The 55,252-nt window shown below is 55.1% G+C and carries 60 protein-coding genes and 1 other RNA gene (1 of these 61 only partly in view); 42 read left to right on the forward strand and 19 right to left on the reverse strand.

The genetic code is table 11. The features are described 5' to 3' along the window. Nucleotides 1-53: 53 nt before the first annotated feature. The 11 genes from AC4FIC_RS00740 to AC4FIC_RS00790 all read left to right on the forward strand — a co-directional run bounded on the left by AC4FIC_RS00740 (nt 54) and on the right by AC4FIC_RS00790 (nt 8,050). On the forward strand, nt 54-683 hold the full coding sequence (locus AC4FIC_RS00740; RefSeq protein ID WP_100255680.1) for a ubiquinone biosynthesis accessory factor UbiJ: 630 nt from the start codon (nt 54-56) through the stop codon (nt 681-683). Continuing rightward, on the forward strand, nt 680-2,305 hold the full coding sequence (ubiB, locus tag AC4FIC_RS00745; protein ID WP_100255681.1) for a ubiquinone biosynthesis regulatory protein kinase UbiB: 1,626 nt from the start codon (nt 680-682) through the stop codon (nt 2,303-2,305). Before AC4FIC_RS00740 ends, ubiB begins: the two co-directional genes overlap by 4 nt. Before the next feature lie 96 nt (nt 2,306-2,401). Beyond that, nucleotides 2,402-2,734, forward strand: coding sequence for a phosphoribosyl-ATP diphosphatase (locus AC4FIC_RS00750; RefSeq protein WP_100255682.1), 333 nt, complete (start codon nt 2,402-2,404; stop codon nt 2,732-2,734). A 10-nt stretch (nt 2,735-2,744) separates the two neighbouring features. After that, nucleotides 2,745-3,095 carry a histidine triad nucleotide-binding protein gene (locus tag AC4FIC_RS00755; protein WP_100255683.1) on the forward strand — a complete coding sequence of 117 codons (351 nt, stop codon included), beginning with the start codon at nt 2,745-2,747 and terminating at the stop codon, nt 3,093-3,095. A gap of 23 nt (nt 3,096-3,118) precedes the next feature. After that, nucleotides 3,119-3,373, forward strand: coding sequence for a Sec-independent protein translocase subunit TatA (locus tag AC4FIC_RS00760; protein WP_100255684.1), 255 nt, complete (start codon nt 3,119-3,121; stop codon nt 3,371-3,373). A 60-nt stretch (nt 3,374-3,433) separates the two neighbouring features. Further along, nucleotides 3,434-3,811, forward strand: coding sequence for a Sec-independent protein translocase protein TatB (tatB, locus tag AC4FIC_RS00765; RefSeq protein WP_100255685.1), 378 nt, complete (start codon nt 3,434-3,436; stop codon nt 3,809-3,811). After that, nucleotides 3,792-4,574: a twin-arginine translocase subunit TatC gene (gene tatC, locus AC4FIC_RS00770; RefSeq protein WP_227003724.1), complete on the forward strand. Its 783-nt coding sequence runs from the start codon at nt 3,792-3,794 to the stop codon at nt 4,572-4,574. Before tatB ends, tatC begins: the two co-directional genes overlap by 20 nt. 262 nt (nt 4,575-4,836) lie before the next feature. Next, nucleotides 4,837-5,649, forward strand: a complete 813-nt coding sequence (aroE, locus tag AC4FIC_RS00775; RefSeq protein WP_100255687.1) for a shikimate dehydrogenase — start codon at nt 4,837-4,839, stop codon at nt 5,647-5,649. 43 nt (nt 5,650-5,692) lie between these two features. Further along, nucleotides 5,693-6,682, forward strand: coding sequence for an SPOR domain-containing protein (locus tag AC4FIC_RS00780; RefSeq protein WP_273285734.1), 990 nt, complete (start codon nt 5,693-5,695; stop codon nt 6,680-6,682). Nucleotides 6,683-6,733: 51 nt separating this feature from the next. Continuing rightward, entirely contained in the window at nt 6,734-7,618 is an 885-nt protein-coding gene (locus tag AC4FIC_RS00785; RefSeq protein WP_100255689.1) for a c-type cytochrome, read from the forward strand. A 72-nt stretch (nt 7,619-7,690) separates the two neighbouring features. Further along, nucleotides 7,691-8,050, forward strand: coding sequence for a HopJ type III effector protein (locus tag AC4FIC_RS00790; protein WP_100255690.1), 360 nt, complete (start codon nt 7,691-7,693; stop codon nt 8,048-8,050). Nucleotides 8,051-8,061: 11 nt separating this feature from the next. On the opposite strand, the gene AC4FIC_RS00795 is transcribed toward AC4FIC_RS00790, so the two are convergent. Both AC4FIC_RS00795 and AC4FIC_RS00800 read right to left on the reverse strand, forming a co-directional pair. Beyond that, complete coding sequence (locus AC4FIC_RS00795) at nt 8,062-9,081, reverse strand: DUF6976 family protein (RefSeq protein WP_100255691.1); 1,020 nt, start codon at nt 9,079-9,081, stop codon at nt 8,062-8,064. Nucleotides 9,082-9,094: 13 nt separating this feature from the next. Continuing rightward, nucleotides 9,095-10,315: a hypothetical protein gene (locus AC4FIC_RS00800; RefSeq protein WP_273285735.1), complete on the reverse strand. Its 1,221-nt coding sequence runs from the start codon at nt 10,313-10,315 to the stop codon at nt 9,095-9,097. Between the two features lie 347 nt (nt 10,316-10,662). On the opposite strand from AC4FIC_RS00800, the gene AC4FIC_RS00805 reads away from it, so the two are divergent. The 5 genes from AC4FIC_RS00805 (at nt 10,663) to AC4FIC_RS00825 (ending at nt 14,246) form a co-directional block, all read left to right on the forward strand. Further along, a complete protein-coding gene (locus AC4FIC_RS00805) occupies nt 10,663-11,487 on the forward strand; it encodes a 23S rRNA (adenine(2030)-N(6))-methyltransferase RlmJ (RefSeq protein WP_476194789.1) in 825 nt (274 codons plus the stop codon). A gap of 62 nt (nt 11,488-11,549) precedes the next feature. Next, nucleotides 11,550-12,593, forward strand: coding sequence for an MBL fold metallo-hydrolase (locus tag AC4FIC_RS00810; protein ID WP_273285737.1), 1,044 nt, complete (start codon nt 11,550-11,552; stop codon nt 12,591-12,593). Between the two features lie 50 nt (nt 12,594-12,643). Then, nucleotides 12,644-13,270, forward strand: a complete 627-nt coding sequence (locus tag AC4FIC_RS00815; protein ID WP_100255695.1) for a hypothetical protein — start codon at nt 12,644-12,646, stop codon at nt 13,268-13,270. A gap of 91 nt (nt 13,271-13,361) precedes the next feature. Beyond that, a complete protein-coding gene (locus tag AC4FIC_RS00820; protein WP_100255696.1) occupies nt 13,362-13,712 on the forward strand; it encodes a hypothetical protein in 351 nt (116 codons plus the stop codon). An 81-nt stretch (nt 13,713-13,793) separates the two neighbouring features. Next, nucleotides 13,794-14,246 carry a copper chaperone PCu(A)C gene (locus AC4FIC_RS00825; RefSeq protein WP_100255697.1) on the forward strand — a complete coding sequence of 151 codons (453 nt, stop codon included), beginning with the start codon at nt 13,794-13,796 and terminating at the stop codon, nt 14,244-14,246. A gap of 28 nt (nt 14,247-14,274) precedes the next feature. On the opposite strand, the gene AC4FIC_RS00830 is transcribed toward AC4FIC_RS00825, so the two are convergent. The 6 genes from AC4FIC_RS00830 to AC4FIC_RS00855 all read right to left on the reverse strand — a co-directional run bounded on the left by AC4FIC_RS00830 (nt 14,275) and on the right by AC4FIC_RS00855 (nt 17,188). After that, a complete protein-coding gene (locus AC4FIC_RS00830; protein WP_158524248.1) occupies nt 14,275-14,799 on the reverse strand; it encodes a Crp/Fnr family transcriptional regulator in 525 nt (174 codons plus the stop codon). A 40-nt stretch (nt 14,800-14,839) separates the two neighbouring features. Next, entirely contained in the window at nt 14,840-15,340 is a 501-nt protein-coding gene (locus tag AC4FIC_RS00835) for an EVE domain-containing protein (RefSeq protein ID WP_273285738.1), read from the reverse strand. A 41-nt stretch (nt 15,341-15,381) separates the two neighbouring features. Next, entirely contained in the window at nt 15,382-15,981 is a 600-nt protein-coding gene (locus tag AC4FIC_RS00840) for a 5-formyltetrahydrofolate cyclo-ligase (RefSeq protein WP_273285739.1), read from the reverse strand. Between the two features lie 107 nt (nt 15,982-16,088). Beyond that, nucleotides 16,089-16,267, reverse strand: a non-coding RNA gene (gene ssrS / locus AC4FIC_RS00845) — 6S RNA. A 386-nt stretch (nt 16,268-16,653) separates the two neighbouring features. Beyond that, nucleotides 16,654-16,983 carry a cell division protein ZapA gene (locus tag AC4FIC_RS00850; protein ID WP_273285740.1) on the reverse strand — a complete coding sequence of 110 codons (330 nt, stop codon included), beginning with the start codon at nt 16,981-16,983 and terminating at the stop codon, nt 16,654-16,656. Then, nucleotides 16,976-17,188 carry a TIGR02449 family protein gene (locus tag AC4FIC_RS00855; RefSeq protein WP_100255702.1) on the reverse strand — a complete coding sequence of 71 codons (213 nt, stop codon included), beginning with the start codon at nt 17,186-17,188 and terminating at the stop codon, nt 16,976-16,978. Before AC4FIC_RS00855 ends, AC4FIC_RS00850 begins: the two co-directional genes overlap by 8 nt. A gap of 294 nt (nt 17,189-17,482) precedes the next feature. Here AC4FIC_RS00855 and AC4FIC_RS00860 point away from each other — a divergent pair, with 294 nt between their 5' ends. Beyond that, a complete protein-coding gene (locus tag AC4FIC_RS00860) occupies nt 17,483-18,073 on the forward strand; it encodes a UPF0149 family protein (RefSeq protein ID WP_100255703.1) in 591 nt (196 codons plus the stop codon). A 13-nt stretch (nt 18,074-18,086) separates the two neighbouring features. After that, on the forward strand, nt 18,087-19,421 hold the full coding sequence (gene pepP / locus AC4FIC_RS00865; protein WP_100255704.1) for a Xaa-Pro aminopeptidase: 1,335 nt from the start codon (nt 18,087-18,089) through the stop codon (nt 19,419-19,421). Between the two features lie 70 nt (nt 19,422-19,491). Here pepP and AC4FIC_RS00870 read toward each other — a convergent pair whose 3' ends face one another. After that, nucleotides 19,492-20,940 carry an ATP-binding cassette domain-containing protein gene (locus tag AC4FIC_RS00870; protein WP_100255705.1) on the reverse strand — a complete coding sequence of 483 codons (1,449 nt, stop codon included), beginning with the start codon at nt 20,938-20,940 and terminating at the stop codon, nt 19,492-19,494. A gap of 131 nt (nt 20,941-21,071) precedes the next feature. On the opposite strand from AC4FIC_RS00870, the gene AC4FIC_RS00875 reads away from it, so the two are divergent. Further along, the gene (locus AC4FIC_RS00875) at nt 21,072-22,571 is read left to right on the forward strand and encodes a carboxypeptidase M32 (protein ID WP_100255706.1); all 1,500 of its coding nucleotides are present in this window, start codon (nt 21,072-21,074) and stop codon (nt 22,569-22,571) included. A gap of 619 nt (nt 22,572-23,190) precedes the next feature. Continuing rightward, nucleotides 23,191-24,060, forward strand: a complete 870-nt coding sequence (locus AC4FIC_RS00880) for a PA4780 family RIO1-like protein kinase (protein WP_100255707.1) — start codon at nt 23,191-23,193, stop codon at nt 24,058-24,060. 57 nt (nt 24,061-24,117) lie between these two features. On the opposite strand, the gene AC4FIC_RS00885 is transcribed toward AC4FIC_RS00880, so the two are convergent. The 3 genes from AC4FIC_RS00885 to AC4FIC_RS00895 all read right to left on the reverse strand — a co-directional run bounded on the left by AC4FIC_RS00885 (nt 24,118) and on the right by AC4FIC_RS00895 (nt 25,822). Further along, nucleotides 24,118-24,804 carry a hypothetical protein gene (locus AC4FIC_RS00885; protein WP_100255708.1) on the reverse strand — a complete coding sequence of 229 codons (687 nt, stop codon included), beginning with the start codon at nt 24,802-24,804 and terminating at the stop codon, nt 24,118-24,120. A gap of 356 nt (nt 24,805-25,160) precedes the next feature. After that, on the reverse strand, nt 25,161-25,685 hold the full coding sequence (locus tag AC4FIC_RS00890) for a methylated-DNA--[protein]-cysteine S-methyltransferase (RefSeq protein ID WP_100255710.1): 525 nt from the start codon (nt 25,683-25,685) through the stop codon (nt 25,161-25,163). Next, complete coding sequence (locus tag AC4FIC_RS00895) at nt 25,682-25,822, reverse strand: hypothetical protein (RefSeq protein WP_158524249.1); 141 nt, start codon at nt 25,820-25,822, stop codon at nt 25,682-25,684. Before AC4FIC_RS00895 ends, AC4FIC_RS00890 begins: the two co-directional genes overlap by 4 nt. 279 nt (nt 25,823-26,101) lie before the next feature. On the opposite strand from AC4FIC_RS00895, the gene AC4FIC_RS00900 reads away from it, so the two are divergent. Continuing rightward, entirely contained in the window at nt 26,102-27,463 is a 1,362-nt protein-coding gene (locus AC4FIC_RS00900) for a ribonuclease J (protein WP_273285742.1), read from the forward strand. Between the two features lie 28 nt (nt 27,464-27,491). On the opposite strand, the gene AC4FIC_RS00905 is transcribed toward AC4FIC_RS00900, so the two are convergent. After that, nucleotides 27,492-28,268: a phytanoyl-CoA dioxygenase family protein gene (locus AC4FIC_RS00905; protein WP_100255711.1), complete on the reverse strand. Its 777-nt coding sequence runs from the start codon at nt 28,266-28,268 to the stop codon at nt 27,492-27,494. 222 nt (nt 28,269-28,490) lie between these two features. Between AC4FIC_RS00905 and AC4FIC_RS00910 the strand changes: the two genes are divergently transcribed. From AC4FIC_RS00910 to AC4FIC_RS00925, 4 genes are read left to right on the forward strand one after another with little or no spacing between them, the layout of a single operon-like run. Beyond that, the gene (locus tag AC4FIC_RS00910; protein ID WP_100255712.1) at nt 28,491-28,958 is read left to right on the forward strand and encodes a rubrerythrin family protein; all 468 of its coding nucleotides are present in this window, start codon (nt 28,491-28,493) and stop codon (nt 28,956-28,958) included. Nucleotides 28,959-29,008: 50 nt separating this feature from the next. Beyond that, the gene (locus tag AC4FIC_RS00915; protein WP_100255713.1) at nt 29,009-29,182 is read left to right on the forward strand and encodes a rubredoxin; all 174 of its coding nucleotides are present in this window, start codon (nt 29,009-29,011) and stop codon (nt 29,180-29,182) included. Nucleotides 29,183-29,193: 11 nt separating this feature from the next. Then, nucleotides 29,194-30,312 (forward strand): NAD(P)/FAD-dependent oxidoreductase, encoded by a 1,119-nt coding sequence (locus AC4FIC_RS00920; RefSeq protein ID WP_100255714.1) that lies wholly within the window; start codon nt 29,194-29,196, stop codon nt 30,310-30,312. Nucleotides 30,313-30,315: 3 nt separating this feature from the next. Continuing rightward, entirely contained in the window at nt 30,316-31,236 is a 921-nt protein-coding gene (locus AC4FIC_RS00925; RefSeq protein ID WP_100255715.1) for a hydrogen peroxide-inducible genes activator, read from the forward strand. Here the strand turns inward: AC4FIC_RS00925 and zntR are convergent. Next, nucleotides 31,202-31,609, reverse strand: coding sequence for a Zn(2+)-responsive transcriptional regulator (zntR, locus tag AC4FIC_RS00930; protein ID WP_100255716.1), 408 nt, complete (start codon nt 31,607-31,609; stop codon nt 31,202-31,204). The two genes, AC4FIC_RS00925 and zntR, sit on opposite strands and share 35 nt — an antisense overlap. 191 nt (nt 31,610-31,800) lie before the next feature. Here zntR and AC4FIC_RS00935 point away from each other — a divergent pair, with 191 nt between their 5' ends. Next, nucleotides 31,801-32,085: a MazG nucleotide pyrophosphohydrolase domain-containing protein gene (locus AC4FIC_RS00935; protein WP_273285743.1), complete on the forward strand. Its 285-nt coding sequence runs from the start codon at nt 31,801-31,803 to the stop codon at nt 32,083-32,085. Nucleotides 32,086-32,121: 36 nt separating this feature from the next. Here the strand turns inward: AC4FIC_RS00935 and AC4FIC_RS00940 are convergent, their stop codons facing one another. The 5 genes from AC4FIC_RS00940 to AC4FIC_RS00960 all read right to left on the reverse strand — a co-directional run bounded on the left by AC4FIC_RS00940 (nt 32,122) and on the right by AC4FIC_RS00960 (nt 35,714). Next, entirely contained in the window at nt 32,122-32,736 is a 615-nt protein-coding gene (locus AC4FIC_RS00940; RefSeq protein WP_100255718.1) for a 3'-5' exonuclease, read from the reverse strand. 94 nt (nt 32,737-32,830) lie between these two features. Then, nucleotides 32,831-33,613 carry a hypothetical protein gene (locus tag AC4FIC_RS00945; protein ID WP_100255719.1) on the reverse strand — a complete coding sequence of 261 codons (783 nt, stop codon included), beginning with the start codon at nt 33,611-33,613 and terminating at the stop codon, nt 32,831-32,833. Nucleotides 33,614-33,718: 105 nt separating this feature from the next. Then, a complete protein-coding gene (locus AC4FIC_RS00950; protein ID WP_100255720.1) occupies nt 33,719-34,135 on the reverse strand; it encodes a GFA family protein in 417 nt (138 codons plus the stop codon). A 390-nt stretch (nt 34,136-34,525) separates the two neighbouring features. After that, entirely contained in the window at nt 34,526-35,263 is a 738-nt protein-coding gene (locus tag AC4FIC_RS00955; RefSeq protein ID WP_273285745.1) for an NUDIX hydrolase, read from the reverse strand. After that, the gene (locus AC4FIC_RS00960) at nt 35,250-35,714 is read right to left on the reverse strand and encodes a TetR/AcrR family transcriptional regulator (protein WP_273285746.1); all 465 of its coding nucleotides are present in this window, start codon (nt 35,712-35,714) and stop codon (nt 35,250-35,252) included. The genes AC4FIC_RS00955 and AC4FIC_RS00960 overlap by 14 nt, the downstream gene beginning before the upstream one ends. Before the next feature lie 144 nt (nt 35,715-35,858). Between AC4FIC_RS00960 and trpB the strand changes: the two genes are divergently transcribed. From trpB to AC4FIC_RS01040, 16 genes are all read left to right on the forward strand, one after another. Continuing rightward, nucleotides 35,859-37,121, forward strand: a complete 1,263-nt coding sequence (gene trpB, locus AC4FIC_RS00965; protein WP_100255723.1) for a tryptophan synthase subunit beta — start codon at nt 35,859-35,861, stop codon at nt 37,119-37,121. Next, on the forward strand, nt 37,121-37,888 hold the full coding sequence (gene trpA, locus AC4FIC_RS00970; protein ID WP_273285747.1) for a tryptophan synthase subunit alpha: 768 nt from the start codon (nt 37,121-37,123) through the stop codon (nt 37,886-37,888). Before trpB ends, trpA begins: the two co-directional genes overlap by 1 nt. 390 nt (nt 37,889-38,278) lie before the next feature. Next, nucleotides 38,279-38,761 carry a type VI secretion system contractile sheath small subunit gene (tssB, locus tag AC4FIC_RS00975; RefSeq protein ID WP_100255725.1) on the forward strand — a complete coding sequence of 161 codons (483 nt, stop codon included), beginning with the start codon at nt 38,279-38,281 and terminating at the stop codon, nt 38,759-38,761. A gap of 77 nt (nt 38,762-38,838) precedes the next feature. Then, nucleotides 38,839-40,281: a type VI secretion system contractile sheath large subunit gene (tssC, locus tag AC4FIC_RS00980; RefSeq protein WP_100255726.1), complete on the forward strand. Its 1,443-nt coding sequence runs from the start codon at nt 38,839-38,841 to the stop codon at nt 40,279-40,281. A 116-nt stretch (nt 40,282-40,397) separates the two neighbouring features. Continuing rightward, complete coding sequence (tssD, locus tag AC4FIC_RS00985) at nt 40,398-40,913, forward strand: type VI secretion system tube protein TssD (protein WP_100255727.1); 516 nt, start codon at nt 40,398-40,400, stop codon at nt 40,911-40,913. An 81-nt stretch (nt 40,914-40,994) separates the two neighbouring features. Beyond that, nucleotides 40,995-41,861, forward strand: a complete 867-nt coding sequence (tssJ, locus tag AC4FIC_RS00990; RefSeq protein WP_476194198.1) for a type VI secretion system lipoprotein TssJ — start codon at nt 40,995-40,997, stop codon at nt 41,859-41,861. 88 nt (nt 41,862-41,949) lie between these two features. Beyond that, a complete protein-coding gene (gene tssK, locus AC4FIC_RS00995) occupies nt 41,950-43,326 on the forward strand; it encodes a type VI secretion system baseplate subunit TssK (RefSeq protein ID WP_273285749.1) in 1,377 nt (458 codons plus the stop codon). Between the two features lie 4 nt (nt 43,327-43,330). Continuing rightward, a complete protein-coding gene (locus tag AC4FIC_RS01000; RefSeq protein ID WP_476194787.1) occupies nt 43,331-43,990 on the forward strand; it encodes a DotU family type IV/VI secretion system protein in 660 nt (219 codons plus the stop codon). Nucleotides 43,991-44,071: 81 nt separating this feature from the next. Then, nucleotides 44,072-47,590: a type VI secretion protein IcmF/TssM N-terminal domain-containing protein gene (locus tag AC4FIC_RS01005; RefSeq protein ID WP_476194786.1), complete on the forward strand. Its 3,519-nt coding sequence runs from the start codon at nt 44,072-44,074 to the stop codon at nt 47,588-47,590. Between the two features lie 3 nt (nt 47,591-47,593). Continuing rightward, complete coding sequence (locus AC4FIC_RS01010) at nt 47,594-49,183, forward strand: type VI secretion system contractile sheath domain-containing protein (protein ID WP_476194785.1); 1,590 nt, start codon at nt 47,594-47,596, stop codon at nt 49,181-49,183. Between the two features lie 37 nt (nt 49,184-49,220). Then, the gene (locus AC4FIC_RS01015) at nt 49,221-49,706 is read left to right on the forward strand and encodes a type VI secretion system tube protein Hcp (protein WP_100255733.1); all 486 of its coding nucleotides are present in this window, start codon (nt 49,221-49,223) and stop codon (nt 49,704-49,706) included. A gap of 83 nt (nt 49,707-49,789) precedes the next feature. Further along, nucleotides 49,790-50,245 (forward strand): hypothetical protein, encoded by a 456-nt coding sequence (locus AC4FIC_RS01020; RefSeq protein ID WP_100255734.1) that lies wholly within the window; start codon nt 49,790-49,792, stop codon nt 50,243-50,245. Nucleotides 50,246-50,256: 11 nt separating this feature from the next. Further along, on the forward strand, nt 50,257-51,909 hold the full coding sequence (locus AC4FIC_RS01025) for a type VI secretion system baseplate subunit TssF (protein ID WP_100255735.1): 1,653 nt from the start codon (nt 50,257-50,259) through the stop codon (nt 51,907-51,909). Next, entirely contained in the window at nt 51,906-52,685 is a 780-nt protein-coding gene (locus tag AC4FIC_RS01030) for a type VI secretion system baseplate subunit TssG (protein WP_100255736.1), read from the forward strand. Before AC4FIC_RS01025 ends, AC4FIC_RS01030 begins: the two co-directional genes overlap by 4 nt. Before the next feature lie 85 nt (nt 52,686-52,770). Next, nucleotides 52,771-54,102, forward strand: coding sequence for a TAXI family TRAP transporter solute-binding subunit (locus AC4FIC_RS01035; RefSeq protein WP_100255737.1), 1,332 nt, complete (start codon nt 52,771-52,773; stop codon nt 54,100-54,102). Nucleotides 54,103-54,157: 55 nt separating this feature from the next. Further along, a protein-coding gene (locus tag AC4FIC_RS01040) for a DUF2169 family type VI secretion system accessory protein (RefSeq protein ID WP_476194784.1) crosses the window boundary here: on the forward strand, nt 54,158-55,252 show its 5' portion. The gene runs 723 nt beyond the window's last position; 1,095 of the gene's 1,818 nt are visible here — the first part of the coding sequence; its start codon is at nt 54,158-54,160; the stop codon falls past the right edge of the window.

Here is a 55,252-nt window from a genome sequence, read left to right on the forward strand (position 1 = left end):
ACTTACCACAACCTGACCGGCGGTATCGTTGCGTTGCATCGTGGAGTCAAGGCATGAGCGAATGGCTGTGGCCGGTGCAGAAGCTGGTAAATGATGCGCTGACCTACGATCCGATTGCCCAGCAAAAAATGGTCGCCCTAGCCGGTAAATCCCTAGTGTTAGTGGTGACCGAGCCAAAGGTGGCGATTAGTGTCTCGATCGAAGCCAATGGCTTTGTATTTTTTCAGAACGGTCAAATTGAAGCCTATGATGCCCGTGTCGCCGGCACGGCAGCAGACCTGCTCGCGGTGCTGCGCGCCACGGACCGAACTGCCGCGATGATGGCCCACCAGATCAATATAGAGGGTGACACGCGCACCTTCTTCGCCATTCAGGACATTCTGGCCCATCTCGACATTGACTGGGAAATGGCCATCGGCGACAAGATTGGCGATCTGGCGGCTCATGTGGTGGCCGACGGCCTGCGGTTTTTAGGTGGCATGGCCCGTCAGCACTTTGCCTCAGCCAGCCGCACCAGCCGGAACTATTGGCGTGAGGAATCCGGTCTCTTGGTGCCCAGTGATCTGTGGCAGCGTCATCAGTCGCAAGTTCAGACGGCGCGTAACGACGTTGAGCGGGTGGCGGCGAAGATCAGTCGGCTTGCCCAGCGACTGGCGGCCGCGACGGCGGATCCAGGCGCATGAGCCTGGTGCGCGCGCTGCGCATTCTCTGGGTCTTCAGTCGCTACCGGCTCGATACCCTGCTGCCCCGTCAGTCTATGCCGTTGCTCTTGCGAGTCTTTATCTTTTGTTCGCCGTTGCGTTGGCTCAGTTCCGCGCAGGCTAATGAAGGTCGGCGCCTGCGGTTGGCCTTGGAGCACTTGGGGCCGGTCTTTATCAAGTTTGGCCAAATACTGTCGACCCGACGCGATCTGTTGCCGGCGGAAATGGCCGACGAGCTAGCCTTCTTGCAAGATCGAGTGGCACCCTTTCCCGGCACTGATGCCCAAGCCATCGTCGAAGCCCAGCTGGGTCAGTCGGTGACCGAGTTGTTTGCCCGCTTTGATCTAGAGCCTCTGGCGTCAGCATCGATCGCTCAGGTGCATTCGGCCTTATTGTTTGATGGCCAAGAAGTGGTCGTTAAGGTGATTCGGCCCGGCATCGAGCGCACCATCCGCAAAGATCTGGGCGTGATGAAGCTGCTGGCCCGCCTGTTGCGCCTCAGCGCCGATGGCAAACGCTTGCGCCCGCTCGAGGTGGTCGAGGAATTTGAGCGCACCATTATCGATGAGCTTGACCTGCTGCGCGAGGGCGCCAATGCCGCGACCTTGCGACGCAACACCCTGGCCGACGGGGAGCTCTATGTCCCGGAGGTCCACTGGCAATACACCCGCAAACAGGTCCTAGTGCTGGAACGCATCTATGGCACGCCAGTCTCGGATATAGCCGCCTTGACGGCCGCACAAATCGACTTCAAGGTGCTCGCCGAGCGGGGCGTGCGGATCTTCTTTACCCAGGTCTTTCGCGATTCGTTTTTCCACGCCGATATGCATCCGGGCAATGTTTTTGTCGATATCAGCACGCCCGCCGACCCAAAGTATATCGGCATTGACTGCGGTATTGTCGGCTCCTTGTCGCAAGAAGATCAGAACTATTTGGCCCAGAACTTATTGGCCTTCTTTAATCGGGATTATCATCTGGTGGCGCAGCTGCATGTTGAGTCGGGTTGGGTGCCCGCTACGACGCGAGTGAATGAGTTTGAAGCCGCCATCCGCAGCGTCTGCGAACCCATCTTCGAGCGGCCGATCAGCGAAATATCCTTTGGTCTATTATTAGTGCGCCTGTTTCAGACCGCGCGGCGTTTCGATATGACGGTGCAACCGCAGCTGGTCCTGCTGCAAAAAACCCTTCTGAATATCGAGGGCTTGGGTCGCCAGCTCTATCCTCAGTTGGATCTTTGGCAAACCGCCAAGCCCTTCCTCGAAACCTGGGTCAAGGAGCAGGTTGGGCCCAAGCGATTGCTCAAGGCGATCACACAACATGGCCCAGGCTGGCTCGCTAAGGCCCCGCTGATGCCCGATCTAATACACGATGCCCTGGTCCAACTGCGTCGCCTCGGCAGCGCCGAAGATCGACAGCAGAGTCAAATAGCCGACATAATTCGCACTCAGAAGCGTCAAGGAATTGCCACGTTGCGTAGGGTGCTCGCGTTAGCGGTGCTGGTCGCTGGCCTTTGGTTTACCCCAGTCGAGACACTGTTCAGTGGTCTATCCGCCGGACAATGGCTACTCCTGGTCAGTGCCGCGCTGTGCTTAGTTTGGCCTTGACGTCCTTGGCACAGCCCGAAAAATTTAATCACCCCCGCTTGCGTTGGTGCTCAGAATGGGCAGAAAACGCATAAAATCACCTAAACAGAGAATGAGATGATTGATATCCTGAACAAACTGGCCGAAACTCTGGATCAGCGTAAGGGCGCAGCCGCCGACAGCTCTTATGTCGCCTCCCTATACGCCAAGGGTCTCGATAAGATCCTAGAAAAGGTCGGTGAAGAGGCGTTTGAGACGGTTCTCGCCGCTAAGAATCTGGAACAGGACGCCGCTCAACGCGACAAACTGATCTACGAAACTGCCGATCTCTGGTTTCATACCCTGGTCATGATGAGCCATCTTGACATCAAGCCAGACGAGATCCTCCAAGAGTTGGCACGCCGTGAAGGATTATCGGGCTTGGCTGAGAAAGCCAGTCGGCTTAAATAGGGGGGGAGTTATGACCGATTGTTTGTTTTGTCGTATCGTGGCCGGTGAAATTCCGGCCAACAAGGTCTACGAAGACAGTCAACTGATTGGCTTTTGGGATATTGCGCCCAAGGCGCCGGTGCATGTGCTGCTGATTCCCAAGCAACATATCACCAGCTTATATCATATGAATGATAGCAATCAGGGGCTAATTCAGGCCATGATAGTGGCCGCACCGGTGTTAGCCCAGGAAATGGGTTTGGCGGAGGGTTTTCGCTTGATTGCCAACACCGGTGAAGCTTGTGGTCAAACGGTGCACCATGTGCACTTTCATATTTTAGGCAGCTTTACCGACGCCGGTGATACCGGGTTTCCAGCATAGTTTTACTCAGCGAGGACGTGACAATGGGTTTTGGTGGTATTTCAATTTGGCAAATGTTGATCGTGTTAGCGATCGTAATTCTAGTGTTCGGCACCAAGCGCCTGAAAAATCTCGGCGGTGATGTCGGCGGTGCGATTAAGAGCTTTAAAAGTGCAATGACCGAAGGTGATAAGGCAGAGGAAAAGAAGACGCCGGACTCCCTGGAAAAGAAAGACAGCGGCGACGCCAATTTCTCTGAAGTCAAAGCCGACGAAAAATCAACAGTTGAAGACAAGTAGTTTTTCGTTTTGGTAACTCGTTAAGGGTGCCTTGGCACCCAACAACGTGAGGGTAACAGGATGTTTGACATTGGATTTGCCGAACTGCTGCTATTAGCGGTTATCGGGATGGTGGTGATTGGCCCGGAGCGACTGCCAGGGGTAGTGAGCACGGTAGGTCGGCTCATGGGTAAGGCGCGTCGCTTTATGACGTCGCTGCAAGGCCAGATCGAGCAAGAAATGAAGCTCGACGAATTGAATAAAAAGATTATGGCCGAGACCGAAGATCTTGATTTTACCAAAAATACCAGCAAGCCTGCCGATGACGACGAATTTGATGATGACGAAGCTGCGGTGCCCACGGTAACGCCAACTCATGACTTGCCGGAAGCACCCGGCTATACGCCGAAGGCAGACACCCAACAGGTAGAACAGACCGATGACACCGAGAAATCCTAGCCAATTTTCCATGCCCTTGGTTGAGCACTTGCGCGAACTGCGCGATCGCTTGCTGCGCAGCGTGGTCCTGATCGTCGTAATTTTTATCGGTTTGTATTTCTTTTCTGGTGACATTTACATGGTGTTGGTTGAGCCGCTTAATACCCTTTTGCCCGACAAGGAGAACGCGTCGCTAATTGCCACGGGTGTTGCCTCGCCCTTTTTGGTGCCACTGAAATTAGCCTTTGTGATGGCCGCCTTGCTGGCCATGCCCTATATCCTGCACCAAATTTGGGGCTTTATTGCCCCGGCGCTCTACAAGCATGAGCGCAAGCTCGCCATACCGCTCTTTATCACCAGTGTTATTCTATTTTACGCCGGTGTCGCCTTCGTCTATTTTGTTGTCTTGCCACTGGTGTTTGGTTTTTTTACGGGCGCCGGGCCAGAAGGTATCGCGATCATGCCGGATATTTCCAATGTCTTGGATTTTTGTCTAAAGATGTTTTTCTCCTTCGGGTTGGCCTTTGAAATCCCGATCGCAACCTTCTTACTGGTGCGCTCTGGGCTTGTCTCAGTCGAGTCGTTAACGACCAAAAGGCCCTATATCTTCGTCTGCTGTTTCGTGTTCGGCATGCTACTGACGCCGCCCGACGTGATCTCCCAAAGTATCTTGGCGATACCGATGTACGCCCTGTTTGAGATGGGCCTCCTGATGAGTCGCTTTTTGCCCAAAACCACTCGGGCGGACGCTGACGCTGAAAAAGAATCGGAAGCGAGCAGCTGATTTTCGGCAAGCTAAGCGCTAAAGTCTAATAGGCCTAGGCTGCTTAGACTCATATCCCACGAGTAGAGCCCCCCATTTGACTAACAATTTTGGTGCTACACAATGGGTAGTCAAATGGGGGTACCGTGCGCCGGGAGGGCTCAGTCGTGTCAAAATGGGCGACAGGTTCGTACTCCGGAACTACAATTTAGCCTACGGTTAAGCTAGGCAGCGGTTGCTAGGTTATTTGTTATCTGCAGCAGAATACAGAGAAGGGTCGAAAATGGATCGATACGCCGTCTTAGGTCATCCAATCACGCACAGTCTGTCGCCACAGATTCATGCATTGTTTGCCCGCCAGACTAAACAGACGCTTGACTACTCAGGTATTGAGTTACCGGTCAGCAGTTTTGAAACCCGAGTGTGGCAGCTGTTTAAAGACGGCTATGCGGGCTTCAATGTCACCGTTCCGTTTAAGGGCGACGCCTTTGATTTTGTTGATGAAATGACCGATCGGGCGCGACGTTCGCGCTCTATTAATACTCTGAAAAAATTAGCCGATGGCCGCATCTTTGGTGATACCACAGATGGCGTCGGTCTGTTGACCGATATTCGTGATCACCTGGGCTGGCCCTTGGAGCACCAAAATATTCTTTTACTCGGTGCGGGCGGCGCCGTTCGCGCGGTAATTGAACCGCTTCTAGACGCCAATCCAGCGAACCTAGTGATCGCTAACCGCAGCGCGCAAAAGGTCGAAGAACTGGCTGATGATTTCCCCGCCATATCGCCTTCAACCTTTGACGAGCTATCCGGTCAGTTCGATATAGTAATCAACGGCACATCGGCTAGCCTCTCCGGTCAGGTGCCGCCCTTACCCGATGGTCTGATCAATGCCGGCACCAAGTGTTACGACATGATGTATGGTAAAACTCCGACGTCTTTTTTACGCTGGTCGGCCGAAAATGACGCCCTAGCCTGTGCCGACGGATTGGGCATGTTAGTCGCTCAAGCGGCGGAAAGTTTTTACATATGGCGTGGTGTGCGACCGGACGTGGCACCGGTAATCGAAGCCCTGCGCAAGTCGCTGGCCGATTGAGCGGATGATGCCTGACACCGTGCCGGAGCGGCCTGACTTTGCTATGACCGCGCTAAAAGTCTTTGGTTTCTGCGCGCCAGCAGATTCAGTTCTTGCTTGCCCACATCGGCTCCGCGGCCTGTTTGCAGCGGTTATCCTGGCATTGCTGGGCACCACCACCTTGGCCCATGATCGGCAGGCGTCACTTTACGCCAGCGCGGCGCCAGTCCAATTGTCGGCGCCAGGCGTCGGTTTATCGTTGGCAACAACGGTCGGCAACCGCACCGTGATCGGCGTCGGTGTGCTTTGGCCGGAACCGCGCGAGCAGGAGGACAGTGGCGCCCGACTGTCGCTGGACGCTCGGCTCTTATACAGCTCTGAGCGGGATACCCATTGGTATCCTCAGATTGGCCTTGTCTGGCTGCCATCCGAGCCAACAGTGCAGGGCTGGGCGGGCATCGGTTTTCAGCGTCAATGGACGCCCGAAGTGGGCTTCTTTGCCGAGACCTTGTGGCAACCCAGTGAGAGTCAGTATCGGCTCCAAGTTGGTCTGCGTATTTGGCTGGATAGTTTTTCATCGCTCGACGCTCGCGTGCGCGCAGCCGATCCGGTCGGGGTCGTTTATGAAGGCGGTCGCATCATGGTCCAGGCTAGCGATGAGGTCGAGGAACTCGATGTGAGCGCGAGCGCAGCCCAGATGACGGCCATACAGGCCCGGCCGGTGTCCCTGGCCACGGTGGCGCCTGCCCCGGTTGACCAGCCAAAGTCCACGCAGAGCGCGAATGCGCCTGCCTCAGGGGCTATCGCGCTAGTCAGCCAAGCAGACACCTGGTATTTGCAGCTGGGACTTTTCCGACAAGTTGCATCGATTAAACCATTGGTCGAGGATCCGCGTCTCGACGTCTATCAAAGCCAGTTGATCCGTTGGTATGATGTGTCCGTTTCGGGTACTCGAGTACTGTTGGGCCCGTTGAGTCGAGCCCAAGCGACCCGCCTCAAGGCGACGTTGCGCAGCCAGGAGCTGAGCAGTTTTCTCTATCAACGGCCCAATTAAACGGTTCAATCCATGGCTTGCCGTTCACCCATGCCACCTCAGGAGCACCCGATGTCTAGACGTTTAAAATGGTTTATTGCGTTTGACCTTATCGTCATAGGCATCCTGTTGATTGTCTATTTCGCACCCCTGGGTGAGCAACGACCGGCCATCAGCACTGCGGGAGATGCATTGCTGGGTCAGGAGCTGTTACACAGTGCCGGATGCATCGCTTGCCACAGCCAGGAAGGGGGGCCGGCGATGGCCGGTGGTCCCCGTTTGGACACGCCGTTTGGCGATTTTTATGCACCCAATATTAGTTCCAGCCTAAGCCATGGCATTGGCGCCTGGAGTTTGGTGGAATTTGAAGCCGCCCTGCGGCAGGGGGTTAGCCCGGCCGGATTACCCTACTACCCGGCCTTCCCCTTCGCCAGTTATCGCAGCCTGACGGATGCGGATGTCGTGCATCTCTATCAGGCGCTGCTTGCGACAGAACCGGTAGATCAGGCCTCCGAGCCGCATCGGTTGGCCTTCCCCTTCAATATTCGCCTTGGCTTAAAGCCTTGGCGTTGGTTGTTTGCGACCACCCGGTCGTTAGAAATCGATCAGGGTAGCGAACTCGGGCGCGGCCGCTATTTGGTCGACGCAGTCGGCCACTGCGGCGAGTGCCACAATCCGCGCAACAGCCTGGGCGCCTTTATACCGCCTTACCTTGGGGGCAATAGTCTGATCCCGGGCGGCGTTGGCGCCCCGCCTATTCATGGTGCCGCCCTCTTGGCACGGGATTGGACCGCAGACGACATAAGCTACTTTCTCGCCGATGGCTTGCTACCCGATGGCGATGTGGTGGGCGGTAGCATGGTGGAGGTGATCGAAATGGGTACCAGTCATTTGAACCAAACTGATCGCGATGCCATTGCGGCCTATCTGCTGTCGTTGGTGCCACGCGGGCGCTGAGCTCCGGCAAGGGGTTTTGACAAGCGCTCGATGATCGGGCCGAATAGGCCCATTGACCACAGGAATATTATTATGAACAATTTGCAGACCTTGCTCGCAGCGGTCTATGACCAGCCGGACAGGCTCGTCTTTACCGAGGTGTTGGCCGCAATTGACACCGAGTTTGATTTTACCGCGACGGCTTTCAGCAATGGCGAATTACGCAATTCGGCACTGGAAAACCAAGGCTCATGCCGAGTGCTGAGTTTTGCGCATCAGGCTGGCTTGTCCGAGATTCACACCCTGAGCCTATTTGCCGAACACTATCGGTCGGTCTTGTCCGATCCGCAGGGTGACAATCACGCCAATATCCGGCAGTTTATGCAGCGGGGTTGGCGCGGTGTCAGCTTTGCACAGACGCCATTGGTGAAGCGGGCAGCTAACACGGACTGAGCGAGTCAGGTTTAACGAACGTCGTTTAGCGTCATATACACCAGGGTTTGGTTCAGCAGCTGATAGGCTATTTCGCCAAAGGTAATGGGCCCGGTGATGTGGCCGGTTTTCTTTCCTTCCAATTCGGAATACAAGAAGTTCAGAATGCAATTGCATGAAAAGGCAATGTTCGCAGTGTCATTCTTCTTCACGGCCTGATCGAAGGCCTGAACATAATCCGGCACCGGCGTGGCAAAGCGATAGCTTACGCCCTTAAACACTGGGGCATAGAGCTCGACCTGGCCAGTATTGGCATGGATCTGTTGTATGCTGACATTCACCTTGATACCAGAATAATCGGCAACCAATGGCAGGCGGGTATCCAAACCTTGGCCGGCGATGTAATCCGCTAAGCTGCTGGGAACCCCATCAATCAGACAGTCTTTGACTGAAAAATCTGTCGTTGGGAATTCGATAACCGGTCCCGCACCCTCCTCGAACAGATTAATAATACTCACATTGGCACTTTGGCTGTCCGGTAAGGGCACATGGATCGCGACCGCCTGCTGGCTTATTAGCACACCGCCGCTTGGACCAAAGGCGACCTGAGCCGCACTGCCGTCATTCAAGTGGAAGCCTGAAATCCAACCCACGATGGGGGTGAAAAACATATTGGCGAACTCCGGTGCATTTTGGGCGTAATTCAAGTGCACCTGCGATGCCGCCGGCAATATCAGCAATGTAAAACCATGGGGTGGGGCATCCTGGGCAATGCGGGCAATGGTATTGTTATCGTAGACGGTGATGCGCGGTGGATTATGTTGTTGGGTGCCATTTATGGTGTGAACGAAGAGTTGTTCGCGGCTAACCTTGCCGCCGTCCCTGTCCATAAAATAGGGAATGGTGCCACCGATCCAATTCCCGGCGGGCAACTGTGCCAGCAGGCTTTCATCACCCGCAATGGACATAAATTCACCCTGCTGAATTTTTAAGATTACCGTGGCCAGGTCGAACATTTGGCTATCGAGATTGATTTTGACTTGATTTGACATTGGGTCATCCTAATTATTGGTTTGCCGCCAGGCGGTTAATAAGGCTAATTTCATCCGACATCGTCTGAGCATTATGGATAAAGAAACTGTGTAATTGTTCAATATTAAGCGGGTCACGATTGCGTCGATAACTGCTTTTCAAGCGCGACAAGAGCAGTCGGTAATTTATTTTTTCCGAATTAAGTAGGCCATCGTCTAGCAATAAATTTTTCCATATATTGTCGGTAACCGGTGGCAATTGAATGCGCGTCTGATCCTGTTGCTGTCCCAGCAGCTCGGTTAACAGGCGCAGCTCGGGAATTAGGTTGCGGGCATTGTGTTTAAAGAAGAGTTGCAGGTTGCGGACTATATCCAAACGCTCATATTCATCATAGGTCAGCAGGTAGCTCCGACTGTTTCGGGCGAGACTCAGACGCAGCGCCATATTTTGGCTCTCCAAGTCCAGTTCGCCGGTGAGCAATTGGTGCCATAAGGGGTTCTTGGTGCCAGGCAGCACTAGGCGATTTCTTGCGCCACCATTGGGGTTGGTATGGGCATTCGGCTGATTCTCCGAAGCCCCCAGTATTTTAAATTCCTGCTGCAGTTGCTGGGCATGACGAATAAAAAAAGTGCGCAACTCGGCAACCGATTTTTGCATAACCTGGCCACTGTTGGGATTCTTGTGAACCTCAAGTTTTAATCGCGACAACAGTAATTTCAGCGGCAGCAGGCGCGTGGTGAGTTTTAGTTGATCGGTTAATACCTGGCGCCAAATTGGATTGGATTCCAGCGGCAATAGGGCGATGTTGTGCGGCGTCTGCTGGCCGCCCGTCATATCGCGCACCTCGCCCTCGACCAAGCCGAGGCCAATGCCGAGCAGGCCACTGATCATCTCGGGGCTGAGATTGCGCGAGAAAGCGATATGGATGGTATCGGCCAGTTCGCGCGTAATGGTCTTGTGCTCCTCACCGAGAAAGGCCGGTGGACGATTGGCCGACATGTCTGCCAACTCAGCCTGGCTGAGGGTTGCTTCGATATAGGTGTTTACATGACCGAAGCGGATATGTTGCCAACGATGTATTACCTGTGGACCTTTTTTGTTGCCAGTTAGGAAGCCAAAAATATTTTTCTCAGGCTGCTTTTCAACGATAAAGGTCAGTGAATTGGAATCGCTGGCCAATTCAATGTCTTTAATAATCCAGGGGGAATAGAGCCCAAGCAATTGGGCCAGATCGTGAGTCTTTAAACTGTCCATAGTTTTTACCTGCCAGCTACCGTATAGGTTGGGAGTTTCTACTGCCTGTTCCAACGGGTTATTTGCCGCCTTACAGTAACTTCTTGAAAAGTCATATTCCATACGCTTAAGGGGTCAAAAATATTTTCAAAATGAACACAGTACGAAGGATCTGTTGCTCGGCTCGATGGGTGTTTAATTAATTTCAATATTATTGACCTAGCTCACAAAGTGATTAGGGTTCCAAATTTCACTCGGGGTGCATTTACCTGCTCAGCATCCGCCAACCCGGTGCCGCAACTAACGGTAAAGCTGTCGCGCTCGGTCAGGGGTGGTTACAATGCTCTTTTTCGTAACCGGACCAAGTCATGCTCAGCTATCAACATCAGTACCACGCCGGCAATCACGCCGATGTGTTGAAACATTGGTTGCTCGTGGAATGCCTGGTGCATATGCGAAAAAAAGACACCCCCTTTGATTACATCGACAGTCACGCCGGGTCCGGGCGCTATCGACTTGACTCGCAGGAGGCGCAAAAAACCGGGGAATACAAGCTCGGTATTGCTAAACTGATCGATAAAGACTGGCCCGAGCTGTCAGCCTACCTCGATCTGGTGCGCGCCGATCTGGGCAAGCAGCAATACCCGGGTTCACCGGAAATCGTCAATCGGCTGCTGCGCCATGGTGACCACAGCTCTTTGTTTGAATTGCACAGTCAGGCGGTGCGCGAATTGGAAAAAAACTGCGCTCGCAAACGTCAGACGCAGGTCCGCTTTGAAGACGGTCTGGCGGGTATGAGCGCGCTCTTGCCGGTGCACAGTCGGCGCGCATTGGTGCTGGTTGACCCATCCTATGAGGTCAAGACGGAATACGACGCGGTGACCAGTGCCGTTGAAAAGGCCTGGAAAAAGATGAGCCAAAGTACTATTTTACTCTGGTACCCGGTGGTCGAGCGCAGCCGAATTGACCGCATGGAACGCCGCCTGGTCCGCTCGGGCATTAAAAACATGCAATTGTTTGAGATGAGCGTTGCGGACGACGGAGCGCGTGGCATGACCGGCTCCGGTCTCATTGCAATCAATCCTCCCTGGACCGTTGCAGCGCGTTTTAATAAGTTGTTTCCGCTCGTCTCGGCGGCCTTGTCGAGTGACGGCACCAGCCGTACCCGGGTGAAGATCTTAACGGCGGAGTAACGCCTGCCGGGTCGCACCGTCTCTTAACCTGCGGCGCCTGAGCGCCTGCCTTGGAGCACCAGATGATTTTTCGACAACTCTATGATATTACCTCGTCGACCTATACCTATTTGTTGGCCTGTGAGGAAACCGGTGCAGCGGTCTTAATTGACCCAGTTTTTGAGCGGGTGCAACGCGATTTGGCCCTGCTTAAGGAACTTAACCTAAAGCTGGAATTCGCCCTCGATACCCATTGCCATGCCGATCATGTGACCGCGGCCTGGTTACTGAAGCAAAAGACCGGTTGTCAGATTGGCACAGCAGCCGTGACCCAGGCCGATGAGGTCGACCGCCCGCTCCAGCATGGTGATCTGCTTGCCTTTGGCCAAGAGTCACTGCGCGTGATCGCAACGCCCGGGCACACTAACGGTTGTTTGAGTTTTGTCAGTACCGATCTGAGTCGGGTCTTTAGCGGAGATGCCCTGTTGATTCGCGGCTGCGGACGATGCGATTTTCAACAGGGTGATGCCAAGACCCTATTTCAGTCGATCACCGAGCAGCTCTTCACCTTGCCGGCTGAATGCCTGATCTACCCGGGCCACGATTACAATGGTCGTACGGTCAGCACCGTGGCCGAGGAACAGGCATTCAATGCCCGCGTCGGCGGTGGCGCCTCAGAACAAGACTTTGTTGGCTATATGGCCGCAATGCAACTGCCGCACCCGAAACTGATCGACCATGCGGTGCCGGCCAATTTAAAAAGTGGCCGACCCGACGCCGACGCCATGCCCGCCGAACCGAGTTGGGCACCGGTTTACTTCACCTTCTCCGGCGTGCCCGAGGTGACGGTCGAATGGGTGCTCAATAACCGAGAGCGGGTCCAGATCCTCGATGTGCGCGAAGCTCATGAGCTGGAAAGTCCGGTCGACCGGCTGGTTGATACCCGTATTATTCCATTGGCAGAACTGCGTGGCCAAACCGATAGCTTGTCGCGTGACCGACCGATTGTTTGCCTATGCCGATCCGGGCGTCGTTCTGCCATGGCCGTGAATATTCTCCAAAAAGCGGGCTTCACCGAGGTGGCCAATATTGCCGGTGGTATTCTGCGCTGGCAGGAATTAACCTAACCGAGTTCGTTTGGCGCCGATCGGCGCCAAACGAATCACCAGGAACTGATATGAATATCGATGCCCTGCTACAGGCCGAGACGCATTTTTTTCAGCGCTACCCAGGTGGCTTTGACGACCCGGCGCTGCTGCCGAGTGTAAAGAAGCATCGCGTTGAGAAGATGGTCGCTCAATGCCAAGAAGCCTTTGCTACGACGGCCTTTACCCATACCGAAGAGGTGGTGCAGAACTGGATCAAGATCGTCGGTCGGTCGTCGATGGTGTCCCTGTTTGAAAAACCAAAATTCAAAGATTGCTTAAATAGCCTGTCACCGCAAGATAAGCAACAGGCGGTCGAGGCCCTCTATGAGCAGCTGCACGGTGACGCCGAGTTAGGCCTGAACACCTTGGTCACCCTGTTCGAGCGGCACAAGATGGCCAAGTGGTCGATCCTCTCCGTTGTACCGGCCTACTTTAGGCCAAGCGTCGAGGTCTTTGTTAAGCCGACCACCGCCAAGGGAGTGATTGCGCATTTTGAGCTCGACGGACTGGTCTATCATTCGCGGCCTAGTTGGTCTTTTTATCAGGCCTATCGCGCCGAGATCCGCGCCATGAAGGAGCTGGTGGATGTTAATCTGGCCCCCAACAACGCGGCTTTTTCAGGGTTTTTAATGATGTCGATCTCAGGATTAAAATAACCAATCCTATTCTAACCTGCCGAGACGCCGCCAATTGACCTTGAACCGAACTGTAGTTACCTTAGGTGGCTCAGACAAACGAAAGTTATCGATGCCGCCCCGATTGATCAAATCCCTATCCGGTTACATCCTGTGCCTGTGCAGCTGGTTGATACTGACCTTGGCTGCGCCTCTGAGTGCCGCCTTGGGTGTCACCGAAGCGGGCTGGATGCGCCTCTGTTCGGCCCAGGGTGTGCATTGGGTTGCGTTGCCTGGCGAACGTCCCGCCGCCACCGTCGATGACCGCTGTACCTGCCTGTCCTCGCCTTTGGTCGCGTCCGACTATCCAACTTTGGCTGGCCCGGTACATGCCGCCAGCCCAGATGTTCCGATTCTATTGTCGGTTTTCAATGCTGCTCTCGTGGCCCGTGCCCAACCGCGAGCGCCGCCGACTCAGCGGTAATCTGCATGCCATGAAATTGAATACCTATCGGGCCTTTAGCCCGATGGACGATTAGCTGTTTGAACCCTATTGGAGACACCCATGAAAATATTATCCGCCGCGTTACTGTTCGTGCTTGCCACTTTGTCACTGCCGAGCTTTGCCGAGGGCGCGCTCGAAGTTCATCAGCCGTGGACGCGAGCCAGTGCCCCTGGTGCCCCGGCCGCAGGTTTTTTAAAAGTTATCAATCGGACCGACAGCGCAGACATCCTGCTCGATGTCTCCGGCCGCTTTGCTAAGCGCCTAGAATTGCATCAGTCCTTAATGGTCGATGGCATGATGAAAATGATCCACCAGCGTGACGGTGTCGCGATACCGGCCGGCGGCGAATTGATACTTGAGCCAGGCAGCTACCATCTGATGTTTATGGGCTTGGCTCAGCCCTTTGTCGTGGGTGAGACCTACAGCGTTCAACTGACCTTTCAACAGGCGGGTGTAATTGAGGTGATATTACCCGTCCTCAGTGCCGAACCTGGCAGCGACATGGCACATTAACCGTTGGCGAGGTTTTCGTCTGTGCCGCCTAATGTTGCGAAGCGGACATATCCAGTAGTTTAAAGCTGGTATGGCGCAGACGTCGGGAAATGGTTTCGGAAACTTTCCACAACAAGCGAAAGGCCAGGTGGGGTTGCTCCTCTGACATAAACTTAAGCTGGCGCCTGCTGGTAATGACAAACTGGGTCGTGCCCAATGATTCGGCCAAACCCGAGCGTGGAGCGCCATCGACCAGGGACAGTTCGCCGAAGGTTTGCGAAGCGCGCAAGACCACCAGCGGTTTGACCAGATTATCGGAGCCGGTCTTACTGATCCGAATGGCCCCGCTAATAATCAAACCCATATAGTCTGCCTGGGCGCCTTCATAAAAAATCACCTGACCCCGGTGGGCTTCATACGCGGTAAAATAGCGCGCCAAGATACGGATATCCTGCCAATTGAATTCATTTGCCCAATTGGTTTTATCAATCAGCTCGGCCACCGCGAGTGATGAAAATTTTATCGGTTTGAGTTTGTCCATCGCATCCTGACTGCGCAAAACAGCACGCAACAAATAAGTCCAGTCCCCAGTTAAGCACCGAACCGTACGCCAATCAAACAGTGGGTGTCGTGAATGTCGACTGCTTCTCATTTTGCTGCGCAAGCGCCAAGATTGCGCTGTATTGGGCGGGTAAAACCGGTGAAATACTCAAACGCGCTTGCCTTAAGACGAGCATGTCCGACAGTTCGACGGCGGCCTTGAGTTGCGCCAAGGTCACTGGCTGAGCCCAGCGTTGGCTGAATTGGATGTCGATCGCACTCCAACGTAGATTCGAGGCGCTGCTTTTAACATCGAAGTAGGGCGAGGCCGGGTCGACGGCATCGACATCATCATAGGGCGCGCTGATAACCCGTGCGCTGCCGACAATGGCCGGCACCGCGCAGGCCGAATGATAAATCAGCGCCACGTCCCCAATCTGCATCGTGCGCAGAAAATTACGGGCCTGATAGTTGCGAATACCGTTCCAAGGCTCGCCCGTGTTACCACGATCGGCCAGATCCAAAATAGAGAACTGGTCCGGTTCGGTTTTCAGTAACCAGATGGCGGCGGTCATGCTGGATTCCTCAGAGGTGGGTCGGCGCTGGTTGGCCTGAATTAGTTGGCCTGGATGGGGCCCTTTCGATAGACCCGAGCGTCACTGACGATGGCATCGAGCTGTATATCCCAAGGCTCCAGTGGTATACGAGCGACCTTCTGGCATTCATGGGCCACGCCGAGCATGGCAGGGCGTCTTGGCCAGTGTGCCGCACCGGCAAAGGTTCGATCGTAGTAGCCACCGCCCATGCCCAAACGGCCCCCCTGTGGATCGAAGCCGACCAGCGGCAAGAGCACCAGATTAAGCTGCCAAGGCTTGACCAGGGCGGTTTGATAGGGCTCTGGGATGCCGTACTTATTGGCTTGCATCGGGCTATCAGCATCATAGCGGGCAAAAAGTAGGCTGTTCTTAAAGCGATGCAGGACCGGTAAATAGAGTTCGATGCGCCAACGTCGACAGGCTGCGATCAGAGGTGACAGGTCTATTTCACCATCCATTGCGGTATAGAGTGCGATACGCGGCTTGCTGCCTTGGCCGAGCAGAGGTCTAAGGACTGTTAATAAACGCTCAGAGGCCAGCGCCTGTTGTTCGGCAGTGAGACTACGCCGACTCGCACGCAGCTGCTTTCGAAGTTGAACTTTGGCAGTTAGGGTGTTCATGGCGGCTCTGACACAAGAAAGTAAGCCAATCGTGCACGAAAGGGGGGGGGATGAAAACCGCTATCGGACCATCTTGCTGAGATGGCGTGGCGCAATGGCCAAAAAATTAATACCCCAGACTACCGCTATCACGTCAGACCTTGAACCAAGCAGTTCAAGGCGGGGACCTTCGCGATGAATTAGGCTTTCTGCAGAGCAGACATGCACACATCATCGGCTGAAAACCCCCTAAATTCGTAAAATAGGCTCGAGGACTTTTCGCGACTGGCAAATAGTCCAGGGATTGCTTTAAGTATAAGGGTATTTAGAAAAAAGACAGTCTTGACATTGGAATTAATTTTTAAAAACTCCATTCCATACCGTGGAATCATGCCCAATCGGCCGGAATTAGGGGGTTGCAGGCAGTTGATGTTTTTTGTGCAGCGCGATCCAGGGAGGCTAGTGGCGCTTAGGGCTCCAGCCAAGCGGAGGGAGTATGGTACTGCCAAGAATAAATGGTCAAAAAATCGGCACCGTCAGGTGAGCTTATTAGCGATGATTTAGATCTACAAAGGTTATGGCCGGAGTAATAAGAATATTAGGAGAAATTACCTATACTGAGGTCAGGGCTATTCGTCAATTTATTGGCACTTTGCATCAGTGGCTAGCGCTATTGCCGGCACCAACAGAATATTAAAATTCACGATCGTCTTGGAAGTTGAATCCGCTGGCATCCTTATCCTGAAACGGCATCGCAGCATCCAGCTTGGCACTCAACCGAGCGATAGCCGAGCGATCGTTATCATTGCTCGGTTTCGCTTCGAGCAGCTCGTGGGTCAGATTGAGAGCCGCCATAACTGCGATGCGTTCCACGCCAAAGACTCGGCCGGTATCACGAATTTCTTTCATCTTTTCATTCAGGGTGCTGGCCGCATCGGACAGTTGCTTTTCCTGGCCGGGCGGGCAGGCCACGCGGTAGTCGCGATCCAGGATGGAAACCGATAGCGTTTTTTGTTCAGTCATTGGGATGCTCCATGGCCTTAAGCCGTTCGATCATTGTTTCAACCCTCGACCGAGCCAATTCGTTCTGTTTTATCAACCGAGCTCGCTCGGCTTTCCATGCTGCGCGCTCGGCTTGTAACAGGTGTTTTTCCTGCTCGAGCCGTTTATATTCTTTGATCAGCGCGTCGATCTTGACTTCGAGCGCTAAAAAATCCTGATTCGACATTGAGTACCAAATCCTAAAATAACGATAAAACGAATACACTTCGGTGCAAGGCAGCCTCATTGTGTGAGAACTTAAGCCAAATGTCACTATAGCTCTTTAATAGATTGAAAATCCGTTAAAACAATAGTCTAGCGTGACATCCAAATGCAGTCGCTTGGTTTTCGCTCGAGTGGAAAATTAGTCGCCAGTCACTGATTCCAGTAGTTGAGCATGATAGCATGACGGCTTTAGTCTAATTTACCCAAATAGTGGGCCCTGCCATCCGCGGCGCACCCGTTTTGCCTTGGAGCATCCATGACCGTTAGCGATCAATCCGGTATTGAACTGCAGTACGCCGACCTTGCAATCCTCTTTAGAAAGATCGGTTCAAGTCTTGCGCCGAACTATTTACATGGCTCCTTAGCTGGGGTGCTGTCGGCCGGAAAACGCATGAGCCAGGACGACTGGCTGGACTGGGCGTTGGACCAGATGGCGCCCAGCGAGGCGCTCCTGGAGGCCCATATCACCGTGTTACAGGGTCTTTATTTTAAAACCCTCGGCGAGTTACAAGATGAAGGGCTCGCTTTTAGTCTGCTGCTGCCGGATGAGGACGCGCCGTTAGCGGACCGACTCGTTGCCCTCAGCGAATGGGCTGGCTGCTTCCTAGGTGCCTTTGGTTCAACCGGTGTGGTCACCGAGATCAGCGACATGCCCGCCACCTTGCAAGAAATTCTAGAAGATCTGGCTGAAATTGCGCAGGTGGATGCCGACAGCGGTGAAGAGTTGGCCAGTGGTGAAAGTGACTTTCTAGCGATCTCCGAACACGTCCGCCTGAGTGCGCTCACGGTGTTTTTGGAATACAACGAACCTCAGCCAGATTCAGTAGACGATCAACTGGTCCATTAGAAGGGAGCCCCCAATGAAAACGATCAGCCAGAACGAACATCGAGAACGCCGACTGCGCCTGATGGAGCAGATGGACCCGGGCAGTATCGCTATTATCCCATCGGCTATCGAACAGATTCGCAACAACGATGTCTACTACCCCTTTCGGCAAAATAGCGATTTTCAATACCTGACCGGTTTTGGTGAACCGGACGCGCTCTGCGTCTTGATGCCCGGCCGTGAAGCCGCCGAATATGTGCTCTTTGTTCGAGATAAAAACAAAGAGCGGGAGATTTGGGACGGCTATCGCGCCGGTCCCGATGGGGTGGTGGCGGACTTCGGCGCCGATGATGCCTTTCCAATCGATGACCTGGACGACATTCTGCCCGGTCTGATGGAGGGTCGAGCGCGGGTTTATGCCCATATGGGCGTCAACACCGCGTTCGATAATCGGCTCATGGGTTGGCTCAATCAGATTCGCGGCAAGGTGCGTCAGGGTGCCGTGCCGCCCGATGACTTTTCCGATATTGCCCACCTATTGCACGATATGCGCCTGATCAAATCGCGTCAGGAAATCGCTATTATGGCCGATGCCGCTAACATCAGCGCCAAGGCCCATGTGCGGGCAATGAAAGCCTGCAAGCCGGGGGTTTGGGAATACCAACTGCAGGCGGAAATCGAACACGACTTTATGCTCGCCGGCAGTCCGCGTCCGGCTTACAGCGCCATTGTTGGCGGTGGCGATAACGCCTGCATTCTGCACTATGTTGAAAACAATCAAAAATTGCAGGACGGCGATCTGGTGTTGATCGATGCCGGCGCGGAACTGCAATATTACGCCTCCGATATCACCCGCACCTTTCCGGTTGGTGGCACCTTTAGCCCAGAGCAACGCGCGATCTACGATCTGGTGTTGGCATCCCAATATGCGGCGATCGCCGCGATCCGTGCCGGTGCGCATTGGAATGAAGCCCATGAAGCGACACTAGCCGTGATCACCGCCGGGCTACTCGAGTTGGGACTGCTGACCGGCACGGTAGAGCAGCTGATTGCGACCGAGGCTTACAAAGAATTTTTCATGCACAAGACCGGCCATTGGCTGGGCTTGGATGTGCACGATGTGGGCAGCTACAAGCTGGGCGGCCAGTGGCGCGTGCTCGAAGTCGGCATGGTGTTAACGGTTGAGCCGGGCATCTACATATCGCCATCGAATATGGCCGTTGAGGCGAAATGGCGCGGCATCGGAGTGCGCATCGAAGACGATGTAGTGGTCACCAAAGACGGCTGTGACGTGCTCAGCAAGGATGTGCCCAAGGAAGCGGCCGACATCGAAGCGCTGATGCACGGCGGTCAAAGCCAGCTCTTTTAAGCCAGCTAACCTGGCCCCTTAATCGGCCCTATGGCGCGTGCCGCGCCGCGACCGATTGAGTGCGCCAGTGTTAATCCGGCACGATGCGGAACAGGGCTTGGCCGGTGGTATCGGGTTCAAACACCAGGTTCTGCTCAATGCAGGCCAGCGTTTCGTCTTGCCGATGGGACACGAACAACAACGTGGTCGGGCCCTGCGCCAAGATGCGCGCCACCACATCGAGTACATAGAAGCGGTTAAAATCATCCAAGCCCTGAGTGGGCTCATCGAGAATCAGCAGCGGCGGTTGTTTGATCAGTGCCCGCGCGATCAGTACCAGGCGCTGCTCGCCCATCGACAATGCCTTAAAGGGCCGCTGTGCCTTATCGGCCAGGCCGATCAGGGCCAGCCAACTTTTGGCCAGCTCAGTCTCGCTGGTGCCGACACTCTGGTAAACGCCGATCGAATCGGTCAGGCCCGATAATACGGCGGTCAGCACATTGCCCGATACGCGATAATCGCGATGTAAATTGCCCGAGACAAGGCCCAGATGTTTCTTGATTTGCCAGATGCTCTCACCCTGCCCGCGTTGGTAGCCGAGTACCTTTAATTGATTCCGATAGCATTGCGGATGGTCGCCGGTGATCAAGCCTAGGAGGGTCGATTTACCGCACCCATTGGGGCCGCGCACCTGGGTATGGCTGCCGGGTCGCAACTGCCAATTGAAATCCTGGAACTGATAAGTCTCGTCATATTGGACGAAACCATCGACCAGATCGATTAATGGCTTATGCTCCGGCCAATGGGCCAATTGAAAGGCTGATTGGCGCGGCGGCAGGGCCGCCATGGGACGACCGACGGCCAACAGCTGCTGCCAGGCTTGCTCGATATCGCTCGGCATGGCACCACTAAACAGCATTGCACCCTTATTTAATAAAGCCAGATAAGGAAAGCCGACCACCAGGTCGCTCAGTTGATTGATTAACAGCATCAGCTGTTGGCCCTGTTGGATCAGCTCGGCCAGCACCCGGTGTAAATCCAAGCGACTGGCTTGATCCAGCCCTTCGAATGGCTCATCCAAAATTAGCAGTGCCGGTTGCGCCAGCAGGGCACGGGCGAGCATGACGCGGCGCCCCTCTCCGGCACTGAGCACCCGATAACCGCGCTGAAGTAGGGGCGTCAGCTTGAGCAACGCAACCAGACGATCGTGCTGCGCTGACCAGGGGGCAATTTCCGCTAATAGGGCGCTGACCGGTGTGCCGTCATCGATATGGTCGAGAAAGTCGGTGTCATCTCGATAGAGCTCCCGTTCATAGAGTTCTTGCTGCGATTCCAGTGAGACCCAGGCCGTGCCGGCAATCGGGTCGTCGAGACGGCCTTGTGAGCAATGTATTTCGCCGGTCAACAGGCGCGCCAGGGTGCTTTTACCGCTGGCATTAGTGCCCAGCACAACCCACGATTGACCGGCCGGCACATGCCAATTGATTCGGTCGAGAATGGTCTGGTTCTGAATCGTGACGCTGACATCGATGAGCTGCATGGGTTGGGTGTACCGAAGGTCGAATTTGCCGATATACTGGCCAAATTAGTCGACAACTACAAGATTCGATCGACTAACGTACGACTTTTACACCGCATTCTGAGCTATTTGCCAATCGAGGGTGATCCCATATGAGTTACGAACTACTGAGCAAGACCTTCTACCGGCTGGCGCAGTTGGGCCATGCCAATGCCCTGTTAGGTTGGGATCAGCAAGTTATGATGCCGCCTAAGGCCAATCAGGCACGGGGCTTGGCGTTGGCCGAACTGTCTGTGATGAGTGCGGAAATATTGCAGGCACCGGCCTTGGTGGAGGCCTTTGCCGCGGCCAACGATCGGCAAGATCTGCTCGCCGACTGGCAACATGCCAATCTGCGCGAGATGCGCCTCGATTGGCAGCGTGCCTGCGCTATCCCGAAAGATTTGGTCGCCGCCGAAGCCATGGCCACTAATGAGTGTGAGCATGCCTGGCGGCAGATGCGCCGTGACAATAACTGGCGCGACTTCGAACCCCTATTGCAGACCGTTTTTGATCTGGCCAAAGAAAAGGCTCAGGCATTACGCGCCGCCCTGCAGGATGAGCGAGGCTACCAGAGCGACTACGATGCCCTGCTGGATATCTTCGATCCCGGCACTCGGATGAAACGGATCGATCCGCTGTTCGCCCAGTTGAAAACGGAATTGCCGAGTCTACTTGAACAGATCCGCGCGCGACAAAGCAGCCAACCACCGCTGATTCGCCAGTCACAGCCGGTTGCCAAGGCCAAGCAAATCGAGTTGGCGCGCGAATTGATGAGGGTCTTGGGTTTTGATTTCGACGCCGGACGCCTCGATGAAACGGGTCATCCCTTTAGCGGTGGGGTCAGTGAGGACAGCCGAGTCACCGCCCGCTATGATGAAGATAATGTCATCGAAGGCCTGATGGCCATTATTCATGAAACCGGTCACGCCCGTTACGAAGCCGGCTTGCCCGAAGCTTGGCGCCATCAGCCGGTTGGGGGCAGTATGGGCATGGGCGTACACGAGAGCCAGAGCCTGTTTTTTGAAATGCAGCTCGGCCGCTCGCAAGTCTTTATCGATGCCATCGCGCCGCGAGTCAGGCAATATCTGGGCGCGGATCCCGCCTTTGCGGCCGACAACATGCGTCGGCTCTATACCCATGTCGAACCGGGTTTGATTCGGGTCAATGCCGACGAGGTCACCTACCCCCTGCATGTGATCCTCCGTTATGAGCTTGAACGCGACCTGATTGCCGGGACGGCACAGGTTAAGGATATACCGGGGCGCTGGGATGAGGCGATGCACCGCTATCTGGGCTTGAACACCGAGGGTAACTATCGTGATGGGCCGATGCAGGATATTCACTGGCCGGCCGGCGCCATCGGTTATTTCCCGTCCTATACCCTGGGCGCGATGAATGCGGCCCAATTGCATGCCGCCCTGCTCAAGGCCGTGCCGAAGGCGCCGGAGCTGATTGCCGAGCTCAATTTGGAACCCGTCTTCAGTTGGTTATCGGACAATATCTGGCACCAGGGTCGGTCTCTGAGTTATGACGACCTGATGGTTCAGGCGACCGGTGAAACGCTTAATTCGGCGCATTTTTTGGCCCATATTCGCAGTCGATATCTCTAGGGCGTTGCATAGACCGGATCTGATCCGGATGGCGACTTGTGCGCCTGAGCCGTGTCGAGGCGGGCGGTGCCGACGCCATGGCCAGAGAACAGTCTTTACTTCGTAGCCGTTAGGGCCATAATTCACTAGCAAGCAGCGTTCACGATGCTTTAGCGCTGTATGCCTGTTCGCAGACCGATTACAGAGTTTGACCAACAGTGTCACCCGTTTCCTGGAGAAACCGTCATGAGTAAAGAACAGCACAGTACCAAAGAGAACAAAAAAAAGCCGTTACTGACCGCGAAAGAAAAGAAAGCGGCGAAAAAAACCAAGAAAGATACCAACGTTATAGGTCAGTAGCAGGCAGTTGATCATCAGCCGTGGCGATGACGGTTCGATTTTGTCAACCGACTAGCACGGCGCGGCTGATGTATCAGTTGGCTCATTATCTTGCCAGCCCTTTCTCAACGCTCGTCCTAACTGCCAAGTTACTCGGCATAGCTTTGCGGCAATAATGCCAGCGTCTGTATCGAGTCATTGAATATACACCCCACATAAGTGTTAGAATGGTCGTCATTTTTCGGCCGATGCCAACATCGGACGGTCGAGCCGAGTTGTTCACCCTACTTGAAAGGTTGCCATGAAAGTTCCTGCACGCCTACAACCACTCGTCGACGATGGATTAATCAACGAAGTGATCAGCCGCCTGATGAGCGGAAAAGAGGCGGATATCTTCATCGTCCGCTGTGGTGACCATGTTCGCTGTGCCAAGGTCTATAAAGACGCCGCCAAGCGCAGTTTTAAGAAGGCCGCACAATACCAGGAGGGCCGAGCCGTGCGCAGCGGTCGTCGGGCGCGGGCCATGGAAAAACGCTCGACCTTCGGGCGCAAGCAGCAGGAAGAAATCTGGCAAAATGCCGAAGTGGACGCCCTTGCGCAGTTAAAGGCCGCCGGCGTTCGAGTCCCGGAAACCTATGGCTGTATCGATGGCGTGCTGTTGATGGAGTTGATAACCGATGATCAGGGCGATGTAGCACCGCGCCTCGATGATGTGGTGTTAACCGAAGAGCAGGCCTTAGAAGATCACTATCTGATGATGCATTACATTAAGCTGATGTTGTGCGCTGGCCTGGTACACGGTGACTTGTCAGAATTTAATGTCCTGCTCGACGCTTATGGGCCAGTCGTGATCGATCTACCGCAGGCTGTCTATGCCGCGGCCAATAACAATGCCCAGGCGATGTTTGCCCGGGATGTGAATAAGATGACCCAGTACTATGCTCATTTCGCGCCCGAACTGGCCACAACCCGATACGCCGAAGAAATATGGGAGCTGTTTGCCGCGGGTGAGTTAACTGTCGACTATGAATTAACCGGCCTGTTCGAAGGCAACGATGAGAATGCCAATGTCGACTCGGTGCTGGAAGAAATTAAAGCCGTGATTCAGGAAGAACAGGAAGAGCGTGAGCGCATTGCCCGGGTCACCGGAGCCGATGACGACGAGGACTAGGTGGTCCGCATTGAACGCCCATCACTAGGATGGGCCCGCTTTATAGCGCCGTGCTGATTAGGCGTCTGGCGTTGCCTTAACGTCATTCTGCGCCTGATGAAAGACTCGAAAGACAAACACGGCGTAAAAGGTCCCCAGCACACTGAACAGTTGCGACGGCAAAAACTCGCTGAAAAAAGGCGCAATCTCCAGTTCATTGAGCAGATTGGTGAGCATCAGCGCCGGAAAATAAATTAGCGCCGTAATAACCAAAAACCCACCCAATATTAGCCTGAAGTAACCGCCACTGAGCGTCCAGCTGGTGCGCATGGCATCCAATGGATGCTGTTTGTTGAGCACCACCGCGTACTCCGCGAACATAAAGCGCACCATAAAGATCAGACCCGGTATGACCAGCATAAAGAGCCCGCCGAGGATCGCCGCAGCATAGAGAAAGTTAACCGCCGCAACCGGGAACCAGAGCCGAAGACCCTGCTTCCAGAGGGATGGCAAGGACGGATATTGGCCCTCAACTGAGGCGGCAATCGCCAGGACCAGCGCGCCTTGGGAAATAGGGTAGATCAACAAAGACAACAAAAAGGGTGTTGACGGATTGGTTAGTAGACCGCTATCGGGCAGCTCCTGCTGATTAAAGAGCAGCTCAAAGAGACCCACAAATATCGAAAAGGGTAAGACAATCATCGCCAGAAAAACAAAATTACGCCGATAAAAATTGAGTGAATCTTTTAACAGGTTGAGCAACATGTTGATCCTTAGCAGTCAGGGATGTTCGGTGGTCAATAGTCTGGCGCCCTACCTCGGGTCGCCCGGTGCGCGGGATTATCGCAGCCGGGCGTGGGCCAAGGCAATGTTACCGAGCGATTATTACCAATCGCTTGCCCTCGACCGATCTGGGTTATGGACAGATCCGTCGACGAATTCGGCCGGCACGCCAGAGCTGTTCCGAATAGACGGCCACAGTCTACCCGAAACCGCTCAATAAGCTCCAGTTAAGGCGTGATAAACAGCCAGATGGACTCGTGCATGCCAAGGCTTTGGCCGCAGGGACTCGACCCACTTGCGCTGTCGAGAGACGACAGAGGCGCCGTTCAGGCCTCGACTCAGTCGAAGCGGACTGAGGTCTTATGGGGGATGTTTGCCTCATGGTTGAGCAACCAGACTTTGCGCTCAATACCGCCGGCATAGCCGGTCAATTGACCGCCTTTGCCAATCACCCGGTGGCACGGCACCAGGATCGAAAGCGGGTTTTTGCCATTGGCCATGCCCACGGCACGCGCGGCCGTGGGCCGGCCGATGGCCTCGGCGAGATCCTGATAGCTCCAGGTTTGACCATAGGGAATGGTGCCTAGGGCTTGCCAGACCAGGCATTGAAACGGTGTGCCCGATGCTGCCAGCGGAACACTAAAACTGCGCCCCGAGCCGGAAAAGTGACCGTCAAAGTAGTCGGCCAGTTCGGCGCGGGCCCAGCGAATCATAGCATGGTCGGCTGACGGCCGCCCCAGGTCGGCCGGTTGACTGGTCTGACGGGTAAACCAGACGCCGAGCACGCCCTGGTCATGCGCGCTCAGCGTGATCGGGCCGAGGGGGCTGTCGATGCGTTGATAAACAGTTTGATAGTCCGTCATAAGGTTGCATTCCCGCATTGAAAGGTGGCGTAGCTGCCCCAGGGCGAGAGGTCGGCAGCGGCGACAAAAAAGTGGCCATCACGGGCCGCTCGGGCGCGTTGACATTGGCTGGGGGTCAATTCGATGCGCTCAGTCATACCTTGGCCTGCAAAGCGGAGTATAGCAACCCAGTGTAAGGGCTTTTGGCCAATAGACTAGCCATTTTTGGAACTAAACCTGAGGCGCTCGGTCATCGACCTAACCGGTAGATCAAGCTCTGTCGATCATGCTGTGCCTGTGTCGAGAGCCTGTAAAGGTGGTGCATTGCGCCGGCGCGGCTAACATCTGCCGGCTTTAAAGGTCGCGATAAGGCCCCTGTCATCGTATCATCCTGGTAGATCGGTCGCGCGACCGAGTATTTGGTTTATTAAAAAGGAATGTTCACCATCTCCACTCTCAGCCCCAGCGAGCACGACCTCTGGTTTCTGCCCTTAGGCGGTACCGGTGAAATCGGCATGAACCTCAATCTGTACGGCCATGCCGGCAAATGGCTGATGGTCGATTGCGGTGTCACCTTTAATGCCAGCCTGAGCCCAGATGCCACGACCTTGCATGAGGTAGTCAGTGCCGATCCGAGCTTTATTGCCGACCGGCACGAGGATTTGGTCGGCATCGTGATCACTCACGCGCATGAAGACCACCTCGGAGCGGTGCCGCAACTCTGGCGTCGGTTTCGCTGCCCGGTCTACACCACCGCCTTTACCGCTGAATTTTTGCGCCGCAAGCTGGCCCAGGTCGGCCTGGCGGGCAAGGTGCCCATTATAGAAGTTGAATCGCGTGCACGCATCGATATTGGCCCGTTCAATGTTGAATGGTTACCTCTGACGCATTCCCTGCCCGAGCCGCATTCCCTAGTGATTCGCACCGCTGCCGGCAATGTGTTCCACACCGCCGATTGGAAGATCGACTATCAGCCGGTGGTGGGTGAACCCTTCGATCCGTTGCCGTTTCAGGAATTGGCGCACGAGAACATCACCGCCATGGTGTGCGATTCCACCAACGCCAATCGACCCGGCCGTTCGCTCTCGGAGGGGGAACTCTATGACGGCCTGTATGAGTTAGTTGAGGCCGCCGAGGGCCGTGTTGTGGTGGGCTGTTTTGGTAGTAATATCGCGCGGCTTATTACCTTGGCGAAAATTGCGCAACAAACCGGACGTTATATGGCCTTGCTCGGGCGGTCCTTGCAGAATATGGTCAGTACCGCCCAGGCGACCGATGTCTGGCCCAAGGATCTGCGCCTGATCGAAGCCAGTCATCTGGCCTACTTGCCCAAGTCGGAAGTCTTATTGGTCGCCACCGGCAGTCAGGGCGAACCGCGTACGGCGTTGAATCGGCTTGCCAACAACAGCCATTACGCTTGCGAGTTGGACGCCGGCGATACGGTGATCTTCAGTTCAATCGTTATTCCGGGTAATGAGCACAGTGTCGCCCGGCTGATTGCCGCGCTGGAACGCAAACAGGTGCACATAGTGGTCGCCAAGGCTGCGGCTAAACCGATCCATGCCTCCGGTCACCCCTGTGCCGATGAGGTCGCCGAGCTGTATCGTTGGGTTCAACCGACAATCGCTATCCCAGTGCACGGTGAAACCGAGCATTTGCACGCCAACGCCGCAATTGCTAAGGCGGCCTTTGTGCCCATCCAGCTGGTGGGCACCAATGGCGACCTCTATATTCTCTCGGGTCGGGTTCGAATTCGACCTCAGGTGGTCAAGGCCGGGCGTATTGCCCTAAAGCAGTAGGTGGTTTCGATTGCTCTCGGCACGCGTCTCAGTCGGCCAGTCTAATGCCCGATAGGGCCGCCGATCGACTCCCAACTACCGGGCCATTGCGGCCATCGTGGTAAGTGAAGACCAACGCATATTTGGTGCGGTTACTGTGGTTCGGTGCTGCGCTGTGCAGCAGTTTGCAGTGAAAAAACAGCACCTCACCGGCGGCCAAGGTCAGATCGACCGCCTGTGCCAACAGCGGTTCATTGTCAGCGCGGTCGGGATCCAAAAAAAGTTGTTGGTCAAAGCGCTCGCTCGCTAGAGCCAGTCGATGACTGCCCGGCACCACCCTCAGTCCGCCATTTTCGCCGCTCTCGTTGCCCAGCGCCAGCCAGACACTGATCAACTCAGGCAAGTCGAACGCCCAATAACGAATGTCCTGATGCCAACCCGTGGCACTGCTAAAGCGTGGATTTTTAGTCATTAGGCAATTGTGGTGCACTCGATTGAGCACCACGCCAGGACCGTCCAACAGGGTCGCCAGACTCTCAACTACGGCCTTGTTGGTCGCCCAGGCTTGCCAACTGCGGTGCCGACCGTGCGCGCCTAACAGGCGCCGCACCGTGCTGCCGCCCCGCGCCTGGACAGAGTCCGGTGCGCCGGGGTAGCCGGTACTGGTTTCCAGCTCCAAGGGTTGTTGGGCGTCGAGCAACTGCTGCTCGGCCGCATCCTGCATACGGGCCAATTGGGCCGTATCGATAAAGCCGCGCTCGGTCGCGTTGAGTATCAGGTAGCCCCGAGTATGAAACTGATCGATTTCTTCAGGCGTAAGCGGCACGGCGGGTCCAGCTATAAATTAGGAAGCTTATTCTGCATAAGTTGCTGACCAATGTCGAAGCCATTTACGGCTTAAATCGCCTGGCTTTTTCAGAATTAGGTCGCGCCTGCGAAAGCTGATCACTTTAAGTGGTTTGTTCAATATATAATATTGATTTTATTCGTTATAAGCGATTAAATAACCTAGGTAAGATCTGTTTCCTAACCAACTGAGGAACAGATTATGAGCCAAACCATCAAAAACCTAGAAGCCGCCTTTGCCGGCGAAAGCATGGCCAACCGTAAATATCTTTATTTTGCCAAGCATGCCCGTCGCCTGGGGGCGGAGAATGTGGCACAGATATTTGAGGCCACCGCTGAGCAAGAAACGAAGCATGCTCACGGCCATTTAGAGCTATTATTTCCACCCGACAGCCTGAGCGTCGAAACCATGTTGCAACTGGCCATCGATGGGGAGACCTACGAATACACTACTATGTATCCGGAATTCCGTAATACCGCCATGCTCGAAGGCAACCAAGCGGCCGTGAACGAAATGGATGAGCAGATCGAGGAGTCAAAAGAGCACGCTGAATTATTCAGCCGACTGCTGCTAAAGGCGGAAAAGCGTTTTGCGGCCCTGGCCAAGGTCGAGCAGCGTCATGCTCAACATTATCAAGCTACCTTGGACAACCTAAAGTCCAATCCTTAGCCCTAGCCAATATAGCCGAGTTAACCCGAACCCCATTGGAGAACAGCACTATGAGTGATTTTAAAAAGTTTGAATGTATCGTCTGCGGTTTTATCTATGACGAAGCCTTAGGCCTGCCCGAGGAAGGGTTGATCGCCGGCACGCGCTGGGCAGACATCCCTGACGATTGGGCCTGCCCGGAATGCGGCGTGGCGAAAGAAGACTTCGAAATGGTCGAACTTTAGTAGGAACCTTTATGAATCTGGTAATAATTGGCACCGGTATGGCAGGTTATACGCTGGCCCGGGAAGTGCGTAAAAAGGACCCACTCGCCCGGATCACGCTGATCACGCGCGACAATGGCGACTCCTATAGCAAGCCCATGCTGTCCAATGCCCTCGCCGTGGGCAAGTCACCGGAGCAGCTGATTCTGTCACCGGCGGCTAAGATGGCCGCCCAATACGATCTGCAGGTTCTGGTGCAGACCCAGGTGACGGGCATCGATCGCGACCGACAGCAGGTGCTGACCGACCAGGGACCAGTCGACTACGATCAACTGGTCTTGGCCTGGGGGGCTGAACAGCTGCACTTACCCACGGCCGGTGACGGCGCCGATCAGGTGGTGCGCGTCAATCAGATTCACGACTACCAACTGTTTCGCGAGCGCCTGGCAAAGGCGGATCGGGTAGCGATTATCGGTCCGGGTCTGATTGGCTGTGAATTCGCCAATGACCTGCTCCATGCCGACAAACAAGTCACGGTAATCGGTCCGGATCCATGGCCGCTGGCGAGCCTGTTGCCTGAAACAGCCGGTCGTTTTGTCGAGCAAAAACTGACCGCAGCGGGCGTACAGTGGCAGTTGGGCCAGACCGTGGCCCGAATCGACCAAGCTAAGGCGGGCTTCACGCTAACCCTGTCCGATGATCAACACTTGGAGGTCGATCTGGTGCTCAGTGCAGTCGGCTTGAGACCCAATGTCGATCTGGCCAGCGCCGCCGGTCTGACGGTCTCGCGTGGCATAGTGGTCAACCCGCTCGGCCAAACCGATGATCCCCGTATCTCGGCACTGGGGGATTGCGCCCAATACGGTGAGCGCTGGTTGCCCTACATCATGCCCATTATGCATGCTGCACGGGCACTGGCGGCGACTCTGACCGGAACGCCGACCGATATCGTCTTTCCCCTGATGCCGGTGGCGGTGAAAACACCGGCCGTGCCGATCAGCTTGGTGCCGGCGCCTCCAGGCGCACGCTGGAGCTTTATCGAGCAGGACGAAGGGTTGGTGGGTCGGGCAAAGTTGGACGAGCGAACCGTTGGTTTTGTCTTGCTCGGGCCGCAAACTTTGCGGCAAAGCTTGGTTAAGGAGCTTAGTTGAGCCATGGCGGTGCACTATCCGAGCTTTAAACAGCTGCAGTACTTAGTCGCTCTTGTGCGAACCGGTCATTTTGGCCAAGCTGCGGAGCTGTGTTTCGTCACCCAATCGACCATGAGCGCCAGTATTGCCGAGCTGGAATCCCTGCTCGGGGTGCAGTTGGTCGAGCGGATTAATAAGCGCAACATCATTATTAAGGCCGAAGCCAAACGGTTGGCCGCCGATGCGGAACAGCTGTTGGCCTTGGCGGACCGCTGGCTGGGTTCGGCGGATCCGACCCAGCGGCCGATCGCGGCGTTAAAAGTTGGGCTGATCCCCACCATCGCGCCCTTTTTACTGCCACGCCTGCTACCGGCGGTGCATCGGCAAACATCTCCCTTACGCTTGGAGAATAGCGAAAAAACCAGTAACGAGCTGGTCCAGGCGGTCACATCGGGGGCACTCGATGTCGGCATCTTAGCGCTGCCGTTCGACACCGAGACGCTGCAGGTTATGCCGCTATTTGATGATCGCTTCTATGTCGCGCTGCCGCGTGGCCATTCACTGGCGCCAGCCACTAGCCTGAGCGCGGCAGATCTGCTTGGGCACAAGTTGTTGTTGCTCGAAAAAAGTCACTGCCTGAGCGGCCATACCCTGCAAGTCTGCCAGTTATCGACCGACAACGAGGTCGCCGGATCCAGCCTGTTCACCCTGATGCAGTTGGTGGCCAATCATCAGGGCATCACCTTGGTGCCGCAATTGGCGGTCGCAGCCTTGAGCGCACTTGACAGTGGCCTGGTCTTTATTGAGTTTCGGGAACCGGGGCGGCACCGCGAGGTGGCCTTGGTCGTGCGCACCAGTTGGGCGAACCAAGCCGGGGTGATGCAGTTGGCGGGGCTCATTCGTGAACTGATTAGTGGTCCTGAGGCTGATCAAGGGCCTCGATAATCGTACAATACTCGGCGCTTTCGCTGCCACCGCAGCAGGCGTTTGAGAGTTTGTGCAATGCGCTTAACATCTGCGTCAGTTGGTCCCTCTTGTGCGTCACTTCCTCTATCTTGCGATCGGCCAAGCTCTTGGCTTCGGCGCAGACATGGGCGGATAAGTCAGACCGAATCGATAGGAACACCCCGACCTCGTCCAGATTGAAGCCAATCTCGCGGGCGCGTCGAATAAAGACGGCGGTGTCCAAATCGCCCTGGCTATATAGCCGATAGTTGCTCTGCGTGCGAGTGGTGGCTCGCAGTAGGCCACTTTTTTCATAAAATCGCAGGGTGTGGGCGGATAAACCAGACTTTTTTGCTAATTCACCAATTTTCATCGTCGCTCCTTGAGGTGCGTCTGTGCGCTTAGGGCCGAGTATAAGGCTTAGCGCTACATTTAGAGTCAGTTTTGTCAGTCGCCTTGCTCGGCATCAAGACGCGCGTTTTTTGATGAACTTTCGTTGCCGAGCGGGCACAATCGAGCGCAACAGTCGGCCAGCCGTCGGCCCAATTCAGAGCGAGGCGTCCCATGAAACTAGTCGAACTGCAGGCCCATATCCAAGCAGTTGATACCCTAGACCGGCCCGATCCCGGTTACTTTTTAAAACTGGTTGAAGAGGTGGGTGAATTGTCGGAAGCCATCCGTGCAGAAAAGGTTGGCCAGCCCACCCTGAGTGAGCTGAAGGGGTCCATCGCCGAAGAGCTGGTGGACGTGTTGTATTACGTCGCCGCGCTGGCCAATCTATATCAGATCGACTTGACCACCACTTTCGAACTGAAAGAACAGCTCAATAAGATAAAATACCAGCGCTGATCGGTCAATATTACTGAACTGTGCTAGCGCAAACGGCTAGCTCGGCACGGCCAATAATCGGGCGATACCCGGCTTGGGCGTTTTGCACAGTTTCTGCATCAACGCAAAGGGGATTTCGCTGCGCTGGTAAGTGGTGCGGATGCTTGCCAATATCGCGAGCCAAAGCTGTGCGGTCATCTGAGAGTCATACAGGGCCCGGTGAAAATCGCCGGTCGATTCGATGTTGCAGTAGTCGACTAGGGTGCCTAAGCGATGGTTCGGGGCGGACTGGAAGACCCGCCGCGAGACTAGAAGTGAACAGGTAAACTCGCCAGCATAGGGCTTGTTAATGCGCTGCAGTTCGGCATCGAGAAAGCGTTTATCGAACGACGCGTTGTGCGCCAATAAGTTGCTGGTGCCGATGAAGTCAGCAAACTCGGCCATCACCTCGCCACAAGGCGGCGCATCCTTGAGCAGCTCATTGCTGATACCGGTATAGTTTTCAATAAAGGGCGACACTCGCCGACCCGGGTTCATCAGTGACTGAAAATGCTCGGTGACACGACCGTTCTCGATGCGCACCGCACCAATCTCGATCGCCCGATCACCTTGGTCGGGTGACAGGCCGGTGGTTTCAAAATCGAGTACAACCAGTGAATCGGCGTTGGCCATGGGTTTCCCTTCTGATAGCGCGGACTGGCAATACAGCTGCCCGGTCGCTTAGGTCGAGGAGTCTAACCGAAACCCGAACCGATGCCAGTGCCAATTATTCCGCCCCAGAGGATCCAAAGCGATAATTGAGCAGGGCAAAGAGGTTCAGTTGGAGCGGTTGTACTGCAGCGACTTCCTGCACCAGGTCATTATCCGGGCGGCTGAGCGTCGTTGACAGCAATAATCGGGTGGCGTCATTGAGCCGATAGATAGCAAATATATTGGCTTCGGCACCCCGGTAGTGACCTTGTGCTAGCGGTTGCGCGATATCGAGTTTTTGTTGTGTGAAGGCTTTGTTGTCTTGCAACCAGGCTAGGGTGCCAATAACGGTGAGGCGCCATTTTTTGCTGATAAAGATCGGCGCTCCGAGTGATACTTTTTCACTCAGTTCATCAGTCCGATCGTCAAAACCAACCGAGCGCTCATAACCTAAGGGGCCGAGGGTGGTTCCGAACCGGCCTGCCAACCCGTCGCTATACTGCAGTGCCGCATTGAAGCCATAACGGAACCAACCGCGTTGCCCACCGACACTCATGCTGCTGCTCGGATAACCGACGCTCAGTTTGGTCTGCAGCGCGGCCGATTCCAAGCTGCGCCAGTTGATGCCGTTGATACCCAGACCAAACTGTTGCCATTGATAGCTGAGGCCAGGCAGTAGCATCCACTGTTTGGTGTCGGTCTGCAGGCCGGGAAAGAAGGGTTTTTCGACGACATCGGCGGTTAGATCCGAAGTCACCAGACCCACGCCCAAGTTGAGACCGGTATCGTCATAGGCATTCGCCGAGAGAGCGGCCAAGGAGGTGGCCAGAGCCAGGCTTACTAAACGTAGGCGATTCAACGCAATATCTCCGAATTCAGGGTGTTGAAATTACGCTTTGGTAACGCAATTGGATCTGTGCCGATGCTTTTGGCCGGACCGCCTGGCCCGATCTCTGGGTGTTGGTTAGGCGCCTTTTTCGGCGGTGGGTACGCCTTCGGGCAACTGAAACCAGTCCTGCTTTTCGCTTACCCAGATATGGGCAGAGGGGTTGAGCACTCGGGTGTCGTCCAAGTTGCTGGCCTTCAACTTGATATTATTGGGTTCAGCCGGGTTCACATGATAGATCCGGTTGCCGCAGGTCGGACAAAACTTAGCGCTGCTGAGATTGCCGCTGTCGCAGGTTCGACTCCAATCCGCCATGGCACCATGAAACACCAGCTCGCTCGCCAAGACCACGGCGGTGATGCTAAAGGCGCTGGTCGACAATTTCTGACATTGAACACAGTGACAGGCAAGGACCTTTAGCGGCGCGGAAAGCAGCTCATAGGTCACGCCGCCACACTGGCATGAGCCCTTGATCGGAAAGCTAATATCACTCATTTGTTGCTCCATCTTATTATGATTAGGTTGGATTCGGATTTGTAGGGCTCAACACCTGGCCGTCGAGAACTTTAATACACCATCGGCATTTTGCTCAGTTAAATGTATTCTCCCACGGTCTGGTACGCGATGAGTATCGTTATCGGCTGGTTTTTCATTCAGTAGAATTGAACTTGGCTGCCAGATTGGTCTGGTTTTATAATCGAATCACCTCTCAAATATTGGCTCAGTAAGCAGCCGATCGAAGACCTAAACCTGCGGTGTAACTGCAGTAAGCCTCGGCCGCCTCGGTCCCGCTGTTGGCCCGTCGCACGGCGCCTTGTCGTTAACGAGTGGGTGACAAAGCGCTGGCCCAGCAGCCCTAAGACGGTCCAGAATGCTTAGCGCCGTTTAGGGGACCAGCAGGATTTCTCGGCTGCCGAGTGGATCGGGGTCAAACTCGAAAGCATTCGGCGTTAAGCCACTGCTGTCGGTGAGCGATGCCACCAGGTGGCGGTGAAATCGACTGCTTTGGCTGTCGGCCAAAAAATCGGCGACCGGCATCCAGACGGCGGCTTCTATCTCGGCGGTGTCCTGTATTTCGATCGTTGTACTTAGCGCGGTAAGCCGGCAAACCAGGTATAGGTTGCCCTTGTTGTATTGATGGGGGTACTTGCCGATTAAGCCGACCAGTGCGCTAAAGCTAGCCCGAATCCCGGTTTCTTCGCGCACTTCACGTTCGGCGGCCCGTTGCACCGACTCCCCCATATCGACATAGCCGCCGGGCAATTTAAAACCCTGTCCGCGCATCATGCGATCGCGAATAAGCAATACCTCGCCCGCCGGGTTTAACACCAGCCCACCGACGCCAAGGGTGTGCGTCGGTGCGAAGGGGGCATAGGCGTCGGCCTGGATCCGCAGCACCAGGGTCAGTTCCTGTTCTTGACAGAGCTGGAAGACAAAGCCTTGCTCGGTAAAGCAGGCGATCAGGTGGGCCTGGTGAATCGGTAAGGTGAGCCAGACCAGCTGTTTACCCGCGTCGCTCAGTTGGCCGATCAGTCTGCTTAGCTCGTCGGGTGATACCCTGTCGGCTGTCAGCTTGATTTGGGCACCATTAAAGAGGTCATAACGAACATCAAAGGGTTCCATCGAACAGGTGCCTCAGCAAAAGATGGCTGAAGTGTGCCTCTATTGGGTGCGGATCGAAACCCCGTTCGAGCGCCCAGCGCGTAAGTTCGTCACGCCAGGGCCGATCGAATCCGGCCTGAAAACACGCCTTAGCCGCCGGACATCGGCCGTTCTCACCTATTACCAACCTATACAGCCCCAAGCTGGTGGGGCTAAAGCAGTCCCGGTCGAGTTGGTCGGCGAGCTCGTCCAAGGTGGCGGCCGCCAGCCGAGGTGCGGGCCGATCGCGCAACCAGACCTGAAGCACATAGCAGAGCAGCGCCGCCTTGTCGGGAAAATGGTTGTAGACGGTGGGTTTGGATACCCCAGCATTTTTGACCACCATATCCACCGAACTGCCCTTAAAACCGAATTCCAGGAACAGCGGCAGGGCAGCATGGGCGATCTGGTCTTTCTTTGAATTCTGGGCCATAAAAACTGCTTGATTGTCTAATTGTCTTGGTGCAAACTTTACTAAACCGTTTAGTTAATGTCACGCCCTAATGGCTTCATCGGGTGGCGCGCTGCAAACCAGCCTAAACGACATGTCCAGCTCAGCTTCAACTAAGGAATTATGATGATACGCAGCAACAATGGCTTTTTTGGTGAATTCGGCGGCCGCTATGTGCCCGAAATTCTGCTCCCAGCCCTGCAGCAGCTGGAGACCATGTTCTTTGAACTGCGTGAAGAGCCATCGTTTTGGCAAGAATATCTCACCCTTACCCAAGAATTCAGTGGCCGCCCGACGCCGCTGACGCCGTTGCGACGGCTGTCGGCCCAGCTAGGTGGAGCCCAACTCTGGCTCAAGCGGGAAGACCTGAATCATTCCGGCGCGCATAAGATGAACAATGTGCTCGGTCAGGGCCTGTTAGTCCAGCGTATGGGTAAGAAGCGGGTAATCGCTGAAACCGGCGCCGGTCAGCACGGCTTGGCGACGGCCATTATGGCGGCCCGCCTGGGTTTGGACGCGACCATCTATATGGGTGCTGATGATATTGAACGGCAATACTCAAATGTCTTTTGGATGCGCCAATTGGGCGCGACGGTAGTCGGCGTTGAGACCGGTGCCCGGACCCTCAAAGAAGCACTCGATGAGGCCCTGCGCGATTGGGCCGCGAGCGTGGAAACCACGCACTATGTGCTCGGTACCGCCTGTGGTCCGGCCCCCTTCCCGGAAATGGTCAGCTACTTCCAGAGTGTGATTTCGCAGGAGATGAAGGTCCAGTCTCTGGCGCAGATTGGCCGCTTACCCGATGAGGTGGTTGCCTGTGTCGGTGGTGGTTCCAATGCCATGGGCGCGTTTTCCGCTTTCCTCGATGATCCTGAGGTAGCCTTAGTGGGTATCGAGGCGGGCGGCATCAGCTTGGCGCCCGGCCAGCATTCGGTCCGGCTCTTGCCCAATACCGCCGAGACGGGCATTGCCCAAGGTTATAAGACGCTGTTTTTGCAAAATGAGGATGGCCAGCTCGGCGATACTCATTCTATTGCGGCCGGTTTAGATTATGTTGGCGTATCGCCGATCCTGGCCCATCTGAGCCAAACCGGACGGGTTACCCCGGAAAGCGCGCTCGACCATGAAGTGACCGATGCTTTTAAACTCCTGATGAAAACGGAGGGCATTATCCCTGCGATGGAATCGGCCCATGCCCTAGCCGGTGGTTTCAAGCGTGCCAAGAGCATGCGCCCGGATCAACATGTCATTATTAATTTGAGCGGCCGTGGGGACAAAGACATTTTCAACATAGCGCGCGCCTTTCCGCAACCAGAGTGGTCTGAATTTTTAGAGCGCGAAGCGGTGCGTGCCAAAGAACTGTTTGCCGCCAGCCAAGGAGAAAGCTAATGCTGCCGATTCAACACGCCAAATTACAGGTAATGTCCCATGCCGTGGTCGGCTTTCCATCCTTGGCTGAAAACGAGCTCGCCATCGCCGGCCTGGTCGAGGCCGGGGTCAAAATGATCGAGTTGCAGGTGCCCTTTAGTGACCCAGTGGCCGATGGCCATACCCTGGTCAACGCCTGTTATGAGGCGCTGAAGCAGGGCGGCTCGGTGCGCGCGACGCTAGAACTGGCTAAAACCGTGAGTGCTCGCCACCCAGAGGCCACCTTTGTGCTGATGAGCTATCTCAATCCGCTCTATCGCTACGGTTTGGAGAAGCTGTTCGAGGACGCCGCGGCAGCCGGCTTTAAGGCGATGATCATTCCCGATATGCCAGTAGAGGAATTGGAGCCCTGGTTGCCCAAGCTCGACGCCCTAGGTTTGGCGCCGGTGCTGATGGTGACGCCGAACACCGCCGAGGTGCGCATTGAAAAGATCGCACGCGCCGCGCGCGGTATGATCTATGTGGTGTCCCGCATGGGGGTAACCGGCAAGCAAACCCAGTGGGGTACCGAATTTGAGCAGTATGTCGCCCGTATCCGCCAACATACCGACCTACCCTTGGCGATCGGCTTTGGTGTGCGTGCCGCGGAAGATCTCAAGGCCCTGACCGGTGTCGCGGAGGTGGCAGCCTTCTGTTCGCGCTATATCGAATGGCAGCGCGATGAAGGCAGCGCCGTAGCCGGCGAAAAAATGGCTGCCCTGTTGACCGAATCCGGCCTCAACGCCTGACCGCAAGGGGCCGATACGGGCCCCTTGCTCCCTTTTTATGTTAGCGCGACCTACCTTGTAAACTGGCCCGAAACGTCGGCCAACTTAACCGCCCTTTCGGGCCTTATCAGGCTATCTACTGCTGGTTTTTCTTATTACACTGTATTATTCTCAGGACTAGCTAGTCTAAAAGAACACTGTGATTCCAGATTTTGCAGTAGCCTCACGCCAGCAACAACAATAATGAATGTAAGAGAATAGCTTAGTCCAAATACCAATGACCGTACTGACAGGGCAAATTCACATTAACTCACCTTCGAAGTGCACCGTTCATAGCATAGATTTTTTATCCGCGCGCTCGGGCCTTAGCTCGTTAGCTCGTTATATATAAGAGGACTTCGAGGAGGAGTTATGGCTAAAAATACGACGGGTAGTGTTGCCCCCAAAGAGCGTATTAACATTTCGTACCGTCCAGCAAACGGCACTACGACCGAGCGGGTTGAGTTGCCATTTAAGATGATGGTATTGGGCAAGTTTTCAACGGAAGACAATGCCAGTCCCTTGGCCGATCGCTCACCGATCAATATCAACAAGGCCAATTTCGATGAAGTCATCGAAAATCTCGGCGTGACCCTCAACTTTAGCATCGAAAATCACCTGACCGATGGGGGTGAAAATATCGATGTGCACCTGCCGGTCAGCAAGATTAAGGATTTTGAGCCCGACTCGATCCTTGATGCCATTCCAGAGTTGCGTAAAACCATCGAAGCCCGTAATGCGCTCAAGGCTTTGAAGGGACCCATTGGCAACGTGCCGGGACTGCGCAAGACGCTCAAGCTGATGCTTGAGAACCCGGACAAGCGCGATCAGCTAAAACACGAATTGGGTCTTTAAGAGACACCAAAACATTCGACGCTGCCTAGTCGGCGTCTGCGGTTCATATAATTGGATAAGAAATAGAGGGTTTTGCGATGAGTAAGCAAGCTCAATCACTCCTAGATGAGGTCATGTCACAGACCCGCCTAGAAGAGCATAGCGATGGCTTCGATCTGGCCAAGGCCGGTGTGCAACGGCTTTTGTCGGGCATGCTGGCGCAACAAGACGAGATGGTTGTTAAGGTCGATAAAAAGGCCGTAGACGATATGATTGCCGAGTTGGACGCCCGTCTGAGTCGACAAATGGATGCAATTTTGCATCATCCAGAATTCCAAAAAAGCGAGCGCAGCTGGCGTGGGTTGCAGTTTTTGGTCAATCGCACCAACTTTGATGAAAATATCAAGATCGAACTGCTTGATGTTACCCTCGATGAGTTGAAAGAGGACTTCGAAGACGCGCCCAAGCTGAGCCAATCGGCTTTTTATAAGATTGTGTATACCCAGGAATATGGCCAGTTTGGTGGCGAGCCTGTCGGTGTGGTCTTAGGCGACTATAACTTCAGTTATGGTGCGGCCGATGTTGAGTTCCTCAAGCAAATGGCAGACCTGAGTTCGGTCACCCATGCGCCCTTTATCAGCTCGGCCGCCCCAGCAATGTTCGGCTTACAGGATTTTTCTGAATTGGCCAGCCTGGCGGAAGTCGAATCCATCTTTGACGGCCCGCAATATAAGGCCTGGCAGGGTCTGCGCGAGCACGATACCGCGCGCAGCCTGGGTTTGGTGTTGCCTGATTTTATGGGTCGTGTCCAATACGGCGTTAACAAGCCGGTTAAAACCTTTGAATACGCCGAAACCGTTCAGGGCAAAAGCGATTACCTCTGGTCTAACTCGGTCTATGCTTATGGCACTCGTTTGACCGAAAGCTTTGCCAACTACCGCTGGTGTCCGAACATTATCGGGCCTCAATCCGGTGGTGCGATCCTCAATATGGCGGTCAATGCTGTTGAGCGCGATGGCGCCCAAGGTCTGGATGGACCGGTTGAAACGGTCATTTCCGACCGTAAAGAAATGGAACTGTCCGATCTGGGTTTCATCTCACTGTCCTTGCGTAAAGGCTCTGATAACGCCACTTTCTTCTCATCGAACTCGGTTCAGCGGCCTAAGATATTCGGCTCCGATCCGGAAGAGAAGGCCATGGAGCTTAATTATCGGCTGGGTACTCAGCTACCCTATCTGTTTATCGTCAACCGCTTAGCGCACTATATCAAGGTTCTGCAGCGTGAAAACCTGGGATCTTGGAAAAGCCGTGCCGATCTGGAAAGCGAACTGAACAAGTGGATTCGCCAGTATATCGCCGACCAAGAAAATCCATCGCCGGCAACGCGCAGCCAGCGGCCATTGCGTAAAGCGGCGATTATCGTCACTGAAGTCGATGGCGAAGCGGGTTGGTATGAAGTGGGTCTGGAGGTTACGCCGCACTTTAAGTTTATGGGCGCAAACTTCACCCTGTCGCTGACCGGTGTGCTGGAACGAGCCTAGCGTTGAACGTCTAGTGTGCTAATTAGAGAAAAAGACCTACGGTGTCGCCTGCCTTGATAGCAGCAGGCACCGTTGGTTTTTGGTTTGATCACTAACAACCTATTAAGGAAGAGATCATGGCTACAGATATTTTCATGAGTATTGAAACCGAAGAAGGCGATTCCATTACTGAAGGCGCATGCACCAAAGAAAGCATCGGTGCCTATTTCAAGTCAGAACACGAAGATGAGATCTATGTTGTTGGCTTCGCGCAGAAGGGCAGCATCGCAACCGATCGTCTGAGCGGCCAAATCACCTCGTCCCGCCGACACGAATACCTACGTATCACCAAATTGATCGATAAATCGTCGCCGCTGTTGTACCAGCTGCTCGCAGAGCCGAAGGGCCTCACCTGCTCGATTATGTTCTTTCGCAGTGCCGACACCGGCAGCGATGGCCAGCCAGTGCATTACTATTCGATCGAATTGGAAGGCGCCAAAGTAGTCGAGATCGAAACCATTTCGCCCAACATGTTGGACGCCAGTTTCGATGACTTTATGCCCTATGAAGAGGTGAAGTTCACCTTCAACAGCATTACCTGGAATCATGAAACGGCCTCGAGCACCTCCACTGATAATTGGTCTGGTGAATAAGGGTTTAGTATCTTGCAGCGCAGTCGGGTAACAACAGCGCGAGGGTGTCAAGTCGGTCTAGCGGTAACGCTGTGCCTACTGGTGACCAGCTGTGCGCTGCTTAAAAAGCCGCCGCAAGGCCAGGCCTGGGACGGGTCGATCGAAACCTATGCCCCAGGCATGGTGGTACAGCCTATGGCCTCGGCAGAGGTAGCGCAGGACTCACCCCAGGCCAATGACAGCGCCTTGCCACTGGGCTTGATCGGGGCTAACCCGGCTGGTGGTGGGGTGGGCATGGTCCAGCAGCTGTTGAGTAAGGCCTTGCCTGGAGTGGAGCTACCGGTTACCAGCGAGGTGCCGACGCAAAACCTGACTGCTGCGGAACAGGCCAGTCAGGCCAGTGAAGACCGCACCGGCTGGCAGTGGGACGATCGAGCACGCAAATGGACCCTGACGGCGAGTACAATTCCCCAAGCGCAGGAATGGCTGTATGAGAACGAGGCCCTATTGCTGCGCATCTCAGCCCAGGACGAACTCAATGTCTTTGAGGGCGCCAGTCATGCCACGGTGGTCAAGGTGATTCAACTCGATAACCCCAAGAATTTCAATCGACTGCGTCAAGACCCCTTTGGTTTAGCGGATATGCTGACTCAGTCGGCATTGGATGCCAGCTTTTTGGCCGAAAAGCAGCTCTATCTGATGCCCGGCGGCAGCATGACCCTGACCCTTGATCGAGAAGAGGGCGTACGCTATGTGGGTATTCTGGCGGGCTATTATCGGCTCGATGAATACAAAACGGTGACCCGTTTGATCAGTATCCCGGCCGTATCAGAATCGTTAGAAACCGGCTTACTTACCCGTCTGTGGCCGCTCAACAAAGAGGTCGTGCGTCAGCGCCCGGCGCGCTTGAAGATCTGGTTAGATGCGGGCGAACAAGAAATAGCTTCGGTGGCTATTCAGGTTAATTGACCTGTGGCCGGGCCGTCGAATAATGAACCAACAGCGTTATCAGCCAATAGTCGCTGACCGTGACTATTGATAGGAATCGAGGCACATCATGCATAAACCACTTTACTGGCATCATGGTCTGTTTTTGCAGCCGCAGCATTTTCAGTATCAGGACCAGGCCCTGCACGCCACCATCGACAAGGTCTGGAAAACCCTTGCCGGAGATCACTGGGGTGTTATCTCAGCCAAGCTTGATGAAAATCTGTTGGTCGAAAACATCGTGCAAGTTCAGACTGCCGACCTAGTGTTTCAGGATGGCACCTGGGTGCAGTTGCCCGACACCGCAACGGTGACGCCGCTGGTCTTAAGCAGTGAAGCCTTTGGCGCGGATGCCAGTCTAATCGTCTACCTGGCCCTGCCCAAGCATCGAATCAACCAGAAGGCGCTCGGACAACGCTATCTGGACACGGAGAGCCCCGTGCCGATGCCCGATCTCTATCAGGGTGGCGACCCAATCGATATTCCGGTGCTAACCCACAGTTTGCGCATTGCCCTCAAGCATAGCCAATATTCGCCGGGCACAGCCGCAGATGGTCAGTATCTGCAACCGGAAGAACAGTCAATTCCGATCGCCCGCCTGGTTTGGCGCAACGATCGCATCGAACAGGACGCTGAGTTCATCCCGCCTAGCCTAGTAATTGCTGGCGTGCCGGCGTTGCAGCACCTGGTTGGCAGTTTGCTCAAGGAGTTGCTTGACCGTTGTCGCCAGCTGGAAGACTACAAGGGTGGTCAGGACAATGGCGAGTTCAGCAGTCGCATCTTCCGCTTCCGTCTGGCCTTGCAAACTCTAAGCCGCTACACCGCGCAGCTCGATCATATTAGCGCCTCCAAGCGAGCCACCCCTGATGAGCTGTATCTCTGTCTGAAGCAGCTCTTGGCGGAAGTGAGTGTTTTTACCCCGCGCGTCGATGTACTTGGGCAACGCGGTAGTAATTCTGAAGCTCTGAACTATGAACACAGAAAAGCCGATCGCTCTTTTAAACAGCTCAAAGAGCGCCTGTTAGAGACACTCAATGAATTGTCCGTGCGCCCCGAGCGCCTAGTGCGTCTGGAACCGTCCGGAGTGGATCGACTGCAAGCGGTCTTGCCGGCGGATTTTGCCAAAAACCTAAGTCGAGTCTTTATGATTGTGCGCAGCACTGCGCCGGTCAGTGACTGGCGCGATGACTTGTTGGCCTTTGCCAAGCTGGCGCCCGCCAATCTCCTGCCCACTCTATTGGACAAGGCGATCCCCGGTATCGAAATTGTGGCCGAGGCGAACCGTCCAGAGGGACTGCCTCAACGCCCGAATTCGTGGTATTTCCGACTAAATTTGGACCACGCCAGCGATCTGCTGCACGCCATTAAACAGGGTGAGGATTTGGTGCTCTATTGGCCTGACCGACCAGATGATATCTCAGTCGAACTGGCCCAACTCAAAGGATAAGTCTATGCATTTGGTCGATTGTTTCGTCGATGTGTTCACCTTTGTCCGGCAATTGACCGCCGTTGACAGTGAACCCATGTCCGACACCGCCGTGCGTCAGCGCCTCGATGAACTGCTGGCCACCAAGGCCCATCTGGCAACAGAGGGGGGCTACCAGAGTCAGCATTATGATGACGCCAAATTTGCTGTGGTCGCATGGCTCGATGAAAAAATTATTGGTTCCGATCTGTCTATCAAGGATCAATGGCGCACCGAGCTAGCGCAAAAGCATTATTTTAATACCGTTAAAGGAGGTCAACTGTTCTTTGAAAAACTCAGTGCCCTCGATCAGTTTGACGCCTTCGAGATGGATGTCCGGGAGGTGTTTTTCTATTGCTTGGCGTTCGGTTTTCACGGCAAATATTATACCGATGCCGGCGTCCAGGAGCTGGCCGCCATTCGAACGGCGAATTACCAACTGCTGATGCAAAAGCAAGGCGTGGCGGATACCAAGGCGATGTGGTTTAGCCAGCAACCGATGGCCGGTGGAGATGCCGATGTCGGCGCGAAGCCTCAGGGCTGGGCGCTGATGTACGGCGTGCCCTTGCTGGTGGTCACGGTTGCGGTGGCCTGGATGCGAGTCGATCTATTGGGTTTGATAGAAAATTTGGTAAAAACACTGTAAGCCAAAGGTGTCCGTTACAACAGGCCTGCTGCGGCAGGGTTTTTGACGGCTAAACAGACAAAAAAACAGGAAACAAACTCCATGAGAATGGTGCTGAAAATATTTTATCTGGTCCTGATCTGGGGTGTGGTTACCGCCATCTGTCTGGGGGCCAGTTACGTCATCAATGGTGAGAATATGCAGCCGGGCTTCGGCTGGGCCGGCCTTATCTTTGCCCTATGGCTGAGCTGGCGCCTGTTGCGCTGGATGTTTATCCGCTATAAAGCGCGCTCCCGTGCCATGCATCTGGCGAATTTTGAGCCGGCCGTCGTCGGCGAGAGTACGAGTTTTTGGTCGAAACTGGCAACGAGTTGGGTCAAGCCTGGGGTCGACCAGCGCCTGCACGCCGTGCTGCGGTTCTTGTCCAGCAGTCGCTTAGCGCGCAATCAAAATCCCAAATACGCGCTGCCTTGGTTTGTCGTCGTGGGTACCCCGGCCGCGGCCATAGAGGCCACCCTTGCAGCGGCCAATGTCGGCAAGCCGAGTGTGGATCAGAGCGACTTTAACAGCCCCGATTTCGAAACCCGCTGGTGGTTAACCAACCAGGCGGTATTGATTTCCACCTCGACCTCCTTAACCAGCAGCGCCCCTCAGCTGGACGAGTGGTTGCGCCTGTTGCGCCTGTTGCGAACTCAACGGCCGGCCAACCCGGTTAACGGTTTTGTCGTGGCCCTGTCGATCAGTGAATTGATAAACCGTTCTGCCGATGAGCTGGCCGAGCTGGGCGAGCTGTATCGCAAACGAATCGACGAGGCCATGAGTCTTACTGGTGTCAAGATGCCCGTCTATATACAGCTGACGGGCGCTGAACAGCTGCCGGGCATGGCGGTCTTGATCGACCTGATGAGTGACGCCGAACGTGATCAATTTTTTGGGGTCTTGAATCGAGATGGCATCGGCAGCGACGAATTTATGGGTCAGTTTATCGACCATGTCACGGAGACCATTCAGAAGCGTTCTCTGACCTACTTGCTGCAACATGAATCGGCACATTCGTTAATTGAGCTGCCGTCGACGCTGCGCGGTTATTCAAGCAAGCTGTCGGCTTTCGTCAATGGCTGCTTCCAGGTCAGTGCGTTCCAAAACACCCCAGACATCCGCGGCATCTGCCTGAGCGCACAGATAACCACTGAGGACGGTTACACCAAGCCGGCTTTTGTTAAGGTTTTTCTCGAACAGATTCTCGCCGCCGAAAATCGATTAGCGGGCATCTTGCCCGAGGCCGAGCAACGTCAACGGCAAATGCGTAACGGCCTGTTTGGCGGCTACCTAATGGTCTTGGCACTGGTGCTGGGTCTGCTCGGCTATAGCTACGTCGGTCATCGAAACTTTGTCGGTGACCTGCGCGAGCAATATGCTGGCACATTGGTTGAGCGCCAAGACGCGTTCTTAAACATCAATATCTTTTATCGCCTGCAGACGGTGATTAACGCCCTGGATGGTCGTATCTGGTTTCCCTGGATCACCCACAATCGTTTCGTTGCAGACGTGAAGATGAACTTCGTCAGTCGCAGTGACGTGGCATTGCTGGTTCGGTTGGAAAGCGATCTGAAGATCAAGGCGACCGAGGAGCTGCTCGTCGGTCGTGATATCAAGCTAATGGGTCAGTTTGTTAATACGCTGATCGATCAGATTAATTGGCTTGAGGCCTACACCAGCGGGACGCGCGGCAAGGAACTGACGGCTCTGGCGCCGCCCTATTCGCTGACGTTCCCAACTCTGCCGGACTTTGTCGATCAGGAGCAGGTCGATCGATTAAATAGCGTGTACCGTGCCCACCTTGACTGGAGTGGTGACGGCGAGCTGGTGACCCAAGATCTCGAAGCCAAGCGCGAACTGTTGGAGCAAATCTTGGTGGAATTCCCCGGGCAGTTCTCGTGGATGATCGAATGGGCCAACAAGGTCGCCTATGGCGACCGGGTGCAGCTCAAGAATTATTGGCGCGGAGGCGCAACCCTGGTAAAAAAGCATGAAGTCCCGGGCGCCTATACTGTCGGTGGCAAAGCAGCCATTGACGCGCTCTTGGACAGCATGGAACAGATCAGTGGCATTGGCTTCGACGACTTAGGCGACCGCATTGCCTTGCCTGAGGATGCACCGGCTTACCTGGTTGAATTGCGCCTGTTTCGCGAGGACTATTACAGTGAGTATTTAAAGCAGTGGGAAGACTTCCTGATCAACTTTGGCGACGGGGCTCAGGTGCTGGCTAACCAGGATGATTGGCAGGGTTTTGTCGAAAATTTACGCAATGCTAAGAACCCGTTCTTTTTAGTGCTGACCGAGGCCAACAATCAACTGATCGATTTCATCGGCACCGAGCGCGAGCCGGACTGGTTGTATCTGATCGACTATTACAATCAGGTGCTGGCCCTGCTGGGCCAAACGGCTCCGGGGGGTGGCGCCGACAACAAGGCCGCGACCAAAACCGCGATCAAGCTGATCAGTAAGCTGGGCTCGGGCGGCAAGGCCATCGCTAAGATGGCGAAAACCGTGCAGAAAACCCAGAAATCACTCGACAGCGGCGGTGGCGCGGGCCCTTCACCGACCGAGATGCAATTGGCCATGGCTGACGTGTCCGATATGGTTCTGCTCTATCAGCAAGGCCTGAGCGATATTGTCGCCAATTCCTCAAAGCGCTTGGTGTCTCTGGCGGCCATGCGGGAAAATTTTCTCGCGCCGCGCAACCCCGGTGGTGGCACTACCGCCTATGCTCAGGCCTGGAAAGCGGTCTCGGCCATTGAAACCCAGCTCGGGCGGGAAAAGGCCAGCACCAAAGCTTTTTGGCGAATTTTTAAAGGATCGGTGGTTGCCAGTCAGCGTTATCTGATGCAAGAAGCGACCTGTGCTGTGCAGGAACAATGGCAGAATCAATACTTGGCCAACCTCGATGGCGTGCCGCTTACCAGCGTGCCCAATCTAGCCTATGTCGAGGAGGGCCTATTGTGGGCATTTCACGATGCGGTCTTGGCGCCCTTTGTAAAAAAAGGCAATGGCGTATTCAGCGCCAAGAAGCTTGAAAATGCCTCGTTGGCACTCACCCCAACGCTCTATCAGTATCTCAACAATGGTTCGGCCTATCGATTTAATAATAAGCCGTTTTATCAAGTCTTTATCGATGCTAAGCCGATCTCGGTCAATATCAACGCGACCCTGTTGCCGCATGAAAGCAAATTGACGCTGGTGTGCCCGGAACGCGAGTATTTGCTGCGTAACAATAACTTCCCAATCAGTCAGATGATGCAGTGGAGCGATACCTGTCAGAGCTTTGAATTGAGTATCGCCGTGGGCCGTTATGTGGTGAAGAAACAATACCCCGGCGCGCTTGGCTTTGCGCGCTTTGTGCAAGAATTTAAAGATGGCACCACGCGCCTACCCATAGCGCAGTTTCCAGAATTTGAAGATCGGCTCGCGGCCTTAGGTATCCGATATTTCGACCTCAATTTCCGCTTTAAGCAACATATGCCGATGCTCAATCGGTTGGCCACCAGTCAGCTGGCCACGCCGCCGATCGTCGCTGACTGTTGGGATCTAAGTACCACCACCCTAGCCATGGAGCTCTAAGCCATGGCCCTAACGCCGCTGTTTAAAAGTGCCAATATGCCGACTGGGATGAGCGCGGTACGTGCCCTGGTGGTGGGCCAATTGGGTCATCGGCTGTGGCAAAAGATGGATATCGACATTGCCAATTTTGATCAGGTTATTGAGCGCATGGCGCCGCAAGTGGATCTGCGTCTCGCCGATGGTGATCGAGTTGAGCTGCGCTTCAAGCGCTTGGTGGATTTTCAACCGACTCAATTGCTGACCTGCAGCGCATACTTCATCGCCCTGCAAGCGGCGATGCAGGCCCTGCGCCAACAGGCGAGCGGAACGACCGAGTTCGCTGATTTCGCCAGCCTAGCGCCCTGGGTCAGTTGGCACGAGCAGGACCGGCCCAACAGCGAGCAACTGTGGCTGCGCTACAACGAGTTGCGTGCCCTGCTGGAACAGAGCGTGGCCGAGGTGCTAGCGCATCCTGACTATCAGCTGTTGGAACGCAATTGGACCCTAGTGCATCAGCTTGTCAGTAATCTCAAGGCCGATCAGGTTCAGGCCGACCGCAGTGAGCCCCACTATCGCATCACCTTGCTTAACCTGAGCAAGGCCGAGCTGGTTGAAGATCAGAGCAGCGTGTCCAATCCGCGGGACAGCCAATTCTATGCCCTAGTTTACGGCGATGAACTTGGGCAGTTCGGCGGCGTCCCCTATCATCTAGCCAGCTTTCAATTTGACCTTAGCGACCGTCCCGCAGACCTGGAATTGTTGGCCGCACTCGCCGTGACCGCGGCCGCAGCGCAATGTGTGCTGAGTGTCGCCATAGCGCCAAGCCTCTATCTGGACGCGACGCTAGCCGATGAGCCTTTGAGTCAACCGCGCTTTTACGCATGGCGGGCGTTGATGGAGTCACCCCTCAGCCGCTATCTGCTCTTATCGGCCGGGCAGTATGCCTACCGCGCCGCGCACCGTTATCAAACGCTTGCCTCGGGTATCGGTTTTGCCGAGTCCTTGCCGACGACCCATTGGGCTCACCTGCACATCTGGCATATCTACGAGTTTGCCCGTTCGCAACTGCGGGTCGGTACCGCCTTGGCCAGTGCCGAGCCGTGCGACCTGCGGCCGTTGCAAATGCGCTCTTGGCCTGCCGATGCCAGTCGGCGCGTGGATGAACGACTGAGCCCAGAGCGGCAACAGATTCTCGCCGATCTGGGCATTAACAGTTGTCTGAGTAACCAACAACGTATGGCCTTCGCGCCCCGTTTCCAAATGCGCGCCGGGCTGGCATCGCTCGGCCCAGAATACTCCGTGGCCCAGCAGGATTTACACAGCGAGCTGCTGCTGCTGCAAAACCAGTTTGCCCGCCACCTCAAGGTGCTAATCCGGGAAGGGTTGGGCCACGGCAGTCCGGATGAAATAAAACAGATGGCCCAGAAATGGCTGCAGCCCTTCGTGCAGAGTCCGGGCTTGGTTAGTCGCTCGCAGTGGCAACGGCAACCGCTTGAATCGGTCCAGCTGGACTGGCACAGCGACGCTCAGGGTGGGCAGTTATTGAATATTGCGCTGCGCGCCCGCTTACCCGATTACGACCGGGCAGTCGATTTGGTGCTGCAATGGAACTGAATAAAATCCATGACCCTATTTGTATAAGGACGTCGAGATGGCAGGTTTATTAAACATCAGTTCGAGCAGTGGCCCGGTGGTCGAAAACAATGTGCTGTTCGATATGCGGCATGGTTTGGGTTTGGGTGGTATTCAGACCGACGCGCGTGGCTGGGTAACGGTCAATGATGCCTTCTCGGCGAGCAATCAGACTCTGCGTCATCAGACCTTACAGCTAGTGCGTGCCGTGGATGCTTTCACGCCCCGGCTGATGTCGGCCTTGACCAACTATGAGTTGTTTCCCAAGGTCGAGGTGGTCTGGCACTGGGTTAATAAGGAAACCGACGCCGTTGAATACGATTATCGTATCGTGCTCGACGATGCCCAGCTGATCTATGCCGCCCCGTGGGACTTTATCTCCGACGATGGCATCTTGAAGGAATTGTTAACCTTCAGTTATCGAGAGATTTCCTGGAAATATCTCGGTCCAGAACCCGGAACTGGGGACTTTATCAGCGAAGCCAGTTCGGAAGGTTTCTTCTAAGATGGTCATTTACCTCGGTCATCGTGCGCGCTTGGCCACATTACTGCGCGGTGCATTGGCACCCATCATTAGGAGACGCTGCCGTGCGCCTGCTTGAACGCATGCTCCAAGCCAAACCGGCCAAGCTGGGTTTTCGCCATAAGAGCCAAAGCCATGCCGAGCAACACCAGGCGTCGGTTCTAGAGTATCTTGAGCAGAGTCTGAACCACCGCCTGCAACCGGGTGCTGGCGAGTACGGTCGGGCATACCAACAGTGGTTTCCGGCGTTGAATCGCCTGACCGACGAACAAAGTTGGCCGGATCTATGCGCTTACTTAGCGCATATGGAACCGCGTATTCAGCACCTGTCGATTCGGGCCTTTCGGGACAGCGAAGGCAGCCAAGTAGTGCAGGACTTTGTGCGCAACCGGGAGCAGAATCGACAACCGGACTTGGTTTTTGTACTGCATTTTGAACTCATTGCCGACCCCGCAACGCCGCATGAGCGGGCGGTGTTAAAATTGAGCAATGGAAAAATTCACCTCGCCTTAATGGGGTAGGTTATCAGTCCATGTTGAAAGAGCATTACGAAAAAATATTGCAGCAGTTGCGGAACGATGCAGCCTATTTAGCGCAACGTTACCCGGATCTGGCCGTCAATTTGCAGCGCGACAACACCGATCCCGATGTTGCCCGCCTGCTCGAAGGCGTCGCACTCGTGGCCGCCCGACAGGCCGAACAGATGGCCGAAGATCGGGACGAGCAGGCTCAGGGCTGGTTGCAGGCCATCGCGCCGGAACTGCTCCTGCCGCTGCCGGCTATGGTCTTGGCACAAGCCGAGGTGGGTGCCGACACGCAGACCGTTACCGCCGGTACCGCCTTCGTTTCGGGCAGCCAGGACGGATCTGTGCATTGGCAGGTCGCGCACGATTGTACTCTCCTGCCACTGGTGTTGACCGACCTGGAGCAGACTGGGCAGGCATTGAGCCTTCAGTTCACCGTCCAGGGCGATCTTGCAGCGCCGATTCAACCGATTCGCGTTCAACTGGTGGGTGACCTGCACGACAGCCAGACCCTCGCCTATCATCTGGCTACTGGTGTCGATGGCTGGGAATTATCATACGCTGATCAGCGCCTGCCGCTGCCGGCCAGTGCCTGGCAACCGGCCTATCAGGTGGCCGACGGCAGTTGGCTGGCCGCGGTCGATAACCGGGTGCAAACGAGCCGACCGCGTTGGCTGCAAGAATGTTGGTGTTTACCCGAGCGCATCTTGGCGTTCGATCTTGATCTAAGCCCGGCCCTAGAACAACGTGCTCTGACGGCCGGCGAGACATTCCGGATTCATTTCAGCCTGCGCGAAATACTGCCGCAACAGGTTGAGCTGAGCCAGCTGGCCCTTAACGTATTGCCATTGATTAACCTGCAGCCGAGTGCGCTGCTGCCCTTTACCCGCCAGCTAGAGCAAAGCCTATATCAGCTTGCACTGGCAGACGAACGCCTATCTGTGCAGCAGCTGGTCGCGATTGTCTCGGTCAATGAGCAGCTGGCCCAGGGTGAGCGTCATGATTATTATCCGATCGCCGAGGTGGCGCATCGAGGGGCTCAGGATGGCGTTTATCAGCTGCTGCGGCAGACGCGTCAACCCCAAGTCCAGATGCGATTGGATCGACCGGCGTCGAGCGCTGGACTGGTGATGATCGAATGCTTAACGCACCAGGGCGACGCGGCCAGTCGGTCCTCGACCGGCGCCACCCTGAGCGGGCCAATAAGTGGCCATCTGGTCTGTAGCCCGAGCCAATGGATCGCGGCACCGGATCAGCAACAGGCGCAGTGGCAAATGTTGCACGCGCAGCAGAGCGCGCAGCAACGCGGCGATTTGGCGGCCCTAGTCGATCAGTTGCGGGGTCTGTTGCCGCCCGAAGACAGTCACTTCGACGAACGCCGTCGGCTCATGCGTTCAGTCGATGCGCTGCTCAGCTTGAGCGTCAGCGCTACGACGATAACGCGCGGCACCAGTATTATTCTCGGCCAAGAAGTAACCCTGAGGTTAGAGCGCAGCGCGTTTCGAAGTGATGCCGATTGTTGGCAATTTTGCTTATTAATCTGGCAAATGCTGCGCGGGCGATTGGCCATTAACAGCGTTATGGCGTTGCGCGTACAGAATGAAAAACAGCAGGATCTACTCTATTGGCCAGCGGCCAGTGGCACCCGGGCGGTAATATGATAACCGATACTCCGCTTCAGGCGGATGCGCTGATCCAGCGCAGCGCATCCGCCAGCGCCGAGTTTGGCCCACTGCTGCCTGGCTTCTATGGCGCGGCGGTCGAATCCGATGAGCAGGGGCCCATACCGGCCCTCTTGGCGTTATTGTTAATGCCCTTGCAAGCACAGGCCGTGGCGATGAGCGATCATTACCAGCCGGTACTGCAACAGGCCCGCCATGGCCACAACAGCTTTGCCAGCTTTCTGCATTCGGATGCCTTAGCCGATCTGACTGAGCCGAGTCGGGGCTTACTTAGCGCTAGCCAATGGGTGCAGGTCAAGCGTCTGTTTGGCGACGCCACCGGCAGTTGGCAGGGCGCGCTTGCGCTCCTGGCCTGTCTGTTTCCGGGTAAGACCATTAAGCTGATCGAGGGCGTGGTACTGGAGCGCTATCTGCCCAGTCAACAGATGACCGGTCTGCTCGGTGGCAATGCCTTAGGGGGCGACTCGGTGCTGGGTTATAAACTGCAAGACCGGATGAACGGTTGTCGCTTCACGCTCGCCACCTTCAGTGCCGAGGATCTGCAGCGCTATACCCATGACGACTATCTGACCCTGACCCGGATCCTGCTGAAGCGCTATATTGGCCAACCACTGGCCATCAAGCTGCATCTGCACCTGGCCCGCGATGCGCAAAAAAATACCGCGTTGGGTGAGCCAATGAAGGCCATGTTGGGTGTAAAAACCTGGCTCGCCGCGGCCGAACAGCACGACAAAGAAATTGTGATTGAACTATGACATTGACCGCGACACCGGGCGCAGTCCGAACCCCTTTTTCCACACGCCACTCAGTCCGCGAGTTGCGTTACACAGAGAACCGCCTATGAACTGGTATCGTTTTAAAGAAGCATTTAACTGGATTGTCATTGGCCTAATCGCGACGGCGATCTTGCTGTGGGCTTGGCAGCAGGAACAGGACAAGGAAACCATCGTGATCGCGACGGCATCCAAGGGCGGCTATTATTACGAATTTGGTAAACACCTTGAGTCGGAATTAAAGCGCATCGCCGGCGATCGGTATGTCATCGAAATTCTATCGACCAGCGGCTCAGTCAATAACAGCGAGCTGTTGCGCAAGGGTGCGGTTGATGTCGGCATTTTAGCAATTGGTTCGGTCTCATTGCAGAACCTGAGCATCGTGGCCCCCTTGTGGAAAGACTATTCCCATATAGTGGTGCGCAAGGACAGCAACGCCAACTCCGTGCAGGAATTCGAAGGTAAGCCCTTTATCCTCGGCGTGCAGGGCTCCGGCTACCGCACCCAGGCTAAGCAGCTGATGGAGTTTTTCAGCGTAGACGATGAAACCATGGTCGGGAACGATCTCTATTTTAAGGAATTGTTAAACAATCCCGCTATCGAAGGGGCCATCGTGACTACCGGCCTATTGAATCCGGATCTACGCGATGTTTTGTTTAGCGGCCAGTATAAGCTGATGCCGGTTACACCGGCAGAGGGCTTTGCCTTCAACCATATCTTTCACAGTAAGGACTTTATTCCGGCCGGAGTGTACCCCTCGATCAATGGCCCCTTACCCGCTCAAGCGGTGCCCACGATCAGCACCATGGCCGTGTTGGCCGCGAGTCGAAATATTAGCGATGACAAGGTCGCTATCATTCTGGAGGCGCTCAATACCAGTGACTTACGCGCCAAGGCGCCGGTGCTGCTCGACGTCAACCCGACCAACGATCCAATCTTACGGCTGCTGAATCTGCATCCGATCAGTGCCAAATACTATGATCCAAACTTTGGCTTGAATATCTTTTCCGATGCGGTGACCGGGCTCGAGAGTCTGAAAGAATTAATCTTGTTGATGCTGCTGCTGTCCCTCGCGCTGCTCTATAAACTGCGCGATAAGCGAATTAAAAAGGCGCTCAGCCAACAAAATCGCATTGCCAAGGAACTCTTTGCCACCTTTGAAGAACTGTTGAAAATCGAACGCACGCTGAAGGAAATCAGTGACGTTCGACTCTTAAAGCAATATGAATTCCAGGTACTTAATCATAAGAAACGCACGGTAGAAATCGCCAAGGCGGGTGGCTTGGAAATAAACGATGTGTACATGAGTGTTATCAACGAATGCAATGAGCTTTCGGCCCAAATCGGTCACCGTCTGCGCAGCCATCAACAGAAGACACAGAACCAGACCGACAGCTAGCTAACGGTGGCCCGGGCCGCCCAACCGTCTACCGTGAGCGAGGGCCAATTAAGCCATGCGTGTTATTAAGCCTTTAGAACTGAGTGTGCAGATTCGGCCGTTCGAGTTCAGCCGGCAGAAGATGTTGGCTATCGGCGTGCATTTGGCGCAGCCCTTCGATGCTCGACGGGCACTGTTTAGCGAACAGGATCTGTGGACCTTGGCGGCGCAATATCTGAGCGAATGGGATGTCTATGATGAGGGCATGCCTAAGCCCGTCGGTGAGTATCTGGTCTATGGCAGCTATTATGGCTCGGTCCCGATGGCAGCCGACCACGTTCAGGTTCAGGTCGGTTCGCTGAGCAAAACCCTCAAGGTGATTGGCCGTCGGCAGTGGCGCACCAGTATCGGCAGTACCAATGCGGAGGCCTTGAGTACCTTGCCGATCCGTTACGATGTCGCCTATGGCGGAGCGCAGATTAAAGCCAACCCAGTCGGCATCGGCGCCGATGCACTTTTATTGCCGCAGATTGAGCACCCGGATGACCCCTTCAGTCATCCGAACCAGCCGATTGTGTCGGCCGGTTTCACCGCGCGCAATATTCTCTGGTCGCCCCGGCAGGAGAAATGGGGCACCTACAGCGGCCGCTGGCAAGAAACCGATGCGCCGGGTTTTGCCAAGGATATCGATTGGACGATCTTTAACTTGGCGCCGGAAGATCAATGGCTTAAGGCCGGCTTCTGGCAGGGCGGTGAGCCCTTTAAAGTGCGCAACATGCATCCGCAGCAGCCTATACTCGAAGGCCAACTGGGACAGTGGCGGATACGGTTGTTCGTGTTAAAAGCCGAACAGCTGTTTGAGTTGACGGCTAAATTTGAAACCTGTTGGTTGTTCCCCACTGAACAGGTGCAAACCGGCTGCTATCGCGCTCAATGTACGACGGACACCTTCGATGGATCGGAAATCAACGCCCTGCTGGTGGCCTATGAAGACCCCTTGGGGCCTGAGAAAACGGTTCAACACTATGCCGACGCCCTCACCCGCCGTCTGGCACCAGAGGGCGATATAGAGGATCCGGATGACCTAGCCCTGCGGCCCAATGGCGAGCCGCTGAGCGTCTTGCATCCACCGGAACCGAGTCTCGTGCCCGAGGTGGTCTTACCGGGCGCG

This window comes from Reinekea sp., assembly GCF_982785585.1.

Excerpts from the sequence above, each read along its gene's own strand:
- AC4FIC_RS00840 (WP_273285739.1), bottom strand. The coding sequence starts at position 15,981 with ATGAACACCCTAACTGCCAAAGTTCAACTTCGAAAGCAGCTGCGTGCG.
- AC4FIC_RS00825 (WP_100255697.1), top strand. The coding sequence starts at position 13,794 with ATGAAAATATTATCCGCCGCGTTACTGTTCGTGCTTGCCACTTTGTCA.
- AC4FIC_RS00935 (WP_273285743.1), top strand. The coding sequence starts at position 31,801 with ATGAAACTAGTCGAACTGCAGGCCCATATCCAAGCAGTTGATACCCTA.
- AC4FIC_RS00875 (WP_100255706.1), top strand. The coding sequence starts at position 21,072 with ATGAGTTACGAACTACTGAGCAAGACCTTCTACCGGCTGGCGCAGTTG.
- AC4FIC_RS00835 (WP_273285738.1), bottom strand. The coding sequence starts at position 15,340 with ATGACCGCCGCCATCTGGTTACTGAAAACCGAACCGGACCAGTTCTCT.
- tssK (WP_273285749.1), top strand. The coding sequence starts at position 41,950 with ATGCATAAACCACTTTACTGGCATCATGGTCTGTTTTTGCAGCCGCAG.
- AC4FIC_RS01005 (WP_476194786.1), top strand. The coding sequence starts at position 44,072 with ATGAGAATGGTGCTGAAAATATTTTATCTGGTCCTGATCTGGGGTGTG.
- zntR (WP_100255716.1), bottom strand. The coding sequence starts at position 31,609 with ATGAAAATTGGTGAATTAGCAAAAAAGTCTGGTTTATCCGCCCACACC.
- AC4FIC_RS00895 (WP_158524249.1), bottom strand. The coding sequence starts at position 25,822 with ATGACTGAGCGCATCGAATTGACCCCCAGCCAATGTCAACGCGCCCGA.
- AC4FIC_RS00855 (WP_100255702.1), bottom strand. The coding sequence starts at position 17,188 with ATGTCGAATCAGGATTTTTTAGCGCTCGAAGTCAAGATCGACGCGCTG.
- AC4FIC_RS01035 (WP_100255737.1), top strand. The coding sequence starts at position 52,771 with ATGAACTGGTATCGTTTTAAAGAAGCATTTAACTGGATTGTCATTGGC.
- AC4FIC_RS01030 (WP_100255736.1), top strand. The coding sequence starts at position 51,906 with ATGATAACCGATACTCCGCTTCAGGCGGATGCGCTGATCCAGCGCAGC.
- tssC (WP_100255726.1), top strand. The coding sequence starts at position 38,839 with ATGAGTAAGCAAGCTCAATCACTCCTAGATGAGGTCATGTCACAGACC.
- AC4FIC_RS00850 (WP_273285740.1), bottom strand. The coding sequence starts at position 16,983 with ATGACTGAACAAAAAACGCTATCGGTTTCCATCCTGGATCGCGACTAC.
- AC4FIC_RS00755 (WP_100255683.1), top strand. The coding sequence starts at position 2,745 with ATGACCGATTGTTTGTTTTGTCGTATCGTGGCCGGTGAAATTCCGGCC.
- AC4FIC_RS00860 (WP_100255703.1), top strand. The coding sequence starts at position 17,483 with ATGACCGTTAGCGATCAATCCGGTATTGAACTGCAGTACGCCGACCTT.
- AC4FIC_RS00915 (WP_100255713.1), top strand. The coding sequence starts at position 29,009 with ATGAGTGATTTTAAAAAGTTTGAATGTATCGTCTGCGGTTTTATCTAT.
- AC4FIC_RS00785 (WP_100255689.1), top strand. The coding sequence starts at position 6,734 with ATGTCTAGACGTTTAAAATGGTTTATTGCGTTTGACCTTATCGTCATA.
- AC4FIC_RS00800 (WP_273285735.1), bottom strand. The coding sequence starts at position 10,315 with ATGGACAGTTTAAAGACTCACGATCTGGCCCAATTGCTTGGGCTCTAT.
- trpA (WP_273285747.1), top strand. The coding sequence starts at position 37,121 with ATGCTGCCGATTCAACACGCCAAATTACAGGTAATGTCCCATGCCGTG.
- tssD (WP_100255727.1), top strand. The coding sequence starts at position 40,398 with ATGGCTACAGATATTTTCATGAGTATTGAAACCGAAGAAGGCGATTCC.
- AC4FIC_RS00925 (WP_100255715.1), top strand. The coding sequence starts at position 30,316 with ATGGCGGTGCACTATCCGAGCTTTAAACAGCTGCAGTACTTAGTCGCT.
- AC4FIC_RS01000 (WP_476194787.1), top strand. The coding sequence starts at position 43,331 with ATGCATTTGGTCGATTGTTTCGTCGATGTGTTCACCTTTGTCCGGCAA.
- AC4FIC_RS00940 (WP_100255718.1), bottom strand. The coding sequence starts at position 32,736 with ATGGCCAACGCCGATTCACTGGTTGTACTCGATTTTGAAACCACCGGC.
- AC4FIC_RS00790 (WP_100255690.1), top strand. The coding sequence starts at position 7,691 with ATGAACAATTTGCAGACCTTGCTCGCAGCGGTCTATGACCAGCCGGAC.
- AC4FIC_RS00740 (WP_100255680.1), top strand. The coding sequence starts at position 54 with ATGAGCGAATGGCTGTGGCCGGTGCAGAAGCTGGTAAATGATGCGCTG.
- tatB (WP_100255685.1), top strand. The coding sequence starts at position 3,434 with ATGTTTGACATTGGATTTGCCGAACTGCTGCTATTAGCGGTTATCGGG.
- AC4FIC_RS00780 (WP_273285734.1), top strand. The coding sequence starts at position 5,693 with ATGACCGCGCTAAAAGTCTTTGGTTTCTGCGCGCCAGCAGATTCAGTT.
- AC4FIC_RS00870 (WP_100255705.1), bottom strand. The coding sequence starts at position 20,940 with ATGCAGCTCATCGATGTCAGCGTCACGATTCAGAACCAGACCATTCTC.
- AC4FIC_RS00890 (WP_100255710.1), bottom strand. The coding sequence starts at position 25,685 with ATGACGGACTATCAAACTGTTTATCAACGCATCGACAGCCCCCTCGGC.
- AC4FIC_RS00910 (WP_100255712.1), top strand. The coding sequence starts at position 28,491 with ATGAGCCAAACCATCAAAAACCTAGAAGCCGCCTTTGCCGGCGAAAGC.
- AC4FIC_RS00960 (WP_273285746.1), bottom strand. The coding sequence starts at position 35,714 with ATGGCCCAGAATTCAAAGAAAGACCAGATCGCCCATGCTGCCCTGCCG.
- AC4FIC_RS00795 (WP_100255691.1), bottom strand. The coding sequence starts at position 9,081 with ATGTCAAATCAAGTCAAAATCAATCTCGATAGCCAAATGTTCGACCTG.
- AC4FIC_RS00900 (WP_273285742.1), top strand. The coding sequence starts at position 26,102 with ATGTTCACCATCTCCACTCTCAGCCCCAGCGAGCACGACCTCTGGTTT.
- AC4FIC_RS00805 (WP_476194789.1), top strand. The coding sequence starts at position 10,663 with ATGCTCAGCTATCAACATCAGTACCACGCCGGCAATCACGCCGATGTG.
- trpB (WP_100255723.1), top strand. The coding sequence starts at position 35,859 with ATGATACGCAGCAACAATGGCTTTTTTGGTGAATTCGGCGGCCGCTAT.
- AC4FIC_RS01025 (WP_100255735.1), top strand. The coding sequence starts at position 50,257 with ATGTTGAAAGAGCATTACGAAAAAATATTGCAGCAGTTGCGGAACGAT.
- AC4FIC_RS00880 (WP_100255707.1), top strand. The coding sequence starts at position 23,191 with ATGAAAGTTCCTGCACGCCTACAACCACTCGTCGACGATGGATTAATC.
- AC4FIC_RS00920 (WP_100255714.1), top strand. The coding sequence starts at position 29,194 with ATGAATCTGGTAATAATTGGCACCGGTATGGCAGGTTATACGCTGGCC.
- AC4FIC_RS01015 (WP_100255733.1), top strand. The coding sequence starts at position 49,221 with ATGGCAGGTTTATTAAACATCAGTTCGAGCAGTGGCCCGGTGGTCGAA.
- AC4FIC_RS00760 (WP_100255684.1), top strand. The coding sequence starts at position 3,119 with ATGGGTTTTGGTGGTATTTCAATTTGGCAAATGTTGATCGTGTTAGCG.
- pepP (WP_100255704.1), top strand. The coding sequence starts at position 18,087 with ATGAAAACGATCAGCCAGAACGAACATCGAGAACGCCGACTGCGCCTG.
- AC4FIC_RS00885 (WP_100255708.1), bottom strand. The coding sequence starts at position 24,804 with ATGTTGCTCAACCTGTTAAAAGATTCACTCAATTTTTATCGGCGTAAT.
- AC4FIC_RS00820 (WP_100255696.1), top strand. The coding sequence starts at position 13,362 with ATGCCGCCCCGATTGATCAAATCCCTATCCGGTTACATCCTGTGCCTG.
- tssB (WP_100255725.1), top strand. The coding sequence starts at position 38,279 with ATGGCTAAAAATACGACGGGTAGTGTTGCCCCCAAAGAGCGTATTAAC.
- ubiB (WP_100255681.1), top strand. The coding sequence starts at position 680 with ATGAGCCTGGTGCGCGCGCTGCGCATTCTCTGGGTCTTCAGTCGCTAC.
- AC4FIC_RS00955 (WP_273285745.1), bottom strand. The coding sequence starts at position 35,263 with ATGGAACCCTTTGATGTTCGTTATGACCTCTTTAATGGTGCCCAAATC.
- AC4FIC_RS00810 (WP_273285737.1), top strand. The coding sequence starts at position 11,550 with ATGATTTTTCGACAACTCTATGATATTACCTCGTCGACCTATACCTAT.
- AC4FIC_RS00950 (WP_100255720.1), bottom strand. The coding sequence starts at position 34,135 with ATGAGTGATATTAGCTTTCCGATCAAGGGCTCATGCCAGTGTGGCGGC.
- aroE (WP_100255687.1), top strand. The coding sequence starts at position 4,837 with ATGGATCGATACGCCGTCTTAGGTCATCCAATCACGCACAGTCTGTCG.
- AC4FIC_RS01010 (WP_476194785.1), top strand. The coding sequence starts at position 47,594 with ATGGCCCTAACGCCGCTGTTTAAAAGTGCCAATATGCCGACTGGGATG.
- tatC (WP_227003724.1), top strand. The coding sequence starts at position 3,792 with ATGACACCGAGAAATCCTAGCCAATTTTCCATGCCCTTGGTTGAGCAC.
- AC4FIC_RS00750 (WP_100255682.1), top strand. The coding sequence starts at position 2,402 with ATGATTGATATCCTGAACAAACTGGCCGAAACTCTGGATCAGCGTAAG.
- AC4FIC_RS00815 (WP_100255695.1), top strand. The coding sequence starts at position 12,644 with ATGAATATCGATGCCCTGCTACAGGCCGAGACGCATTTTTTTCAGCGC.